Annotated in this window: 47 protein-coding genes, 1 pseudogene and 1 riboswitch (1 of these 49 running past the window's edge); of the genes and pseudogenes, 22 read left to right on the top strand and 26 right to left on the bottom strand. The window is 75.3% G+C overall.

The features are described 5' to 3' along the window. On the top strand, positions 1-318 hold the 3' end of the coding sequence (gene cobM, locus OO48_RS18060; RefSeq protein ID WP_033217434.1) for a precorrin-4 C(11)-methyltransferase. It extends 423 nt beyond the left edge of the window; the window shows 318 of its 741 coding nt (coding positions 424-741); the start codon falls outside the window, past its left edge; its stop codon occupies positions 316-318. A gap of 186 nt (positions 319-504) precedes the next feature. On the opposite strand, the gene OO48_RS18055 is transcribed toward cobM, so the two are convergent. After that, on the bottom strand, positions 505-852 hold the full coding sequence (locus tag OO48_RS18055) for a DoxX family protein (RefSeq protein ID WP_033217432.1): 348 nt from the start codon (positions 850-852) through the stop codon (positions 505-507). Between the two features lie 184 nt (positions 853-1,036). Further along, entirely contained in the window at positions 1,037-2,203 is a 1,167-nt protein-coding gene (locus OO48_RS18050) for an FAD-dependent oxidoreductase (RefSeq protein WP_033217430.1), read from the bottom strand. Positions 2,204-2,321: 118 nt separating this feature from the next. On the opposite strand from OO48_RS18050, the gene OO48_RS18045 reads away from it, so the two are divergent. After that, positions 2,322-2,987 carry a TetR/AcrR family transcriptional regulator gene (locus OO48_RS18045; protein ID WP_051732267.1) on the top strand — a complete coding sequence of 222 codons (666 nt, stop codon included), beginning with the start codon at positions 2,322-2,324 and terminating at the stop codon, positions 2,985-2,987. 54 nt (positions 2,988-3,041) lie between these two features. Here OO48_RS18045 and OO48_RS18040 read toward each other — a convergent pair whose 3' ends face one another. Further along, on the bottom strand, positions 3,042-3,671 hold the full coding sequence (locus OO48_RS18040) for a TetR/AcrR family transcriptional regulator (RefSeq protein WP_033217428.1): 630 nt from the start codon (positions 3,669-3,671) through the stop codon (positions 3,042-3,044). 76 nt (positions 3,672-3,747) lie between these two features. Here OO48_RS18040 and OO48_RS18035 point away from each other — a divergent pair, with 76 nt between their 5' ends. Further along, a complete protein-coding gene (locus tag OO48_RS18035) occupies positions 3,748-4,335 on the top strand; it encodes a peroxiredoxin-like family protein (protein WP_051732266.1) in 588 nt (195 codons plus the stop codon). Between the two features lie 14 nt (positions 4,336-4,349). Here the strand turns inward: OO48_RS18035 and OO48_RS18030 are convergent, their stop codons facing one another. The 3 genes from OO48_RS18030 to OO48_RS18020 are packed head-to-tail and all read right to left on the bottom strand — an operon-like array spanning position 4,350 to position 8,005. Further along, positions 4,350-4,979 carry a bifunctional 4-hydroxy-2-oxoglutarate aldolase/2-dehydro-3-deoxy-phosphogluconate aldolase gene (locus OO48_RS18030; RefSeq protein ID WP_051732265.1) on the bottom strand — a complete coding sequence of 210 codons (630 nt, stop codon included), beginning with the start codon at positions 4,977-4,979 and terminating at the stop codon, positions 4,350-4,352. A 60-nt stretch (positions 4,980-5,039) separates the two neighbouring features. Then, positions 5,040-6,662 carry an N-acyl-D-amino-acid deacylase family protein gene (locus tag OO48_RS18025; protein ID WP_033217426.1) on the bottom strand — a complete coding sequence of 541 codons (1,623 nt, stop codon included), beginning with the start codon at positions 6,660-6,662 and terminating at the stop codon, positions 5,040-5,042. Then, positions 6,662-8,005, bottom strand: a complete 1,344-nt coding sequence (locus tag OO48_RS18020; protein WP_245194700.1) for an alanine racemase — start codon at positions 8,003-8,005, stop codon at positions 6,662-6,664. Before OO48_RS18020 ends, OO48_RS18025 begins: the two co-directional genes overlap by 1 nt. A 248-nt stretch (positions 8,006-8,253) precedes the next feature. On the opposite strand from OO48_RS18020, the gene OO48_RS18015 reads away from it, so the two are divergent. The 4 genes from OO48_RS18015 (at position 8,254) to OO48_RS18000 (ending at position 11,379) form a co-directional block, all read left to right on the top strand. Further along, positions 8,254-9,354 carry a sugar kinase gene (locus tag OO48_RS18015; protein ID WP_033217424.1) on the top strand — a complete coding sequence of 367 codons (1,101 nt, stop codon included), beginning with the start codon at positions 8,254-8,256 and terminating at the stop codon, positions 9,352-9,354. A 47-nt stretch (positions 9,355-9,401) separates the two neighbouring features. Then, positions 9,402-10,160 carry an IclR family transcriptional regulator gene (locus tag OO48_RS18010; RefSeq protein WP_033217422.1) on the top strand — a complete coding sequence of 253 codons (759 nt, stop codon included), beginning with the start codon at positions 9,402-9,404 and terminating at the stop codon, positions 10,158-10,160. Between the two features lie 32 nt (positions 10,161-10,192). Further along, entirely contained in the window at positions 10,193-10,603 is a 411-nt protein-coding gene (locus OO48_RS18005) for a RidA family protein (RefSeq protein WP_033217420.1), read from the top strand. A 125-nt stretch (positions 10,604-10,728) separates the two neighbouring features. After that, complete coding sequence (locus OO48_RS18000; RefSeq protein WP_157845483.1) at positions 10,729-11,379, top strand: hypothetical protein; 651 nt, start codon at positions 10,729-10,731, stop codon at positions 11,377-11,379. Between the two features lie 26 nt (positions 11,380-11,405). On the opposite strand, the gene OO48_RS17995 is transcribed toward OO48_RS18000, so the two are convergent. Next, positions 11,406-12,548, bottom strand: a complete 1,143-nt coding sequence (locus tag OO48_RS17995) for a cobalt-precorrin-5B (C(1))-methyltransferase (protein ID WP_033217416.1) — start codon at positions 12,546-12,548, stop codon at positions 11,406-11,408. Positions 12,549-12,701: 153 nt separating this feature from the next. Between OO48_RS17995 and OO48_RS17990 the strand changes: the two genes are divergently transcribed. After that, positions 12,702-13,442, top strand: coding sequence for a cobalt-precorrin-6A reductase (locus OO48_RS17990; RefSeq protein ID WP_033217415.1), 741 nt, complete (start codon positions 12,702-12,704; stop codon positions 13,440-13,442). A gap of 19 nt (positions 13,443-13,461) precedes the next feature. Here OO48_RS17990 and OO48_RS17985 read toward each other — a convergent pair whose 3' ends face one another. From OO48_RS17985 to OO48_RS17975, 3 genes are read right to left on the bottom strand one after another with little or no spacing between them, the layout of a single operon-like run. Beyond that, positions 13,462-15,018 (bottom strand): precorrin-2 C(20)-methyltransferase, encoded by a 1,557-nt coding sequence (locus OO48_RS17985; protein WP_033217414.1) that lies wholly within the window; start codon positions 15,016-15,018, stop codon positions 13,462-13,464. Next, a complete protein-coding gene (locus OO48_RS17980) occupies positions 15,015-15,641 on the bottom strand; it encodes a precorrin-8X methylmutase (protein WP_033217413.1) in 627 nt (208 codons plus the stop codon). The genes OO48_RS17985 and OO48_RS17980 overlap by 4 nt, the downstream gene beginning before the upstream one ends. Beyond that, positions 15,638-16,852, bottom strand: coding sequence for a cobalamin biosynthesis protein CobG (locus OO48_RS17975; protein WP_245194699.1), 1,215 nt, complete (start codon positions 16,850-16,852; stop codon positions 15,638-15,640). The genes OO48_RS17980 and OO48_RS17975 overlap by 4 nt, the downstream gene beginning before the upstream one ends. Positions 16,853-17,077: 225 nt before the next feature. Continuing rightward, positions 17,078-17,142: riboswitch (cobalamin riboswitch) on the top strand. A gap of 180 nt (positions 17,143-17,322) precedes the next feature. Between OO48_RS17975 and cobN the strand changes: the two genes are divergently transcribed. Then, positions 17,323-20,931 carry a cobaltochelatase subunit CobN gene (gene cobN, locus OO48_RS17970; protein WP_033217410.1) on the top strand — a complete coding sequence of 1,203 codons (3,609 nt, stop codon included), beginning with the start codon at positions 17,323-17,325 and terminating at the stop codon, positions 20,929-20,931. Positions 20,932-21,023: 92 nt separating this feature from the next. Further along, a complete protein-coding gene (lnt, locus tag OO48_RS17965) occupies positions 21,024-22,583 on the top strand; it encodes an apolipoprotein N-acyltransferase (protein ID WP_051732264.1) in 1,560 nt (519 codons plus the stop codon). Positions 22,584-22,653: 70 nt separating this feature from the next. Here lnt and OO48_RS17960 read toward each other — a convergent pair whose 3' ends face one another. Both OO48_RS17960 and OO48_RS17955 read right to left on the bottom strand, forming a co-directional pair. Beyond that, a complete protein-coding gene (locus OO48_RS17960) occupies positions 22,654-23,418 on the bottom strand; it encodes a VOC family protein (protein WP_033217409.1) in 765 nt (254 codons plus the stop codon). Next, complete coding sequence (locus OO48_RS17955) at positions 23,415-24,338, bottom strand: NADP-dependent oxidoreductase (protein ID WP_033217408.1); 924 nt, start codon at positions 24,336-24,338, stop codon at positions 23,415-23,417. The genes OO48_RS17960 and OO48_RS17955 overlap by 4 nt, the downstream gene beginning before the upstream one ends. A 234-nt stretch (positions 24,339-24,572) precedes the next feature. On the opposite strand from OO48_RS17955, the gene OO48_RS17950 reads away from it, so the two are divergent. Next, complete coding sequence (locus OO48_RS17950) at positions 24,573-24,959, top strand: hypothetical protein (RefSeq protein ID WP_157845482.1); 387 nt, start codon at positions 24,573-24,575, stop codon at positions 24,957-24,959. A gap of 348 nt (positions 24,960-25,307) precedes the next feature. On the opposite strand, the gene OO48_RS17945 is transcribed toward OO48_RS17950, so the two are convergent. The 6 genes from OO48_RS17945 to OO48_RS17920 all read right to left on the bottom strand — a co-directional run bounded on the left by OO48_RS17945 (position 25,308) and on the right by OO48_RS17920 (position 32,666). Next, positions 25,308-25,955 carry a DUF6308 family protein gene (locus tag OO48_RS17945; RefSeq protein ID WP_063830700.1) on the bottom strand — a complete coding sequence of 216 codons (648 nt, stop codon included), beginning with the start codon at positions 25,953-25,955 and terminating at the stop codon, positions 25,308-25,310. 279 nt (positions 25,956-26,234) lie between these two features. Further along, positions 26,235-26,681, bottom strand: coding sequence for a DoxX family protein (locus OO48_RS17940; protein WP_033217405.1), 447 nt, complete (start codon positions 26,679-26,681; stop codon positions 26,235-26,237). Positions 26,682-26,783: 102 nt separating this feature from the next. After that, entirely contained in the window at positions 26,784-27,074 is a 291-nt protein-coding gene (locus OO48_RS17935) for a hypothetical protein (RefSeq protein WP_051732263.1), read from the bottom strand. A gap of 130 nt (positions 27,075-27,204) precedes the next feature. Next, positions 27,205-29,415: a putative bifunctional diguanylate cyclase/phosphodiesterase gene (locus OO48_RS17930; protein WP_245194698.1), complete on the bottom strand. Its 2,211-nt coding sequence runs from the start codon at positions 29,413-29,415 to the stop codon at positions 27,205-27,207. After that, complete coding sequence (locus OO48_RS17925; protein WP_033217403.1) at positions 29,412-30,218, bottom strand: SAM-dependent methyltransferase; 807 nt, start codon at positions 30,216-30,218, stop codon at positions 29,412-29,414. The genes OO48_RS17930 and OO48_RS17925 overlap by 4 nt, the downstream gene beginning before the upstream one ends. A gap of 252 nt (positions 30,219-30,470) precedes the next feature. Beyond that, entirely contained in the window at positions 30,471-32,666 is a 2,196-nt protein-coding gene (locus tag OO48_RS17920) for a glycoside hydrolase family 6 protein (protein WP_425338557.1), read from the bottom strand. Positions 32,667-33,583: 917 nt separating this feature from the next. Between OO48_RS17920 and OO48_RS17915 the strand changes: the two genes are divergently transcribed. Further along, positions 33,584-34,777, top strand: coding sequence for a winged helix DNA-binding domain-containing protein (locus OO48_RS17915; RefSeq protein WP_033217401.1), 1,194 nt, complete (start codon positions 33,584-33,586; stop codon positions 34,775-34,777). A 76-nt stretch (positions 34,778-34,853) separates the two neighbouring features. Here the strand turns inward: OO48_RS17915 and OO48_RS17910 are convergent, their stop codons facing one another. The 4 genes from OO48_RS17910 to OO48_RS17895 all read right to left on the bottom strand — a co-directional run bounded on the left by OO48_RS17910 (position 34,854) and on the right by OO48_RS17895 (position 39,939). After that, a complete protein-coding gene (locus tag OO48_RS17910) occupies positions 34,854-35,465 on the bottom strand; it encodes an HIT family protein (protein ID WP_033217392.1) in 612 nt (203 codons plus the stop codon). Between the two features lie 316 nt (positions 35,466-35,781). Next, positions 35,782-37,503 (bottom strand): RICIN domain-containing protein, encoded by a 1,722-nt coding sequence (locus OO48_RS17905; RefSeq protein WP_245194696.1) that lies wholly within the window; start codon positions 37,501-37,503, stop codon positions 35,782-35,784. A gap of 675 nt (positions 37,504-38,178) precedes the next feature. Further along, the gene (locus OO48_RS40700; RefSeq protein WP_033217387.1) at positions 38,179-38,895 is read right to left on the bottom strand and encodes a helix-turn-helix transcriptional regulator; all 717 of its coding nucleotides are present in this window, start codon (positions 38,893-38,895) and stop codon (positions 38,179-38,181) included. A 60-nt stretch (positions 38,896-38,955) separates the two neighbouring features. After that, complete coding sequence (locus tag OO48_RS17895) at positions 38,956-39,939, bottom strand: alpha/beta hydrolase (protein WP_051732262.1); 984 nt, start codon at positions 39,937-39,939, stop codon at positions 38,956-38,958. A 209-nt stretch (positions 39,940-40,148) separates the two neighbouring features. On the opposite strand from OO48_RS17895, the gene OO48_RS17890 reads away from it, so the two are divergent. Genes OO48_RS17890 through egtD form a run of 5 tightly spaced genes read left to right on the top strand, consistent with a single transcriptional unit; the run spans position 40,149 to position 45,804 of the window. Further along, the gene (locus OO48_RS17890; RefSeq protein WP_157845481.1) at positions 40,149-41,348 is read left to right on the top strand and encodes an aminotransferase class I/II-fold pyridoxal phosphate-dependent enzyme; all 1,200 of its coding nucleotides are present in this window, start codon (positions 40,149-40,151) and stop codon (positions 41,346-41,348) included. Positions 41,349-41,398: 50 nt separating this feature from the next. Further along, on the top strand, positions 41,399-42,673 hold the full coding sequence (gene egtA / locus OO48_RS17885) for an ergothioneine biosynthesis glutamate--cysteine ligase EgtA (RefSeq protein WP_051732261.1): 1,275 nt from the start codon (positions 41,399-41,401) through the stop codon (positions 42,671-42,673). A 34-nt stretch (positions 42,674-42,707) separates the two neighbouring features. Beyond that, the gene (gene egtB, locus OO48_RS17880; protein ID WP_033217381.1) at positions 42,708-44,039 is read left to right on the top strand and encodes an ergothioneine biosynthesis protein EgtB; all 1,332 of its coding nucleotides are present in this window, start codon (positions 42,708-42,710) and stop codon (positions 44,037-44,039) included. Between the two features lie 5 nt (positions 44,040-44,044). Further along, complete coding sequence (egtC, locus tag OO48_RS17875; RefSeq protein ID WP_033217379.1) at positions 44,045-44,821, top strand: ergothioneine biosynthesis protein EgtC; 777 nt, start codon at positions 44,045-44,047, stop codon at positions 44,819-44,821. After that, positions 44,818-45,804 (top strand): L-histidine N(alpha)-methyltransferase, encoded by a 987-nt coding sequence (gene egtD / locus OO48_RS17870; RefSeq protein WP_033217376.1) that lies wholly within the window; start codon positions 44,818-44,820, stop codon positions 45,802-45,804. Before egtC ends, egtD begins: the two co-directional genes overlap by 4 nt. On the opposite strand, the gene OO48_RS17865 is transcribed toward egtD, so the two are convergent. Continuing rightward, complete coding sequence (locus OO48_RS17865; protein WP_157845480.1) at positions 45,801-47,465, bottom strand: phytoene desaturase family protein; 1,665 nt, start codon at positions 47,463-47,465, stop codon at positions 45,801-45,803. The genes egtD and OO48_RS17865 overlap by 4 nt on opposite strands. Before the next feature lie 145 nt (positions 47,466-47,610). Between OO48_RS17865 and OO48_RS17860 the strand changes: the two genes are divergently transcribed. After that, positions 47,611-48,807, top strand: a complete 1,197-nt coding sequence (locus OO48_RS17860) for a phosphotransferase family protein (protein ID WP_051732279.1) — start codon at positions 47,611-47,613, stop codon at positions 48,805-48,807. A 205-nt stretch (positions 48,808-49,012) separates the two neighbouring features. On the opposite strand, the gene OO48_RS17850 is transcribed toward OO48_RS17860, so the two are convergent. Beyond that, complete coding sequence (locus tag OO48_RS17850) at positions 49,013-49,498, bottom strand: DUF3592 domain-containing protein (protein ID WP_033217370.1); 486 nt, start codon at positions 49,496-49,498, stop codon at positions 49,013-49,015. A 67-nt stretch (positions 49,499-49,565) separates the two neighbouring features. Next, positions 49,566-50,198, bottom strand: coding sequence for a TetR/AcrR family transcriptional regulator (locus OO48_RS17845; RefSeq protein ID WP_033217368.1), 633 nt, complete (start codon positions 50,196-50,198; stop codon positions 49,566-49,568). 182 nt (positions 50,199-50,380) lie between these two features. On the opposite strand from OO48_RS17845, the gene OO48_RS17840 reads away from it, so the two are divergent. The 4 genes from OO48_RS17840 to OO48_RS34475 all read left to right on the top strand — a co-directional run bounded on the left by OO48_RS17840 (position 50,381) and on the right by OO48_RS34475 (position 55,622). Further along, positions 50,381-51,529, top strand: coding sequence for an acyl-CoA dehydrogenase family protein (locus OO48_RS17840; RefSeq protein WP_033217366.1), 1,149 nt, complete (start codon positions 50,381-50,383; stop codon positions 51,527-51,529). Between the two features lie 44 nt (positions 51,530-51,573). After that, a complete protein-coding gene (locus OO48_RS17835) occupies positions 51,574-52,761 on the top strand; it encodes a thiolase family protein (RefSeq protein WP_033217364.1) in 1,188 nt (395 codons plus the stop codon). 52 nt (positions 52,762-52,813) lie between these two features. Then, on the top strand, positions 52,814-53,572 hold the full coding sequence (fabG, locus tag OO48_RS17830) for a 3-oxoacyl-ACP reductase FabG (protein ID WP_033217362.1): 759 nt from the start codon (positions 52,814-52,816) through the stop codon (positions 53,570-53,572). Between the two features lie 544 nt (positions 53,573-54,116). Beyond that, positions 54,117-55,622 carry a choice-of-anchor A family protein gene (locus OO48_RS34475; RefSeq protein WP_051732260.1) on the top strand — a complete coding sequence of 502 codons (1,506 nt, stop codon included), beginning with the start codon at positions 54,117-54,119 and terminating at the stop codon, positions 55,620-55,622. 65 nt (positions 55,623-55,687) lie between these two features. Here OO48_RS34475 and OO48_RS17820 read toward each other — a convergent pair. Further along, positions 55,688-57,671: pseudogene (locus OO48_RS17820) on the bottom strand (hypothetical protein); the annotation flags it as partial.

The raw sequence follows: 57,671 nt of genomic DNA, 5'->3' as shown, positions 1-57,671 counted from the left end.
GCGACGCCGATGCCGCCCGGCGAGGAGCTGGCCGTCCTGGGCAGGAGCGGCGCGCTGCTGGTGCTGCACCTGGCGGTCCGCTACGTGGACAGCGTGGTCGAGGAGCTGCTGCCGCACTACGGGCCGGACTGCCCGGCGGCGGTGGTCGCGATGGCCAGCCGTCCGGACGAGTTGGTGCTGCGCGGCACGCTCGGTGACATCGCCGTCCAGGTGAAGGCGGCGGGCGTGCTGCGCACCGCCGTCATCATCGTCGGCCGCACCCTGGCGGCGACGGAGTTCCGCGACAGCCACCTGTACTCGACCACCCGGGCGCGGTAGTGCCGCGTCAGGCGGCCCTCACCGCCAAGGAGCGGCTCTCCCGGCCCTGAGGGGGCTGGGAGGTGCCCCCTCGGGGCGTTCCGTCGGAGCGCCGGTCGACGTGCCGTCCGCCGTCGGCCGGCCCGCCCGGGCGTCGAGCACGCGGCTCGCGCGGCCGCTTGTCCGGTGGACCCGCTCGAACGGCGCTCAGGCAGCGAGAGCGAGTCCGAGGGTGGCCGCGACCGGGGCCAGGTAGAGCAGCGGGAAGACCACGGTCTTGTAGGAGCGGGCCCGCAGGACGGTGACGACCGCGCCGAGGAAGTACAGGATCAGACCCACCGCGGCGGCGACACCCAGGGCGGGTACGGCGAGTCCGATCAGCACGCCGGCCGCGCCCGCGAGCTTCGCGAACGCCAGCGGGCCCCACCACGAGCGCGGGACGCCGTACTCGACGAGCGGCTGGACCACGAACTCGGCACGGCGCGCCAGCGACACGCCGGAGAACCCGACCCAGACGGCGGTGACGACGGCGAGAACGGCGTAGGAGACGGACACGAGGCACTCCGGGGTGGTGTGAAGGGGAGCTGACGGAAGACCGGGGCGCACTGGTCGCGCCCCGCGCTCCGACGTACTTGCTCGGACACTCCACTGACCCCGCCCACGCGCCGAGTGTGACAACCGCCCGGAAAGAATTTCCCTCGGACCGGTCTCGACGCTCGACGCGGGCTCCGACCCCGGCTCAGCGGGCCCCGGAGGGCTCGAACGGCTCGGACGACTCGGGCCCACCCTGGTGCGGTTCGTCGGACAGCAGTCCTTCCGCGGCGCCGTCGAGCAGGCGCTGCATCTCGGCGGAGCGGGGCAGCATGGTCCTCTCGTAGGCGCGGACCGCGTCGGCGACGGTGTCGTGCGAGGCCAGGGCGAGGGCGAGTTCGCAGGCGTCGAGCAGGGCGAGGTTGACGCCGACGCCCAGCGGGGGCATGAGGTGGGCGGCGTCGCCGAGCAGGGTGACGGCGCCGTCGTGTTCCCAGGTGTGCGGGACGGGCAGGGCGTGGATGGGGCGGTCGACGTAGCGGCCGTCGTTGTCGGTGAGGAGTCGGCGCAGGGCGGGTGCCCAGTGGCGGAAGCGGTCCAGGAGGAGGGCCCGGATGCCGTCGGTGTCCCGGGCGGTGAGGCCGGCCGCGGTGATCCAGTCGGCGGGGACGCGCTGGATGACGTAGGCGCGGATGTGGTCGTCGCCGTTGCGCTGGGCGAACAGGCAGCGTTCGCCGTCCGCGGCGGCGGTGCTGCCGGGGCCGACGAGTGCGGCGAGGTCGGGGTGGCGGTCGTCCACGTCGTGGAACCAGGCTTCGAGGAAGCTGATGCCGGTGTACTGGGGGGTGGCCGGGGAGAGGGCGCGGCGGACCTTGGACCAGGCGCCGTCGGCGCCGATGACGAGGTCGGCCTCGATGACGGTGCCGTCGGTGAAGTGGAGGCGGCGGGGGCCGGCGGCGGGCCCTTCGACGGAGCGCAGGGTGCGGCCCCAGCGGACGGTGCCCGGGGCGAGCGAGCCGAGCAGGAGTCCGCGCAGTCGGCCGCGGTCGATCTCCGGCTTGAAGCGTTCGCCGTCCTCGGGGACGTGGTGGAAGCCGATCTCCCCGGTGGTGGCGTCGAGTTGGCGCATCTCCTGCCCCTCGGGGCGGGCCAGGCGGAGGAAGTCGTCCAGCAGCCCGGCTTCGCGCAGGGCGAGTTGGCCGTTGTCCTCGTGCAGGTCGAGCGTGCCGCCCTGGTCCCGGGTGTCGGGGCCCGGGTCGCGGTCGTGGACGGTGACGGCGATGCCGTGGCGCTGCAGGATGCGGGCGCAGGTCAGGCCGCCGGGGCCGGCGCCGATGACGGCGATGCGGGGGGTGGACGCGGGGGTGGTGGGCATGGTGGTGCTCCTTTCGGACGGCGTGCGGCCGGGCCGCTCCTCCAGAAGAGCACAACGACTACAAAAGTGCAACGACTCAACTTTTGAACCGCCTCAACCCGGCGGGTAGACTGTCCCCATGCCCGGAACCCCGCCGCCACCGCCGCCACCCCCGCCACCGGCCCCGCCGGGCCCTCCGTCTCCGCCGCCGCCACCCCCGCCGCCGCCCGGCCGCCGCGAGCGCAAGAAGGCCGCCACCCGCCGGGCCATCGCCGACGCGGCGCTGCGCCTGTTCCTGGAGCGCGGCTACGACGAGGTCGGCATCCGCGAGATCGCGGACGCCGCGGACGTCTCCACCACCACGCTGTTCAAGCACTTCCCGTCCAAGGAGGCCCTGGTCTTCGACGAGGAGGCCGACCTGGAGGCCGACCTGCTCGCCGCCGTCCGCGAGCGGGCCCCCGGCCAGTCCGTCCCGGCCGCCCTGCGCGAGCACGCGCTGCGCCACCGCCGGGCCGCCGCCGACGGCGACCCCCGCTTCACGGCCTTCATCGGGCTGGTCGACTCCACGCCCGCCCTGAGCAGTTACCACCAGGCCATGTGGCTCCGGCACACCGCGGCGCTCGCCGCGGTGATCGCCGAGGAGAGCGGCCTGCCCGCGGACGACCCCGCCTGCACGGCCCTGGCCCATTTCGCCCTGGAGGCGCCGCGGGCCGCCCGGTCCCACGCCGACGTCCGCGGCGCCGTGGTCCGCGCCTTCGACCTCCTCGAACACGGCTGGAGCGCCCTCGCCCCGCCCTCCCCCTGACGCCTGACCCCCCCCGTCCGCCACCGGCCCGGGTCAGCCGGCGCCCAGGCCGTCTCAGCCGACGCCCAGGCCGTCGAGGACGGCACGCGCGCCGTCGGTGAAGGCGCGGGCCGGGTCGGCGGCGGCGCGGGCGGACAGGGCGGCGGCGAGCAGCGGGAAGGTCTCGGGGACGAGCGGGCCGCCGGGGGTGACGGCGGCGGCAGCCTGGTGCTCGAGTTCGAGCGCCCCGATCACGTACGACACCAGCGCGTGCAACGCGGCGGCCCGGCGCGGCGCGTCGAGTCCGGCGTCGGCCAGGGCCTCCAGCAGCCGTTCGCGCCAGCGCAGCGCGGACGGGCAGCCGCCGTGGTGCCGGACGGCCAGCGGCAGGACGCCGGGGTGCGCGCCGACGGCCTCGCGCATCGACTCCAGCAGGGCGAGCAGCCGGGCGCGCGGCCCGGCCGTCGCGGCGGGCCGGGCGGCGCGGTCCAGGACGTCGCGGTCCAGGACGTCGCCGAGGGCGAGGTCGACGACCAGGCACTCGAGTTCCTCGCGGTCCTCGACGTAGCGGTACAGCGCCATGGTGCGGCGGTCGAGCTCGGCGGCGACGGTGCGCATGGACAGGGCGGGCAGGCCGTCGCGGTCGATCACGGCGAGCGCGGCGGCGGCGATCTGGCGGATCGTCAGGGAGCGTGGGCGGGGCACGGGTTGACAGCGTACGCCATACGCCTACAGTTTTGGCGTACGGCACACACCTACGAGGAGCCTCCGAGGAGCCCACGTGTCCCGACTCCGGGCCGGCACCACCGCACCGCCCCTCCCCGCCGCCGACGCCGCCGGCGCCCCCCTGCCGCCGGTGCCCGCGGACGGCCTGACCCACCTGCAGTTCCGCCGCTTCGCGGGCTGCCCGATCTGCAACCTGCACCTGCGCGGCTTCGCCGTCCGCCACCCGGAACTGCGCGCGGCCGGGGTGCGCGAGCTGGCCGCCTTCCACTCGCCCGCCGGCGAACTGCGGCCGTACGCCGACGGGTCGCCGTTCCCGCTGCTGGCCGATCCGGAGCAGCGGCTGTACCGGGCGTACGGGGTCGAGCGCGGCGCCCGCGCCCTGCTCGACCCCCGGGCCTGGCCGTCCATCGCCCTCGGGGTGGCCCGCAGCGTCCCGCTCGTCCTGCGCGGCCGCGAACGCCCGCCCGCCTCCCGCCCCCTCGGCGGCCGCCTGGGCCTGCCGGCCGACTTCCTCCTCACCCCCGACGGCCGGATCGCCGCCGCGCACTACGGCACCCACGCGGCCGACCACTGGTCCGTGGACCAGGTCCTCGCCCTGGCCGCGGAGCACCGCCCGTCGGCGGCCACGGCGGCCCGGGGCTGAGGGGGCGCACGCGCTCAGCCGAGCGAGGCGGTGAACTCCTTGGCGCGGCGGGTGATGTCGGCCCAGTCGCCGTCCGCGACGGCCTGCGGCGGGACGACGTCGGTGCCGGCGCAGACGGCGAGGGCGCCGTGGTCGAGGAAGGCCCGGGCGTTGCCGGCGTTGACACCGCCGGAGGCGACCAGCGGGACGTCGGGGTAGGGGCCGCGCAGGTCCTTGAAGTAGCCGGGGCCGAACGCCTTGGCGGGGAAGATCTTGACCGCGGCGGCGCCGAGGTCGACCGCGTCGGCGACTTCGCTCGGGGTCAACGCGCCCATCACGACCGGGATCCCGGCTTCGCGGGCGATGTCGGCGACGGCGGGGCGCAGGCCGGGGGTGACCAGGAAGCCGGCGCCGGCGGCGATGCCGGCCCGGGCCTGGTCGGCGGTGAGGACGGTGCCGACGCCGATCCGGCAGCCGGCTCCGGCGGCGCGGGCGAGGTGGCGGGTGACGTCGGGGGTGGTGAAGGTGAGTTCGGTCCAGGCGATGCCGCCTTCGGCGAGCGCCTGGCAGAGCGCGACCGCGTCGGGGATCACGGGGGCCCGCACCACGGCGATCACCGGCTGCCGGGCCAACGCCGCGCGCAGGTCCGTCGTTTCCGTTCCCATCCTGCCAACTCCTGTTCAAAGTCCACTGGTTCACAACAACTGGGCGGGTCCCGCCGGAAGTCAGCCCACGGCCCGGACCTGGCGGTCGGCGACGCGGCGCAGCGCCCGGCCGGCCAGGTCGCCGGTGGGTTCGCCGTCGGTGAGGGCGGCGACGCCGTTGACCAGGACGTGCCGGATGCCGTCGGCGGCCCGCCGGGGGTGGTCGAAGGTGGCGGTGTCGCGGACGGTCCCTGGGTCGAACAGGACCAGGTCGGCGTGGTGGCCGGGGCGGATCAGGCCGCGCCGGTCGAGGCCGAGCCGGCGGGCGGGGCGGCCGGTCATCCGGGCGACGGCCTGTTCGAGCGTGAGGACGCCCAACTCGCGGACGTAGCGGGCGAGGTAGCGGGGGAAGGTGCCCCAGGCGCGGGGGTGCGGCCGGGCGCCGACCAGCAGTCCGTCGCTGCCGACGGTGTGCGCGGGGTGGCGCATGATGGCGCGGACGTTCTCCTCGTGGCCGACGTGCTGCAGGATGGTGGTGCCCAGCTGGTCGGCGCGCAGCAGGTCGAAGAAGACCTCGGTGCCGGTGCGGCCCCGTTCGGCGGCGAGTTCGGAGACCTTCCTCCCGACGGCGGCGGAGAGCGCGCCGTCGCGGACGCCGGAGATCTGGATGGTGTCCCAGTCGGTGACGACGCCGTGGCAGCCGTCGCTGCCGCGCTCCTCGACGTCGGCGCGGATGCGCTCGCGGGCGGCGGGGTCGGCGAGCCGGGCGAGGGTGGCCCCGGGACCGCCCTCGGTGGACCAACTGGGCAGCAGGGCGGCCAGGGTGGTGGACCCGGGCAGGTAGGGGTAGCTGTCGAGGGTGATGTCGGTGCCGTCGGCGAGGGCGGCGTCGACCAGGGCGAGGAACTGTCCGGCGCGGCCCTCGTTGACGCCGAAGTTCATGGTGGCGTGGGTCAGGTGGAGCGGGCAGCCGGAGCGCCGGGAGATCTCGACCATCTCGGCGTAGCCTTCCAACGCGCCCGCGCCGTAGGAGCGTTGGTGGGGTGCGTGGAAGCCACCGCGGGCGGCGACGACGGTGCACAGTTCGACGAGTTCGGCGGTGTCGGCGTACATGCCGGGGGTGTAGGTGAGGCCGGTGGACATGCCGACCGCGCCGTCGGCCAGCGCCTGGTCCACCAGGTGCTTCATCCGGTCGAGTTCGGCCCGGTCGGGGGGACGGTTGTCCCAGCCCATGGCGAGCATCCGGACGGAGCCGTGCGGGACGAGGTAGCAGGTGTTGACGGCGGCGCCGGCGTCGAGGCGGTCGAGGTACTGGGCGACGGTGCGCCAGTTCCAGTCGAAGTCCCCGTCGGCGGGATCGCCGTTCCAGCCGGCGAGTTGGCGGCGCAGCGCGGCGAGCGTGGTGTCGTCGACGGGGGCGTAGGAGAGGCCGTCCTGGCCGAGGACTTCGAGCGTGACGCCCTGGGTGATCCGGGAGGGGTGGTCGGGTTCGAGCAGCAGCCGCAGGTCGGAGTGGGCGTGCATGTCGATGAAGCCGGGGGCGAGTACCAGCCCGTCGGCGTCGATGACCCGGCGGCCGGTCAGGCGTTCTCCGGGGTGGCCGATCTCGGCGATCCGGCCGTCGGTGACGGTGACGTCGGCGCGGTGGCGGTCGGCGCCGGTGCCGTCGACGACGGTGGCGCCGCGCAGCAGCAGGTCGGCCATCAGAAGTACGTCCGGACCAGGTCGACGACGCGGGGGTGTTCGGCGTCGGCGTGGTCGAGGACGGGGATGAGGCTCCACTTGTCGAAGGCGGTGCAGGGGTGGGACAGGCCCAGCCGGAGCACGGCGCCGACGGGGGCGGCGGGCCCGGCGTCGCGCAGGAAGGCGTGCTGGTCGTTGAGGGCGGTGACGGCGGCGCCGGTCAAGGGCCCCCGGCCGCGGACGAGTTGGGGCTCGGGCAGCCCTTCGTCGAACGGGAGGTCGCGCTTTCCGGCGTCGAGCAGGGCGAGTCGGGGCTCGGGGTGGGAGACGACGCGGGCCCAGCCGTGCATGGCGGAGCGCAGCGGGGTGGCGGCGGCGCCCCGGGCGAGCGGGGAGATGCCGCGGTAGAAGCCGTCGTCGTGGGCGAGGTAGGCGCCGGCCCGGACGATGACGACGGTGCCGGGGACGTGCCGGGCGAGGGGGGTCAACTCCTGCGCGACGGTGTCGAAGTAGGCGCTGCCGCCGGCGGTGACGACGGGGGTGGCGGTGGGGTAGTCGGCGGCGAGGCGGCGGTGCAGGTCGGCGAGGTCGGCGAGGTAGCCGCGGACGGCGGCGAGGGCGGCGTCGGAGGCGTCGTGGGCGAGGGCGCCTTCGTAGCCGCCGACGCCGGCCAGGCGCAGGGCGGGGGCGGCGAGGACGGCGGCGGCGACCTCCAGGGCGGCGGGGACGCCGCGGGCGCCGGTGCGCCCGCCGGGGCCGCCGAGTTCGACCAGGACCTCGACCGGGCGGGTGGCGCCGGCGGCGCGCAGGGCGGCGTCCATCTGCCGGACGCCGTCGGTGGAGTCGACCCAGGAGGTGAAGGCGAAGCCGGGGTCGCGGTCGAGTTCGGCGGCGACCCAGGCGAGTCCGGCGGGGTCGAGCAGGGTGTTGGCGAGCAGCAGGCGCTGGACGCCGAAGGCGCGGGCGACGCGCAGCTGGGGGAGGTTGGCGAGGGTGACGGCGTGGGCGCCGGCGGCGAGCTGGGCCTGCCAGAGGGCGGGGGCCATGGTGGTCTTGCCGTGCGGGGCGAGCCGGACGCCGGCGCCGCGGCACCAGGCGGCCATGGTGCGCAGGTTGTGGTCGAGGGCGGCGGCGTCGAGGGTGAGCAGGGGGGTGCCGAGGCCGTCGAGGGTGGGGCGGGTGGCGAGCCAGTCGCGGACGCTGCGGCCCCAGGCGTCGGCGGGGACGGCCTTGAAGCGGAAGTCGAGCGTCTCGTCGGCGAGGGCGGCGACGGCGGCGGTGTCGATGCCGGGGCCGTGGACGGGGTCGGCGAAGTACTGCCGGTCCTGGTCCGTCCGCTCTGCCGATCCTGCCGTTTCGCTCATCGCCCTGCCTCCGCATCGAACCCCGACCCACTCGCGAGCTGGGGAGTTGCAACATGCGCAACCTCTATTGCGCATGTTGGTGATACGGTTCTAGCATTCACGCCGGACGGCGGTCAACGGACCGCGACGCGGCCCGTCCACCCCTCCCACCAGGTGCGCAGCACCGGGGCTCACCGCCGAGCGCCGGAGCGCGCGGGCCGTCGGCGGCGGGAGCGGGGGCGCGGGCCCGAGGGTGAGGGAGCGGGTTGATGGCGGATCAGGACGGGGCGGGCCAGGACGGTGGGGCCACCGCCCGGGCCGTGTGCCTGGGCGAGTCGATGGCGGTGCTGCTGCCCGACCGGCCGGGGCCGTTCGAGGCCGTCGGCGCGTTCCGCCCCTCGGTGGGGGGCGCCGAGTCCAACGTGGCGGCGGCGCTGGCCGCGCTGGGCGTGCCGACGGCGTGGATCAGCCGGGTCGGCGCGGACGGCTTCGGCCGCCGCCTGACCGGAGACCTGGCGGCGGCGGGGGTGGACGTGTCGGCCGTCGCCGTGGACCCGCACCGCCCGACCGGGGTGTACCTGAAGGAGACCGGCGGCTCCGGCCTGCCGCACGACCTGGGCCCGGGCCGCTCCCGCCTGCACTACTACCGCACCGGCTCGGCGGCCTCCGCGCTCTCCCCCGCACTGCTGGACGACCCGGTGGCCGCGGCCCTGCTGGACGCCGCGCCGCTGCTGCACCTGACGGGCATCACCCCCGCGCTGTCGGACGGCTGCCTGGCCCTGGTGCGCGCCCTGCTGGCCCGCCGCCGCCCGGGCCGGCTGGTCTCCTTCGACCTGAACTGGCGCCCGGCGCTGTGGCGGCTGCGCGACCCGGCGGTGCTGCCGGAACTGCTGGACGCCGCGGACGTGCTGCTGCTGGGCGCGGACGAGGCCGAGGAGGCGTTCGGCACCGGCGACCCGCGGGCGCTGCGCCGGCTCTTCCCGTCCCCGGCCACCCTGGTGGTCAAGGACTCCGGGCACCTGGTCAGCGCGCTCGACCGGGACGGGCGGCAGGTCACCGAGCCGGCGCTGCGGGTCGAGGTGGTGGAGCCGACCGGCGCGGGCGACGCGTTCGCGGCCGGCTACCTGGCCGGCACCCTGCGCGGGCTGGACCAGCGCTCCCGGCTGCGCCTGGGCCACCTGGCGGCGGCGGGCGCGCTGACCGCGCCCACCGACCACGGCGCGCTGCCGGACGCGACGACGGTGGCCGCGCTGCTGGCCGCCGACGAGGGCGACTGGGCGGCGACCCGGGTCTCGGCGTCCGGCTTCGACTCCCCCGCACTGCCCGCCCGCGCCCACGCCCCCGTCCACGCCCCCGTCCACGCCACCTGAGAGCACACCCGCCGCTCCCGGCACCCTCGAAGACCCTCGGGACACCCATGAGCCAGACCGTCACCCGCGCCCTGCGCCTGCTCGCCGAACTCGGCGAGGGCGAGCGCTCCCTCGACCAGTTGGCCGAGCTGATCGGCGTGCACAAGACCACCGTGCTGCGGCTGCTGCAGAGCCTGGAGGAGGAGCGCTTCGTCCACCGCGACGCCCAGTACCGCTACCACCTCGGCGCGGGCCTGTTCGCGCTGTCCAGCCTCGCCCTGGAGCAGCGCGGCATCCGCCGCACCGCCGCCCCGCACCTCGCCGAGCTGAACGCGGCGACCGGCCAGACCGTGCACCTGGCCGCGTACGAGGGCGGCGAGGTGGTCTACATCGACAAGTACGACTCGCGGCACCCGGTGCGGATGTACTCGCGGATCGGGCTGCGCGCGGCGCTGCACAACACGGCGGTGGCCAAGGTGCTGCTGGCCGACCTGTCGCCGGCCGAGCGGCGCCGGGTGGTGGACGGCATCGAGTTCACCGTGCACACCCCGAACACGATCACCAGCCCGCAGGCGCTGCTGGCCGAGCTCGACCAGGTCGCGGCGCAGGGCTGGGCGCAGGACCACGCCGAGCACGAGGCGTTCATCAACTGCGTGGCCGCGCCGATCCGGGACGTCTCGGGCCGGGTGGTGGCCGCGGCGTCGATATCCGTGCCGGACGTGGTCCTCCCGTACGAGCAGGTGCTCGAACTGCTCCCCCAACTGCTCGCCTGCACCAGGGCGATCTCCGCCGACGCGGGCCTTCCGGTCCGCGGCACCGTTCACTGACGCACCGTCAGTTTCCTTCTGGAGTACGACACATGAGCGACAAGATCGAGGTCCGCACCGACGGCGCACCCGCCCCGGCCTGGATGTTCTCGCAGGGCGTGCGCAAGGGCCCGATCCTGCAGGTGTCCGGCCAGGGCCCGCAGGACCCGGCGACCGGCGAGTACCTGCACCACGGCGACGTGAAGGCGCAGACCCGGCGGACGCTGGAGAACGTCAAGGCGATCGTCGAGGCGGGCGGGGCGAGCATCGAGGACGTGGTGATGTTCCGCGTCTACCTGACCAAGCGCGCCGACTTCCCGCTGATGAACGAGGTGTACGCGCAGTTCATCGAGGAGAACATCGCACCGGGCGGCGTGAAGCCCTGCCGCACCACGGTCTTCGTCGAACTCCCGCAGGAGCCGATGCTGGTGGAGATCGACGCGCAGGCCGTCGTCACCGGCTGACCGGCCGGTCCGGCGGCCGTCCCCGCGCCCACCCGGCCCGGGGGCGGCCGCCGGACGCGCTTGGTGGCGGGCTCCCGCCCGGCGTCCCACACTCGGACTGGAGGACGAACGGCGGGAGCGCTGCCATGTGCGAACAGCGACAGATGATCATGCAGAAGGCCGAGAAGTCGAACGACCGGGTGCTGCACCGGCGGTTCGCCTGGCACGACAGCTGCCGGCCCCTCACCGAGGGGGCGGTCCGGGTCGAGTCGGGCTACCACTACGAACCGCGCCTCGGCGCGGCCATCCCCGACGGGTACACCTACGACCCCCGGGCCGGGGTCGTGGTCGGACCGCCGAACACCATGACGGTGGTGCGGACGTCCTCCGGCCGGGGGCGGTCGGTGCCCGACGGCCCGACCACCGGCCCGATCACGCAGCGGCGGACCGTCCGCGTGGTCGACCCGGGCCCGGGCGGCTCCCCCGCCGAGACCGGCGCGGCCCCCGCCGCCCCGGTCAAGGCCGTCACGCCCCCCGTGGTCGGGTGGATGCGCCTCAACACCGTCAGCGTGCGCCACGCGACCAACACCGGCAACGTCCCGGTCCTGCTGGTGGGCATCGACGCGCAGGGGAACACGAGCAACGCCGTCATGCTCGAACCCGGCGACTCGATCGACTGGTACAACATCACGTCGGCGGCGATCGACATCGCCACGAGCACGATCTACCCGCCCGACGGCGGCCCCCGGCCGGGCGACCGGCCCAGGCTCGAGTACCAGGAGGGCCCGGGGGCGTAGTACCGGCCGCGGACCGCGCCGTCCCGTCAGGGGCCCTTCGGGGCGGCCCGGCCGACGATCGTGCCCGCGCGGTCGATGCAGATCACGTCGACGGTGACGGGGGCGCCGAGCAGCACCCCGAGCGCGGTGGCACGGGCGCCTTCGGCCACCAGGTCACCGAGCGGGACGCCCGCCGCCGCGCACGACTGCACCGCTTCCAGCGCGGTGTTGGCGGCGGCGACCCCGGCGACGAGCTCCTCGTCGGCACCGGCCTCCCTCGCCAGCGCGGCGAGTCGGGCCTTGTCGACCTGGGAGCGGCCGGAGTGCAGGTCGAGGTGGCCGGCGGCCAGCTTGGAGAGCTTGGCGAAGCCGCCGCAGACGGTCAGGCGCGGAACCGGGTGCCGGCGCAGGTACTTGAGGACGGCGCCGGCGAAGTCGCCCATGTCGAGCAGCGCGTCCTCGGGCAGGCCGTACTCGGCGACCACCACCTTCTCGGAGGTGGATCCGGTCGCGCCCGCGACGTGGGTGCGACCGGCGGCGCGGGCCACGTCGATGCCGCGCCGGATCGAGTCGATCCACGCCGAGCAGGAGTACGGGACGACGATGCCGGTGGTACCGAGGATGGACAGGCCGCCGAGGATGCCCAGCCGCGGGTTCCAGGTGTGCCGGGCGATCTCCTCGCCGTGGTCGACGGACAGTTCCACCTCCACGTCGCCGGACGCCCCGAACTCCCGGGCCACTTCGGCGATCGCCTCGCGCATCAGCTGCCGGGGCACCGGGTTGACGGCCGGCTCGCCGACCGCCAGCGGCAGGCCCGGCTTGGTGACCGTCCCCACGCCGGGGCCGGCCCGGAACACCACGCCGCTGCCCGGCGGGCCCGGCCGCACGGTGGAGCGCACCAGGGCGCCGTGCGTCACGTCCGGGTCGTCGCCCGCGTCCTTGACCACCCCGGCGCTGGCCCGGCCGGGCGCCCACTCCTCCACGGCCAGCGCGAACGCGGGACGCTCGCCCTTCGGCAGCGTGATCACCACCGGGTCGGGGAACCCCCCGCCGAGCAGCGCCGTGTACGCGGCCTTGGTCGCGGCCGTCGCGCACGCGCCCGTCGTCCAGCCGGGCCGCAGCCCGCTGCTGCGCAACTGCCCCCGCCGCCCGCCGCTCGGCGCCTGCGCGCCCGGTGCCTCGTCACTCACCGCTCATCCCGCCGCTCTCCTCGCTGTTCCCACCGGCTCGTCGTCCCCACCGTCCCACTCCCCCACTCCCCCACTCCCCCACCGTCCCACGCGGGCCGCGCCGAGCCCCCGGTTAGGGTGGTGTGTCCTGATCGCACCGGCCCGGGAGTCCGCATGCACGTCCTGATCCTCGGCGGCACCAGCGAGGCCCGCCGGCTGGCGGACGTGCTGGCGGCCGATCCGGCGCTGCGGGTGACCAGTTCGCTGGCCGGGCGGGTGGCGCAGCCGAGGCTGCCCGCCGGGGAGGTCCGGATCGGCGGTTTCGGCGGTCCGGCGGGCCTGGCCGACTGGCTGCGCGCCCACGGGGTGGACGCGCTGCTGGACGCCACCCACCCGTTCGCCGAGCGGATCAGCCGCAACGCGGCGCTGGCCGCCGCCGACACCGGCACCCCGCTGCTGGCGCTGCGCCGCCCGAGTTGGGCCCCGCAGGACGGGGACCGCTGGCACCGGGTGGCGAACCTGGCGGCGGCGGCGCAGGCGCTGCCCGCGCTCGGCACCCGGGTGTTCCTGACCACCGGGCGCCAGGGCATCGCCGCCTTCGCGCACCTGGACGGCCTGTCCTTCCTGGCCCGTTCGGTCGAAGCGCCGGTGCCGCCGATGCCCGCGCGCACCGAAGTGCTGCTGGAGCGCGGCCCGTTCACCCTGGACGGGGAGCGCGCGCTGCTGCGCGCCCACCGGATCGAGGTGCTGGTGACCAAGGACAGCGGCAGCGCCGCCACCGCCCCCAAGCTGACCGCCGCCCGCGAACTGGGCCTGTCCGTGGTGGTGGTGGAGCGCCCGGCCGCCCCGGCGGGGGTGCGCACCGCCCCGGACGTCGCCGGGGCGGCCGACTGGGTCAGGCGGCTGGCGGGCTGACGCACCGTCGATCCGCCCGCTACGCCTCGGGGTAGTGGCGCGGCGTCCACACCACTTCGGCACCGCCGCCGCGCCGCGCCCACCGGGTCCGGGTGGAGCCGACCAGCAGCAGGGTCCGCATGTCGACCTCGGCCGGGTCGAGTTCGGCGAGCGCGACGGTGCGCACCCGTTCGGTGGGGCCGCCGACGTCCCGGGCCATCACCACCGGGGTCTCCGGGGCGCGGTGCTCCAGCAGCAGGTCGCGGGCCGAGGCGACCTGCGTGGTGCGGGACTTGGAGCCGGGATTGTAGAGCGCGAGCACCAGGTCGGCTTCGGCGGCGGCGCGCAGCCGGCGGGCGATCACCTCCCAGGGCTTGAGCCGGTCGGAGAGCGAGATCACCGCGTAGTCGTGGCCGAGCGGCGCGCCGGCCCGGGAGGCGGCGGCGTGCGCGGCCGTCATGCCGGGCAGGACGCGGACGGGCACGTCCCGGTAGGGGTCCTCGCAGGCGGCTTCGAGGACGGCGGTGGCCATCGCGAAGACGCCCGGGTCGCCGGAGGAGACCACCGCGACGCGGCGGCCGCGGCGGGCCAGTTCCAGGGCGAATTCGGCCCGGACGCCCTCGACCTTGTTGTCGGAGCCGTGCCGGACCTGCCCGGCGCGCACCGGCACCCGGTCCAGGTAGGTGGTGTAGCCGACCAGGTCGGTGGCGCCCGCGAGGGCGCCGCGCGCCTCGGGGGTGAGCCACAGCGGCCCGGCGGGCCCGGTGCCGACCACGACGACCTCGCCGGCCTCGCCGGCCTGTTCGGCCGCCCCTTCCGCCGGGGCGTCCAGGGCTTCGAAGGGCCGTCCGGCGGAGTCGAGCGCGGCGACCTTGCTGGGCAGCACGGCGACGGAGAAGTACGGGACGCTCTCCGGGTCGATCTCGGCGAGCCGCCCGGTGCGTTCGCCGTCCATGGTGGCGCGCTCCACGTACCGGGCGTCGTCCAGGCGGCCGGTGCGCTCCAGGGCGCGGCGGACGGCGGGGAAGGTGCGGCCGAGCTTCATGACGACGGCGGAGTCGGTGGCGGCGAGCCGGGCGGCGATCTCCTCCTCGGGGAGGGTGCCGGGGATGATCGTGAGGATCTCCTCGGCCTCGACCAGCGGGGTGCCCAGGCGGGCGGCGGCGGCGCTGATCGAGGTGACGCCGGGGACGACCTCGGTGGGGTAGCGGTGCGCGAGCCGCTTGTGCATGTGCTGGTAGGAGCCGTAGAACAGCGGGTCGCCCTCGGCGAGGACGACGACGTCGCGCCCGGCGTCGAGGTGCGCGGCGAGCCGTTCGGCGGCTTCCCGGTAGAAGTCGTCGAGGGCGCCGCGGTAGCCGCCGGGGTGGTCGGTGGTCTCCACGGTGACCGGGTACATCAGCCGCTCCTCGACCTGGCTGCCGGTCAGGTACCGTTCGGCGATGGCCCGGGCGTTGGAGCGGCCGTGCCGGGCGCAGTGGTAGGCGACGACGTCGGCCTTGCCGATGAGTTCGGCGGCGCGCACGGTGACCAGCGACGGGTCGCCCGGTCCGACGCCGACGCCGTACAGCCTTCCGGTCCGCTGACTGTCCGTCATTCTTCTTCGCTCGCAATCGCGTTGATGGCGGCGGCGGCTATGGCGCTGCCGCCTCGGCGGCCCCGGACGACCAGGTGTTCCAGGGCGGAGGGGTGGTCGGCGAGGGCCTGCTTGGATTCGGCGGCGCCGATGAAGCCGACGGGGACGCCGATGACGGCGGCGGGGCGGGGCGCGCCGGCCTCGACCATCTCCAGCAGGCGGAACAGCGAGGTGGGCGCGTTGCCGACGGCGACGACGGCGCCTTCGAGGCGGGGCAGCCAGAGTTCCATCGCGGCGGCGCTGCGGGTGGTGCCCATGGCGCGGGCGAGTTCGGGGACGGCGGGGTCGGTGAGGGTGCAGACCACCTCGTTGTCGGCGGGCAGCCGCTTGCGGGTCACGCCGCTGGCGACCATGTTGACGTCGCACAGGATCGGCGCCCCGGCCAGCAGGGCGCGGCGGGCGTCGGCGACGGCGTTCGGCGACCAGAGCAGGTCGTCGACCAGGTCGGTCATGCCGCAGGCGTGGATCATCCGGACGGCGACCCGGGCGACGTCGGCGGGCAGGTGGGCGAGGTTCGCCTCGGCCCGGATGGTGGCGAAGGACTGGCGGTAGATGGCCGCGCCGTCCTTCTCGTAGTCGATCATTCGGTCCTCCGCCATTGGGCGTTGCGGGCTTCGGCGACTGCCTCGGCCGTCCGGTTCTCTTCGGTGTCGCGGGCTGTGCCGTCGACGGTGACGCGGTGTCCGGCCGCGGTGGCCAGGACGTCGACCCAGCGGCCGGCGGGGTGTCCGCAGCGGCGGGCGCAGCCGGACCAGTGGACGGGCAGCCCTTCGGCGGGGGCGTCGGCGACGGCGCGGGCGGCCTGGGCGCGGACGTCGGCGAGGGACTTTCCGCAGCCGGGCAGGCCGGTGCAGGCGGTGACGCCCTCCCAGGGGCCGCCGGGGGTGGTGCGCAGCCCGGCGTCGGCCAGCCGCGGCAGCCGGGCGGGGTCGGCGCCGGGCAGGACGGCGCCGCGCCAGGGGGTGAGCCGGGCGGTCCGCCCCGCCGGGAGGGTGTCGGCGAGCAGCCGCCACTGGGCGCTGCTCGCGCGGCCGAAGCGCAGTCCGACCGAGAGGCCGTCGCCGACCCGCCCCAGCAAGGGCTGTTCGCCCGCGAAGGGGGGCAGCGGGACGTCGCCCTCGGGGAGTTCGTCCTGGATCTCGCGCGGGTGCCAGGCGCGTCCGGCGGCGAGGCCGAGGAAGCGCCGGGCGGCGTCGAGCGCGGCGGGTACGGGTGCGTCGACGGCGGTGGCGCGGCGGGCGCGGCCGAGTCGGAGCAGGGCGCGGCCGCCGCCGACTGCGATCAAGGTCACATCGGCGTTGAGTGCGGCGACGTCGCCGCGGCCGTCGTCGAGGGCGAACAGGAACTTGCCGGACAGTGCGGCGGCCCACGGCGCGGCACACAGCGACTCGTCCAACTCCCGCACCCAGCCCATGAGTCGGCCTCCGTCGGCGCCGCGTCCGTCGAGGCCGGCGAGCGGGGAGGCGACGATGTTGCGGACGCGTTCGTGCGTGTCGGAGGGCAACAGGCCGACGGCGCGCAGGCGTTCGGCGAGGTCGGCGGCGCAGTGGCCGTCGAGGCCGCGCAGCTGGAGGTTGCCGCGCGAGGTGATCTCGGCCTCGCCGTCACCGAGCGCGTCGGCGGCATCGGCCACGGCGATCAGCTGACGCTGCGTCAACCGCCCTCCGGGCAGCCGGAGTCGGGCGAGGTGCCCGTCCTCGGCCGGGTGCAGGCGGAGCGCGCCGGGGCAGGCGTCGGCGCGGCCTCGGTCGGGCCCGACGGAGGGTGCCTGGGCGGCGTCGGGTGTGGGTGGCATGGCGGCGAGCATACCCATCGGCTCCGGGCGCGCCACCGCCTCGTGCGTCACACCCGCCCCCGGCCGGGGGCGCGATTGCGCAGCTCAGGGCGGTGCGGGTGGCGGGGGTGGTCGGGTTTCGGTCAGCGTCGCAGCTCACACTCCCCCGGGGGGCCGATCACCCCGTACGATGCTGCCGGGCGCCTCTCGGGGCGTCCGCTGCCAGCGACGGCACAGCGGAGGAAGTCCGGTGCGAATCCGGTGCGGTCCCGCCACTGTGACCGCGGCTCTCGGAGCCGTGGGAGCCAGGAACTCCGGCCGTCCTCCACCGCCCGGGGCGAGGACCCCGAGGAAGGCTGTTCCATGCGCTGCCGCATGTCCGTGCTCCGGCGGGTGCCCGCCGTCGCCGGGCCGTCCCGTGCCGTCCGCCCCGCCCTGCCCGTGTGCCCCGCGCGCCCCGTGCTGTCCGAGACGCCCGGGAGGGCCTCCGCATGATCCTGCTGCTGTCGACGTCCGACACCGACCTGTTGAGCGCCCGGGCGGCGAGCGGCCCGGTGCCGTTCCGCTGGGCGAACCCGGCGCGCCTGTCGCCGGAGGAGCTGCCCGCGCTGCTGGTCGGCGTGGAGCTGGTGGTGGTGCGGCTGCTGGGCGGGCGCCGGGCCTGGCAGGAGGGGTTGGACGCGCTGCTGGCCGGTCCGCTGCCGGTGGTGGTGCTGACGGGTGAGCAGGCGCCGGACGCGCAGCTGATGGAGCTGTCGACCGTTCCGGCGGGCATCGCGGCGGAGGCGCACGCGTACCTGGCGCACGGCGGTCCGGCGAACCTGGCGGAGCTGGGCGCGTTCCTGTCGGACACGGTGCTGCTGACCGGGCACGGTTTCGCGCCCCCGGCCTCGGCGCCCGCCTGGGGCCCGCTGGAGCGCGAGGCGCGCACCTCGCAGGGCCCGACCGTCGCGGTGCTGTACTACCGGGCGCACCACATGAGCGGCAACACGGCGTTCGTCGAGACGCTGTGCCGGGCCGTCGAGGACCAGGGCGCGCAGGCGCGGGCGTACTTCTGCGCGTCGCTGCGCGGGGCCGAGCCGGAGCTGCTGGCGGAGCTGGGCGCGGCGGACGTGATCGTGACGACGGTGCTCGCGGCGGGCGGCACCCGGCCGGCCGACGCGCAGGCCGGCGGGGACGAGGAGGCGTGGGACGCGGGCGCGCTGGCCGCGCTGGACCGGCCGATCCTGCAGGCCCTCTGCCTGACCTGGTCGCGGGCCCGCTGGGAGGACAGCGACGACGGGCTCTCCCCGCTGGACACGGCCACGCAGGTCGCGGTGCCGGAGTTCGACGGGCGGCTGATCACCGTCCCGTTCTCGTTCAAGGAGATCGACGAGGACGGGCTGACGGTCTACGCGGCGGACCCGGAGCGGGCGGCGCGGGTCGCGGGCATCGCGGTGCGGCACGCCCGGCTGCGGCACACCCCGGCGGCCGAGCGCCGCCTCGCGCTGGTGCTGTCCGCGTACCCGACCAAGCACGCCCGGGTGGGCAACGCGGTGGGCCTGGACACCCCGGCGTCGGCGATCCGGCTGCTGGAGCGGCTCCGCGCGGAGGGCATGGACCTGGGCGACAGCCTGCCGGGCTTCCACACCGACACCGAGGGCGGCCACGAGGGCGACGCGCTGATCCACGCGCTGATCGAGGCGGGCGGCTACGACCAGGCGTGGCTGACCGAGGAGCAGTTGGCCCGCAACCCGGTGCGGATCCCGGCCGCCGACTACCGGCGCTGGTACGCCACGCTGCCGGCGGCGCTGCGCGAGCGGGTCGAGGAGCACTGGGGCCCGGCGCCGGGCGAGCTGTACGTGGACCGTTCGCGGAACCCGGACGGCGACCTGGTGCTGGCCGCGATCCGCTCCGGCAACCTGCTGGTCCTCGTGCAGCCGCCGCGCGGGTTCGGCGAGAACCCGGTGGCGATCTACCACGACCCCGACCTGCCGCCCAGCCACCACTACCTGGCGGCGTACCGGTGGATCGCGGCGGACCGCGCGGACGGCGGTTTCGGCGCGCACGCGGTGGTGCACCTGGGCAAGCACGGCAACCTGGAGTGGCTGCCGGGCAAGACGGCGGCGCTGTCCGCCGAGTGCGGCCCGGACGCGGCGCTCGGCGACCTGCCGCTGGTCTACCCGTTCCTGGTCAACGACCCGGGCGAGGGCACCCAGGCCAAGCGCCGGGCGCACGCCACGCTGGTCGACCACTTGGTGCCGCCGATGGCGCGCGCCGACTCCTACGGCGACATCGCCCGGCTGGAGCAGCTCCTCGACGAGCACTCGAACATCGCGGCGATGGACCCGGCGAAGCTGCCGGCGATCCGGGCGCAGATCTGGACGCTGATCCAGGCCGCGAAGCTGGACCACGACCTGGGGCTGGCGGAGCGCCCGGAGGACGACGGCTTCGACGACTTCCTGCTGCACGTGGACGGCTGGCTGTGCGAGGTGAAGGACGCGCAGATCCGCGACGGCCTGCACGTGCTGGGGCAGGCCCCGGCGGGCACCGACCGGGTGAACATCGTGCTGTCGATCCTGCGGGCGCGGCAGATCTGGGGCGGCGTGAGCGCGCTGCCGGGCCTGCGCGAGGCGCTGGGCCTGGACGAGGCGGCGCTCACGCTGGGGGCGACGGACGCGGCGGAGGCCCGGGCCCGCGCGCTGGTGGAGGCGATGGAGGCGGAGGACTGGAACCCGGCCGCCGTCGCGAAGGTCGCCGAGGGGCTGCCGTCGGCCGTCGCCGACGTGCTGTCCTTCGCCGCGACCCAGCTGGTGCCCCGGCTGGCCGCCACCACCGACGAGTTGGACGCGGTGCTGCACGCCCTGCGGGGCGGTTTCGTCCCGGCCGGCCCGTCCGGCTCGCCGCTGCGCGGGCTGGTCAACGTCCTGCCGACCGGCCGCAACTTCTACTCGGTGGACCCGAAGGCCGTCCCGTCCCGCCTCGCCTGGGAGACCGGCCAGGCCCTGGCCGCCTCGCTCCTGGAGCGCTACCGGGCCGACAACGACGGCGAGTTCCCGCCCTCCGTCGGCCTCTCGCTCTGGGGCACCTCGGCGATGCGCACCGCGGGCGACGACATCGCCGAGGCGCTGGCGCTGCTGGGCGTGCGCCCGGTGTGGGACGACGCCTCGCGCCGGGTGACCGGCCTGGAGCCGATCCCGGCAAGCGAGTTGGGCCGGCCGCGGATCGACGTGACGCTGCGGATCTCGGGCTTCTTCCGGGACGCCTTCCCGCACGTGGTGGCCCTGCTGGACGACGCGGTGCGCCTGGCCGCCCGCCAGGAGGAGCCCGCCGAGCAGAACTTCGTCCGGGCCCACGTGCAGGCCGACCTGGCCGAGCACGGCGACGAACGCCGGGCCACCGTCCGGGTGTTCGGCTCCCGCCCGGGCACGTACGGCGCGGGCCTGCTCCAGCTGATCGACAGCCGGGACTGGCGCACCGACGCCGACCTGGCCGAGGTGTACACGGTGTGGGGCGGCTACGCGTACGGGCGCGGCCTGGACGGGCGGCCCGCGCGCGAGGAGATGGAGAGCGCGTACCGGCGGATCACGGTGGCGGCGAAGAACACCGACACCCGCGAGCACGACATCGCCGACTCGGACGACTACTTCCAGTACCACGGCGGCATGGTGGCCACCGTGCGGGCGCTGACCGGCGCCGCCCCGGCCGCGTACATCGGCGACTCGACCCGCCCGGAGACGGTGCGCACCCGCACGCTGACCGAGGAGGCGGCCCGGGTCTTCCGCGCCCGGGTGGTCAACCCGCGCTGGCTGGAGGCGATGCGGCGGCACGGCTACAAGGGCGCGTTCGAGATGGCCGCGACCGTGGACTACCTGTTCGGCTACGACGCGACCACCGGCGTGGTGGCGGACTGGATGTACGAGAAGCTGACCGAGGAGTACGTGCTCGACCCGGTCAACCGCGAGTTCTTCGCCGAGGCCAACCCGTGGGCCCTGCACGGCATCGCCGAACGCCTGCTGGAGGCCGCCGGGCGCGGCCTGTGGGCGGAGCCGGACGCGGCGCTGCTGGACGAGCTGCGGCGGGTGCTGCTGGAGACGGAGGGCGACCTGGAGGGCGAGTGAACCCGCGCGATCCGGGCAGGCTGGGGACGACCTTGACATGCCGATGATCGAATAGGGGTGCCTTCCGCCCCGGCCGGACGGACAATCTGCCCATGAACCTGCGAACCGCCCTCACCCGACCGGCCCGTTACGGCGCGCTGGCCTCGGGCGCGCTGCCCGTCCTGACCTTCCCCGGAGCGGGCCTGGCCTGGCTGGCCTGGGCGGCGCTGGTGCCGGGGATGCTGCTGATGCGGGCGGCGCAGGGGCCGCGCGAGGCGATGGTGCGCGGCTGGTGGTTCGGCGCGGGGTTCATCCTCACCGGGATGTACTGGCTGATCCCGTCGATCGGTCCGGCGCTGCCGGTGCTGGCGGTGCTGTTCGGCGTGCTGCAGGCGCCGTTCGGCCTCGCCGTGTGGTGGCTGCTGCGCGGCGAGCCGGTGCCGCACCGCGCGGCGGCGGCGCTGGTGGTGCTGCCGGCGGTGTGGGTGTGCGCCGAGTACGCCCGGTCCTGGCACGCGCTGGGCGGGCCGTGGGCGCTGCTGGGCGCCACCCAGTGGGAGCACCCGGCGGTGCTCGGCCTGGCGTCCGTCGGCGGTGTGTGGCTGGTGAGTTGGGTGCTGGTCGGGGTGAACACGGCGCTGCTGGTGCTGCTGTCCGCGCACGGGCTGCGGGTGCGCGCCCTGGCGGGGGCGGCGGCGCTGGCCGCGCTGCTCTCCGGCCCGTTGGCGTTCGCGGCGCAGGCCGCGCCGGCCACTTCGGGTTCGGCGGCGGTGGCGCTGGTGCAGGCGGGCTCGACGCCGGACGAGCAGGCCCGGCTGGAGGAGAACGTGCGGATCACCCGCTCGCTGGCCGCCCGCCCGGTGGACCTGATCGTGTGGGGCGAGAGCTCGACCACCGAGGACCTGGACCGGCAGCAGGCGACGGTGGCCCGCCTGGCGGCGCTCTCGCGCGCCGCGGGGGCGCAGCTGCTGGTCGGCGAGGACGCCCGGAAGGCCGACGGGAAGATCTCCAAGGACGCGGTGCTGGTGGACGGTTCGGGCGTGGTGGCGCGCTACCGGAAGATCCGACTGGTGCCGTTCGGCGAGTACATCCCGCTGCGCCCGCTGCTGGGCTGGATCGCCGGGGTGAGCGCGGCGGCGGGCGAGAACCGGGTGCCGGGCTCCTCGGTGCACCTGCTGCCGGTGGTGGACCGCGGCGGGCGGCCGCTGCCGGTGGGGACGCTGATCTGCTTCGAGTCGGCGTTCCCCGACATGTCGCGCGCCGCGGCCCGGCAGGGCGCCGAGCTGATCGTCTACCAGTCGGCGACCTCCACCTTCCAGTCGACCTGGGCGCCGGCCCAGCACGCCTCGCTGGGCGCGCTGCGGGCGGCGGAGACCGGCCGGCCGGTGGTGCAGGCGGCGCTGACGGGCGACTCGGTGGCGTACGACGCGCAGGGCCGGCGGCTGGCGCGGATGGGCACGGACGAGTTCGGCGCGGTGACGGTCGACCTGGCGCTGGCCGACCCGGCCGCCCGGACGTGGTACGTGCGCCTGGGCGACTGGGTGCCGCTGACGGCGCTGGCGGTGGTGCTGGCGGCGGCCGCGGTCGCGGCCGCGCCGGTGCTGCGCGAGCGCCGCCGCCCGGGCCCGCCGCCGGCCCCGACGCCCGCCGGGGCGCCGCCGGCCCGGGTCTGAACTCCCGCTCCCCGCGGGCACGGAGGGCCGCCCCGCACCCGGGGCGGCCCTCCTGCTCCTCTCCCGTCCGCTACGTCCCGTCCTCCACCGCGTGGATGCCGAAGAGCGCGCCCTGCGGGTCGTGCAGGACGGCCAGCCGGGGCCCGTCGGGGACGTCGGTGGGCGGGAGGGTGACGGTGGCGCCGAGCAGGGAGGCGCGTTCGGCGCCGAGGTCGACGTCGGCGACCGCGAAGTAGGGCATCCAGTAGGGCGCGACCTCGTCCGGGAACTGGTCGGACATGTCCATCATGCCGCCGAAGTCGCGTCCGCCCAGGCCGAACCGGGTGTACATCTCGCCGGTGTTGACGCTCCAGCCGAACACCCGGGCGTAGAACTCGGCGGCGGCGCGCGGGTCGCGGGTGGCGAGTTCGACCCAGCCGAGGGCGCCGGGCTCGTCGCGCAGGTCGACGCCGAGCATGGCGGCGGGCTGCCAGGTGGAGAAGACCGCGCCGGTGGGGTCGGCGGCGACGGCGAACCGGCCCCAGTCCAGGGCGTCGGTCGGCGGGACGATCACCTTGCCGTCGGCGTCGGCGATCTCGTCGGCGGCGATGTCGGTGTCCGGGGTGTGGAAGCCGATCGTCCAGGCGGTGGGCTGGTCGGGGTGCATCAGCCCGCTGAGGCCGGCGACGAGCTGCTCGCCCAGGTAGAGCTTGGTGTAGCCCGCGGCCTTCTCGTCGGGGACGGACTCGGTGCGCCAGCCGAAGAGCTCGTGGTAGAACGCCTTGGCGGCGGCCGGGTCCTTGGTGGCGAGCTCGACCCAGCAGGGCGCGCCGGGGCTCGGTTCGGTGATCTTCACGGTCGGCTCATCTCCAGGATCAGTTTGCCTCGGACGTGCCCGCCCTCCACCTCGGCCACCGCCTCGGCGGCGCGTTCCAGCGGGTAGCGGGCGGTGATGTGCGGGTCGAGGGTGCCGGCGGCGACGAGTTCGGCGAGCGCCGCGAGCGGGGCGGCGGTGCCGTCGCGCCGGACGTAGGCGCCGCCGAGCGCGGCCGCGGTGTCCGGGTCGGCGGTGGACACCAGCCGGCCGGGGGCGCGCAGCGCGCCGGCGACCTCGCGGACGGCGTCCCCGCCGACCAGGTCGAGCACGGCGTCCACGCCGTCGGGGGCGACGCCGCGCAGCCGTTCGGCGACGCCCGGGCCGTAACGGACGGGGGTCGCGCCGAGCGAGCGGACGTGGTCGGCGCTGCCCTCCCCGGCGGCGCCCAGCACCCGCAGGCCCCGGCCGCGGGCGATCTGCGCGGCGGCGGTGCCGACGCCGCCGGCCGCGCCGACGATCAGCAGGGTCCGGCCGGGGTCCAGGCCGAGCGCGGCGAGCTGGTCGAGCGCGTCGTAGGCGGTGGCGGCCGCGACGGGGAGGGCTGCGGCCTCGGCGAAGCCGACGGTGCGCGGCTTGTGCGCGGTGGTGCCGGCGGCGAGCAGCGCCTCCTCGGCGAAGGCCCCGCCGGGGGCGATGCCGAACACCTCGTCGCCGACCCGGAAGCCCTGCACGCCCTCGCCGACGGCGCTCACCACGCCGGCCGCCTCGGTGCCCATCACCACCGGCGGCGCGGCCCCGGTGCCGAACCAGCCCTGCCGTTTCTTCCAGTCCGCGGGGTTGACCCCGGCCGCCACCACCCTGATCCGCACCGTGCCGGGCCCGGGGACGGGCGTGGGCCGGTCCAGGAACCCCTGCTGCTCCGGCCCGCCGTACGCGACGAACCCGAATGCCTTCGCCATCCGCTGCCTTCCTCACTCGCCCCGCGCCCTTCCGTCCCCTCCCCACCTTGCCGGGATACCGGCGAGTAGCCCGGGGGCGGTGGGCCGAACGGGAGGGTGGTGCGCCCGCGCGAACGACGGGGCGGGCACCTCGCGCAGCCTCGGAACTCGCCTGGAACGAAGCGCCCCTTCGGTCAACTCGGCTATCTCGATGGGGTGTTGATTCACCCGGAGGGCTCAAGTACCGTGTTTTCCATGAAAATAGGACGCCCCGTCAGGATTCAGGGATTACTCAAGAAGTCGACCGTCACGGTGGCGGTCACCGCAGGTTTGTCGCTCGCCATTCCGGTGACCCCCGCCGCCGCGGCCAACGGCGTCTACTGCGGCAGTCCGGTGATCCAGGAGTACGTGCGCATAGACACGGACTACCTTCCGGGGCCGGCGTGTTTCGCCAATGCCGGCGCGCTGAACAGCATGAGCCTCTACCTCAGCACGCACTTCCATTCCGGAAACAACAAGGTCACGTTCGTCTACACCGTGCAGGAAAACAATTACCAGACCTCCCTCACCCTCGATAAATGGCAGGACCGGGGCCTGGCGTTCGGTTTCCACGCCACCGTGACCTCGATGGTGATCTGGTGACCGGGACGCCGCCCCTCCTCCCTCCACGACGACGCCCCTCCCCCCTCGGCGGATTCGGATCACCCGGGACGGGCGCCGCGTGGCCGATTCGTCCGGAACGACGGCTGCGCGCCGCAGAACCCGCCCGAGCCGCCCTCGGGCAGCCACGACCGGGGCCCGATCGACGGGCGCACCTGGCCTCCGACGAGTACTGAAGCCCTTCATCCGACTCGGCTCCGGCACGCTCCTCCACTGGGCGTACGCGACGGCGCCCGCCCGACCACCCAGGTCGGGCGGGCGCCGTCGCGTGCCCTCGTCACGTGCCCCCGTCGAGCGGCTCCCCGGCTCTCCCGGCGCGGCCCGAGGGGGTCAGTAGGGGCAGGGGTGGCCGTCGGCGTGGTGGCTCGTCCACACCGCGACGTCGCACACCCGCAGCGCGCTCACGGCAGGCGGCAGCTCGGCGGCCCAGTGCAGCTCCGCCAGCCGGTGCGCCAGGGCGCCGCCGTCCGCGCGCAGGGCGGCGTGCAGCGCCGACCAGAACCCGCTGGGCCGGCCCAGCGCGCAGCGCACCACCCGGTCGTAGACGGGCAGCAGCCGGGGACGCTTGCGGGCCAGCAGTTTGCCCGCCAGCACCCAGCCGACGCCGGGCGCGTCGTCCAGCAGCTCCCAGGCCCGGGCGGCGGGGGACCCGACGGAGATGTGCCCGGCATCGGCGTCGACCAGGTCGAGGTCGGCCGGCACGGCGCGCAGCAGGGTGTGCAGGCGCTCGCCCAGCGGGCCCTCCAGGAGGTCCAGGGCGACGGGCGCGGGGACGGTCACCGACAGGGTCTGCACGGCGATCAGGTCGTCCGCGGTGAACCGGTCGGCGGTGCCGGGCCGGTCCCCGCCGCCGGCCAGCTGCTCGAACCGGGCGCCGGTGTACGGCGCGGTGCCGGGCGGCAGGCCGATCCCGTAGTAGCGGCGCAGGTCGGCGACGACGCCGTCGCGGGCGAGCAGGGCGTGCAGCCGCAGCGCCAACGGTGGGCGCCGCGCGGCAGGCGGCACGGGCGGCACGGGTGGTTCGGTCGGTGCGGTGCGAGCGGTCAAGGTTCGCGGTCTCCGTCCTTCCGGTGGGTCGGCTCCGGCCGCAGCGCGTACGGCCGCCCGCCGGGTGGCGGCGGGCGGCCGGCACGGGGCCGGAGGTGGGATCGTACCCGCAGGGGCCGCGGACGGGTGGGCAGTCCGCAGAATCGGTGACGGATCGTCAGCAGGCACTGCGCGGACCGCTGTCCACGGGAGAACCGCGCCGGGTCCCGCTCAGCGGTGCGGGCGCGGGCGCGGGCGCAGCAGGGCGGACGTCTCGGTGCGGCGGGTCCAGGCGATGACGGCCAGCGGGATCATGAAGAGGAACGGGGTGCCGGCGTTCTCGCCGTGCATCGCGGTGAGCTGGACGACGAACGCGCACAGCAGGAAGGCGATCAGGGCGGTCGCGGCCGGTCCGGCCAGGCGGGGCAGCAGGAGGCCGATCGCTCCGGCCAGTTCCACCAGGCCGGTCAGGTACATGAACCAGTCGCCCGCGCCGATCGCGTCGAAGACCGTGGTGGCGTCCGGCAGGGCGAGCAGCTTGGGCAGCGCGCTGGCCAGCGCGAAGAACAGCGCCATCAGGACCCGCAACGCCCAGACCGTCCGGAGCGCGGCCTTCCCGGGCTTCGCGGCGGCGGTGGTCGCGGCGGCGGTGGTGGCAGCGGTGGTGGTGCTGGTCATCTCAGGTCTCCCCGGTCGGCTGTCGTTGCTTTCACAGGCTTCGACGGCCGTCACCCCGTGAACTCATCGGTGCCCGGCGGGGAAGTCCTCCGGTCGGTGCGGTCAGGGCGCCGGGGGAACGTCCCACCAGCGGTCGGCGGTGACGCGGGCGAGTTCGGCGTCGCACTGGTGGACGTCGAAGTGGAGGTCGGGCGGGCGGGGCTCGTCGCCCGGGGTCCCCCGGTCGGACCGGACCACCAGGCCGCCGTGGCGTCGGACGGACCCGGCGAGGTGACCGCAGCAGCCGCCGGGGCCCGCCGTGCCGCCCACCAGGTCCTCGCCGTCGACCCGGATCCGCACCTCGGCGGTGCGGCGCGGGGACGGCAGCACTTCGATCGCCAGCCGGTCGGACACCCGCCCGCCCCGCGGGCCGTGGTCGGCGCCCCCGCGCCCCGCCGGTCCGGAGGCGGGCCTGCTCCGCGCTCGGCGGGCCGCCCCGCCGGCCCTGCCCGTTCCCGTCGCGGGGTCCGGCGGGCGGAGGGTTTCAGCTCTCGTGGCCGAGGCCGGGCTCGGGTGCGGCCTCCAGGTCGGCGTCGGCGATCCGTCGGGCGATCTCGGCGGGGCGCACGGGGCGGCCGAAGTGCCAGCCCTGGGCGAGGTCGCAGCCCATCAGGCGCAGGCGTTCGGCGTCGGCGCGGCTCTCCACGCCCTCCGCGGTGACCGACAGGCCCAGCGTGTGGGCGAGCGAGACCAGTCCGCTGACGATCCGCCAGCCGAGGTGGGTGTCCTTGGCGGGGTCGTGCAGGTCGCCGACGAAGGAGCCGGCGATCTTGAGGTTGGAGACCGGCAGGTCGCGCAGGTAGGCCAGGTTGGACCAGCCGGTGCCGAAGTCGTCGACGGCGAGCGAGACGCCCATGTCGACCAGCGCGTGCAGCGCCTTGAGCGCCTCGTCCTCGGGGCCGACCACGGTCGACTCGGTGATCTCCAGTTGCAGCATGGACGGGTCCAGTCCGGTGCTGCGCAGGGTGCGTTCGACGTCGCCGACCAGTCCGGCGTTGCGGGCCTGCCGGACGGCCAGGTTGACGCTCACCTTGGGCGCCCGGTCGCCGAACTTGGCGACCCAGTCGGCGGCCTGCTCGCAGGCCTGCTCCAGCACCCAGCGGCCGAGCGGCATGATCAGCCCGGTCTCCTCGGCGACGCCGACGAACTCCTCGGGGCCGAGCACCCCCATCTGCGGGTGCCGCCAGCGCACCAGTGCCTCGACGCCGGTCATCGCGCCGGAGGCGAGGTCGACCATCGGCTGGTAGTCGATGAAGAACTCGCCGCGGTCGAGCGCGGCGGGCATCCGCACGGACACCGCGTACCGGCTGACGGCGCGGGCGTTCTCCTTGGGGTCGAACAGCGTCCAGCGGCCGCGCCCGGCCTCCTTGGCCCGGTACAGGGTGAGGTCGGCGGCCCGGACGGCGGCGCCGGGCGTGGTGGTGGCGACCCGCCGTTCCAGCACGCCGACGCTGGCGCCGACGGCGAGCCGGTGGTCGCCGATCACCACGGGCCTGGTGAGCGCGGCGAGCACGGTCTTGGCGGCGGCGACGGCCTCCTGCTCGCCCCGGCAGTTCTCCAGCAGCACCACGAACTCGTCGCCGCCGAGCCGGGCCACCATGTGGCCGAGCGGGCTGAGCGCGTTCTCCAGCCGGCGGGCCACCACGGTCAGCAGCTGGTCGCCCATGTCGTGGCCGAGGCTGTCGTTGACGATCTTGAAGCCGTCCAGGTCGACGTAGCACAGGCCGAACCGGGCGTCCGGCTCCGGCTCCTCGAAGAGCTTCTCCAGCCGTTCGAAGAACGCGGCCCGGTTGGGCAGCCCGGTCAGCGGGTCGTGGGTGGCCTGGTGGCGCAGCCGCTCCTGGAGGCGGTAGCGCTCGGTGACGTCCTCCAGCATGGCGACCTGGTAGAGCGGCACGCCGTCGTCGTCGCGGATCAGCGAGACGGTCAGGTGCGTCCACACCACTTCGCCGTCGCGGCGGTAGTACGGCTTGTCGAACTGGAAGTACTCGCGCTTGCCGCTGATCAGCTCCTCGTACGCCTCCCACACGCCGGGGGTGTCCTCGGGGTGGACCAGGTCGTCGACCCGCACGCCCTGCATGTCCTCGGGGCCGCCGCCGAAGATCTCGCCGAGGGCCCGGTTGACGGCCAGGATGTTGCCGTCGGTGTCGCCGAGGCCGATGCCGATCGCCGCGGACTCGAACAGCGCGCGGAAGCGGGCCTCGGAGGCGCGCAGCGCCTTCTCGACCTCCTGCCGGGCGGTGTCGGCGGCGAGCCGGATCGCCTCCTGCTCGCGCAGCGTGCGCTCGCGCAGGGCGGCCGCCCAGCCGGCCGCGAAGGCGCCGCTGAGCGCCGGGCCGCGGTCGTCGGGGACGGGCTGGCGCTGGATCAACTGCACGGCGTCGGCCAGTAGTTGCGGGTCGGTGAACTGGTTGTCGATGAGCAGCGCACCGGCCTGGCCGGCCAGTTCGGGGCGGAACGGGTGCTCCCGGGCGGCGCGGTGCAGCAGTTCGGCGGTGCGGGCGATCAGCGGGTTGAGCACGCCGGGGCGCACCGCGGCACCGTGCCCGGTGCGCAGCATGGCGGACCAGGCGGCGCGGAACCCGGCGGCGGCCGTCCCGTCCGCGTCCGCCGCCGCTCCCCGCGCGGTCTGCGGGCCCGGCGCGGTCTGCGCCTCCGGGCCCGGCGGTCCGCCCGCGCCGGGTGACTCGTTCACGACAGGCGCCCGACGCCGGCCATGCCGGTCATCCGCTCGGGGTGCGGGCCGACCGATCCGGCGTCGTCGGGGCGCCACTCGGGCAGGTAGACCACGCCGGGCTCGACCAGGTCGTAGCCGTCGAAGAAGGCGGTGATCTGTTCGCGGCTGCGCATGGTGAGCGGGGTCGGGGTGGAGCGGTACAGGCTCTGGTGGGAGCCGGCCTGGTCGGGGCGGCCCTCCAGGGAGGCGTGCGAGAGGATCAGCATGCTGCCGCTGGGGAGCGCCTCGCGCAGCTTGGCGAGGATCTTCGCCGGTTCGTCGGCGTCGGTGACGAAGTGCAGGACGGCGTTCAGGATGACGGCGACGGGCTCGCCGGGGGCGAGCAGCTCCTCGACCTCGGGGCGGGCGAGCAGGTCGTCGGTGTTGCGCAGGTCGGCGTCGACGACCTGGCAGAGCGGGTCGTCGGCGAGGATCAGCCGGCTGTGCGCGACCGCGACCGGGTCCATGTCGACGTAGACGACGCGGGCCTCGGGCCGGTGCTCGCGGGCGACCTCGTGGACGGCGCCGAAGGTGGGGATGCCGGAGCCGATGTCGAGGTAGCGGCTGATGCCCTCCCCGGCGGCGAACTGGGTGGCACGGCGCAGGAAGGCCCGGTTCGCCCGCATGATCATGGGCAGGTCCGGCCAGAGCTCGATCGCCTTGCGCGCCATCCGCCGGTCGACCTCGAAGTTGTGCGAACCGCCGAGGTAGTAGTCGTAGACCCGGGCCGCGTTCGGCTTGTCGAGGTCGGTCCCTGCGGGCACCCAGTTCGGACGCGCCATGACGGCACTCCCTCCGACGTGGCATTCGAAAAATAGCGACAGGACATAAAGATCTTCCTATACCTGCGATGCACACCGCAAGCCGCGAGATCCGAACGGCGGCGTGGCGCGCCCCGCCGCCGTCCGGGAACGGCAACCGCCCACATGCAGACTCTGCATGTGGGCGGCGCCTCTGTTGGGTGGTGCGTCGCGGCTCTCCCCGCGTCAGTCGGGTGGGGCCGCTATCTGCTGCGCGCTACCTGCTGCCTGGTGTCAGCTGGTGGCGGTGCAGGTCAGGGTCGGGACGGCGTTGCTGCCCGAGTAGCTGCCGCCGAAGCCGAAGCTGGTGGAGCCGTTGGCCGCGACGTTGCCGTTGTAGCCGGCGTTGCTGACGGTCACGGACTGGCCGGACTGGCTCACGGTGCCGTTCCACAGGTTGGTGACCTGCTGGTTGCCCGCGTAGGTCCAGGTGACCTTCCAGGACTTGATCGCGGTGTTGCCCGCGGTCACGGTGACGTCGGCGTTGAAGCCGGCGCCCCAGTCACTGCTGACCTTGTAGGTCGCGGTGCAGCCGGCGCCACCGGTGCCGGTGCCGGCCTGGGTGGTGGCGGTGACGGCCGCGGAGGCCGCGGAGAGGTTGCCGGCCGCGTCCTTCGCCTTGACGGTGTACGAGTACGCGGTGGACGCGCTCAGACCCGAGTCGGTGTACGAGGTGCTGGTGGTGGACCCGACCAGGGTGCCGCCGCGGTACACGTTGTAACCGGTCACGCCGACGTTGTCGGTGGAGGCGGTCCAGGTCAGCGAGGCGCTGCTGGAGGTGGTGGTCGCCGCCAGGTTGGTCGGGGCGGTCGGGGCGGTGGTGTCGGTGGTGCCGCCGGAGCCGGTGGTGACGCTGAGCGCCGCGGAGGCCGCGGAGACGTTGCCGGCCGCGTCCTTGGCCTTCACGGTGTACGAGTACGCGGTGGAGGCGGTCAGGCCCGAGTCGGTGTACGAGGTGCTGTTGGTGGACCCGACCAGGGTGCCGCCGCGGTACACGTTGTAACCGGTCACGCCGACGTTGTCGGTGGAGGCGGTCCAGGACAGCGAGACGCTGCTGGAGGTGGCGGTCGCCGCGAGGCCCGTCGGGGCGGTCGGGGCGGTGGTGTCGGTGGTGCTGGTGCCGAGCGCCGGGTAGGCGTTCTTCAGCAGCTCCTGGAACTGGGACGAGAACCAGTGGCCCGCGAGCGGGGCGTTGGCCAGGGCACCCGACATGTTGTTGTTGTTGCGCGCGTTGCCGGTGTACGTCGGGTCGCACATCCGGTCGAAGCCCTTGCCCTCGTCGTTGGCGACGGCCTGGCTCGCGCCGTCCGACTCACCCGGGGGCTTCACCCACACGTACGCGGCGATGCCGTCCTCGGGGGCCGCCTTCGGACGCTCGCCGAGGCCCGCGCCGGACTGGTTGCACCAGTTGCCGGTCTGGAAGCGGCGGTCGATCCGGCCGCCGTCGACGTACGCGTCGACCGAGGTCTTCGGGCCCGGGCCGGCCGGACGGTTGGCGCCGCCCCAGCCGTTGCGGGAGGTGTCGATCAGCATGCCGATGTTCGAGTTGAACCCGGACGCGATCGCCTTGGTGCGCCACGCCTTGGCGAAGGACGCCTCGTCGACGTACTGGTTCCAGTCGACCCACTTGGACTGGCGGACGGAGGTGCCGTTCACCGTGTCGCTGACCGTGAAGTTGGGCTCGTGCAGCGCGCCGTAGTTGGCGGTGTTGACGACGAAGCCCTGGACGTTGTTCAGGGTCGAACCGGAGGCCTGGGCCGCCTGCTTGACCACGTCGATGGCCGGCTGCAGGTTGGAGTCCCAGCCGAGCCAGCCGTGGTGGCCCGCGTCCACGTAGTTGTAGACGTTCGGGATAGCGCCGAGCTTGGCCAGTGCGTAGCCCACGCCGTTGACGTAGTTGCCGTTGGCCTTCATGGTGTCGCAGTTGGCGGTGGCGGTGGCGGTGCCGCCCGCGTTGGTCGTCAGGTTCGGCAGCGAGTCGAGCTCGACCGTGGTGACGATCCGCAGGTTCGCGTAGGCCGGGTCGGCCAGGATCGCGGCGATCGGGTCGATGAACTCGCTCTTGTAGCGCGGCAGGTCGGTGGGGCCGAGCTCGCCGTTCGAGGCCAGGGCGGCACAGTCGCGGCCCGGCAGGTCGTAGATGACGACCTGGAACACGTACGGCTTGCCCGCGGCCTGCTGCACCGCGGCGTTCAGGTGGTCGCGCAGACCCATGCCGCCGTTGACGCCGCTGATGGCGGCGATGCGGTCCAGCCAGACGAAGGTCGGCTGGTTGGCGACGGCCGAACCGCCCGGCTCGGCGGCGGCGTTGGCGGACCACTCGGGGTTCACGTAGACCCCGGCGCCGACGAAGGGGTTGTCCACACGGGTCGCCGCGTGGGCGGCGGTGGTCGACAGGGCAAGGGGCACAACGGTCGCGGCGCTGAGCACCACGGCCGCCGCTGCCGTCCGGAGACGGCGCGTCAGATTTGCCGACACGGTAAGGGAGTCCTTTCGGGTGGGGGACGGACTCGATGGAAAAGCTCCCAATTAATGGGAGCGCTCCCATACTTGGCCCGGGCTGAGGCGAACTCAGCTCGGGGACAACCGATATGAAGCCATGACCTCGAACTCCCGTCAAGAAGTTGGACAGAACCCGTGGGAGCGCTCCCGCTTATCCGGATGGCCGTCGCCCGCCGGGGTTCGGCCACCCCGCTGCTCCCCCGCCCGCACTGCCCGCCGCACGCCACCCGTGCCCCAACCGGCGCTCCCCGCACCAGCCTTCACCCCCGCACCGGAGGGCAGTTCGCCGACGACCCGTTCCCCGCCCGCACCGCCCGAACACCGTCCGCGCACCGGCCGCGCACTGCTCCCGTACGGCCCGCCGTGGCCGGATCCGCCGGGTACCGGCCGCGCCGCGCCCGCCGCGCCCGCCGACGCTCCGCCCGGGCCCCTCAGCTGCCACGGGACGGCGGCGCGGCCACCGGCCGGACGGGGGCCCGGCCCGGCCTTCCCGACCGGCTCGTCACCGCCCCCACCTGCGGGTTCCCCGGCGGCGCCGGTGCGCGGCCGGGAGGTGCCCGGTCGGGGTGGACGAACGGCCCCGGCCGGGGCCGTTCCGCTGCGAAACTTTCACGGACCGCCGCCGCCGGGCACCGGAATCAGGCCCCGGCCGGGCCCGCACGCCTCGCCTCCGGGACGCGGACCGGCCCCCGTGGCAGGCTGTCCCCGATCCGCGACCCCCGGCCGGCGGGCCACCGTCCGTACGCCCCCCACCCGTACGATTCCGACCCGTACCGCCCGCACGACCCGCACCCCTCGCACGACCCACACGACCCGCACGACCCGCGACCCTCAGGAGGAACCGCGTGCCCGCCCGCCCCGTCCTCGACGACGACCAGCGCCGCATCCGGCTGGCCCGGCGCCACCTGCTCGCCCCCGGCACCGCGGCCGACCGGGCCGAGCAGGTGGTGGACGCCCTGGTCGCCGTGCACGCCACCGACCCCGCGACGGTGTTCCTCGCCGTCGCGGCCCGGCTGGCCGCCCCGGGCACCGCCGACACCGAGCGCGCCCTGTACGCCGACGCCACCGTGCTGCGTCGCCACGGCATGCGCAAGACGCTCTTCGCCGTCCCCGCCGATCTCGCCCCCGCGCTGTACGCCTCCACCACCGCGAAGGCCGCCGCCGCCGAACGCGCCCGCCTGCTCAAGGACTTCGCCGCCTCCGGCCGTGACGCCGCCTGGACCGCTGCCGCGGAGGCCGCCGTGCTCGACGCCCTCGGCACCGCCCCCACCGAATCTCCGGAGGGCCTGACTGGCAGTCAACTCAGCGAACTCGTACCGCAGTTGCGCGAGACCATCGACTACGGGGCGGGCACCTCCTACCAGGCCGCCCAGCCCGTCGGCATGCGGCTGCTGCGCCTGCTCGGCATGGAGGGCGCCATGGTCCGCCGCCGCCCGATCGGCGGTTGGACCAGCAGCCGGCACCGCTGGGTGCCGGGGCCTCCGGTGCCCGCCGCCCCCACCGGCGCCGAACGGGCGGCCGCCCAGGCCGAGTTGGCCCGGCACTGGCTCGCCTCCTACGGCCCCGCCACCGAGGACGACCTGGTGTGGTGGACCGGCTGGGGCGTCCGCGAGGTGCGCGCCGCGCTGGGCGCGTGTGCGGCCGCCGAGGTCGAACTCGCCGACGGGAGGGCCGGGTTCGTCCTGCCCGACGACCTCGCCCCGCTACCCGAACCGGAGCCCTGGGCGGCCCTGCTGCCGGCCCTCGACCCCACCACGATGGGCTGGAAGCACCGCGACTGGTACCTCGACCCCGCGCACCGTTCCGAACTCGCCGACCGCTCCGGCAACCTGGGCCCCACCGTCTGGTGGAACGGCCGCGTCATCGGCGGCTGGGCCCAACGCCCGGACGGCGAGGTCGTCTTCGACCTGCTCACCGACCCCGGCCCCGAAGCCCGCACCGCCGTCACCGACCGGGCCGCCGCCCTCCGCACCGTCCTCGCCGACACCCGCGTCACCCCCCGCTTCCGCACCCCGCTCGAACGCCGCCTCACCTCCTGACCGGCCGCCGGAGAGGCCGGGCAGGCGTTCAGCCCGGCAGCGGGTCAGGCGGACGGCGGGTCAGGCGGACGGCGGGTCAGGCGGTCGGCGTGCGACGGCCGCCGTACGAGGCGACCAGGGCGTCGGCGACGGCTGTCGCGTCCGCCAGGGCCGCGTCCGCCGGGTACTCCGGCAGCAGGTCGTCCCAGACCGGCAGCCAGGAGCCGAACAGTTGGAGCTGACCGGCCGGGCGGGCGAAGAACCAGAGGTGCAGGTGCGCCGCGCCGTCGCCCAGCCGGTAGACGTGGGCCCGGGAGACGTGCGGCAGCGCCTGCACCGCGCGGACGACGCGGGTGGTGAGCACCCCCATCTCGGCGGCCAGTCCGTCGGGCAGTTCCGCCAGGTCGTAGTGGTCGCGCGGGTACAGCATCAGCGCCAGCGGCACACCGACCCCCTCGACCCGGGCCAACCGCCAGTGGTCGGTGAACCACAGGCCCTCGTCCCGGGCCTTGCACATCCCGCAGTCCGCCGGGTCCTCGCCGTGCCTCGGCGGCTCGGGCAGGACCGGCGGGCGCAGCGGCGAGACCCGCAGCCCCTCCGGCTCGAACGGACTGACGTCCCAACTGGTCATCCGGGCCAGCGGGAGCCGGAGCTCGCCGTCGGCCGCCGCCCGTGCGTGGTCGTAGAACTCGTCAGGTGTCATAGCCATGATCGGAAGACTAGCCCCGGGCCTCCGGCGCCCTGACGCCCCGTCCGGCCGGCCGTTCCGGACCGCCCGGCCCGCGACTTCCCTTCCGCGCGGGAGGGCTGTCCCGACCGCGGAACGGCGGCGGCAGCGGTCGGCGGCCGCGAGGTGCGGTTCGTGCGGCGCGTCGCCGTGGAGCCGCGTCCCACGGGCGGGGTCCGGACGTCGGCCTGCTGGAACTGCGCTCGTCCCGTGGCGCACCCCGGCCACCCCGGCCGGCAGACGACCCCGGACAGGGTCGGGCGCCGAGCCGTCGGCCCGGGCCCGGCCCCGTGGTGGTTCAGCTCTTGCCGGCCAGGCGCCAGACCTGGTTCTTCTTGGTGGCCAGGGCGCCGGCGGAGTCGCACGTCCACTGGTGCACCAGCGCTCCGACGGCGGTGGAGATCCCGCTGACGTCCACGCACTTGCCGCTGTGCACCGCGACGAGCTGGTAGTCGTCGGCGGCGACCTGCCGCAGCGTGAACTGCTGGTTCGTGCCGCCGTGGCAGGGCCACTGTTGGACCGCGGCCCCGTCGGCGGTGGAGGCGCCGCCGATGTCGAGGCACTTGCCGCTGTGCTGGTTCACCAAGGAGTAGGTGTCCGCCGCCCCTTGCACCGGGCGGAAGTCGAACCGCTGCTCCTCGCCGGTACCGCAGGTGTACTGCCGGTACTGAGTGCCGTCGGCGGTGCTCAGGTCGGTGTCGTCCAGGCAGTACCCGCTGTGCTGGGCGACGGCGGTCGACGAGAAGGCGGCCTGGCCCGAGGTGAACTGCCACCAGTCCACGTTGAACAGGGACCCGCTGCCACCGGTGAAGCGCAGGTACAGGTCGTGGGTCCCGGTCGCACCGCTGACGGGGCACGAGACCGTGCTCCAGGTCTGCCAGCCTCCGGTGCCCGACACCGTGCAGGTTCCCACCGTCGGCCCGGTGACACTGTCCAGGTGCAGCTCGACCCGGCCGCCGCTGGTGCCCGAGGCCACCCTGGCGGTGAACGAGCCGGCACCGGCGCCGAAGGCCACGCCCTTGACCTTGGTGTAGTCGCCGTTCTCGATCCAGCTGATGTTCATTCCACCCTCGCTGGAGGGTTCGGTCTCGATGCCGCTCCCCCAGGCGACGGTCTCGGCTTCCTGGCGGACGTAGGGATTGAGCGTGCCGACCTGCGGCGCCCCGGCCGCCGTCATGTTGATCGTCGGAATGGTGCCGTCGGTGTTGTAGCCGAACTTCTCCACCGCGACCGACCGGGTGTAGCCACCGCCGCCGGGCAGAGCGCCGTTGTGGTAGAAGAAGTACGATCCCCCGTTGAAGTCGACGACGCCGACGTGGTTGGTGAAGCTGCTGCCCTGCGTGGGCATGATGGTGCCGCGGTACGTCCACGGTCCGGTCGGGCCGGGCGAGGTGGAGTAGGCGATGAACTCGGAGCAGCATTTCGCCGCGAACACCATGTAGTACAGGCCGTTTCGCTTGTAGAACCACGGGCCTTCCTCGTACAGGGTGGGCCGGTTCGCATCTCCCGCACGGGTGCCGAACCCCGCGGTGGTCAGCGGTGTCTGCGTCGGGCTGCCGGAGTACGAGATCATGTCGGCGTTGAGCCGCACGTACCACAGCCTCGGGTTTCCGTAGTACAGGTAGGCCTGCCCGTCGTCGTCGATGAAGACGGTGGGATCGATTTCGGCGTTCTGGATCAGTGGACGGCCGAGCGCGTCACGGAACGGCCCGGTGGGGCTGTCCGAGACCCCGACTCCGATGGCTTGCGATCCGTTGGTCATTCGTACCGGCACGTACCAGTAGAACTTTCCGTTGCGGTAGACGGTCTGTCCCGCCCAGGCGTCCGCGCCGGCCCAACTGAAGGTCGCCAGGCTCATCGGTGAGCCGTGATCGGTCCAGTTCACCATGTCCGACGAGGACCACACCCGCCAATCGCGCATCCGGAAGGTCGTCGAGCTGTCCTCGTCGTGTCCGGTGTACAGGTAGACCCGGCCGTTGTAGACCAGCGGTGCCGGGTCGGCGGTGTAGATGTGCTGCACGATCGGGTTGTCCGCACGGGCCGCGGTCGGAAGGAACGCCACCGCGCAGAGAAGGCTTGTCGCCAAGGCGAGGAGGCGTCGCGACCACTGCCGAAGTGTGAATCTCACGGTTCGAGCCCCTTGTCGGGTCGGGATGTGGAGGGACGGCGTCGGCGGGTACCGCCAGGAGGCGGGACTCCGGCACCGCGGTGTCAGCACGCCCGGGCGGACGTCAGGAGGCCCCCGTCCGTGCCGTCGGTACCGGGATCGATCCCCCGGCGGAAACCGCCACGGCGACCGCCCCGACCGCCCCCGATGGCACCACCTCGCGGCGCGCTGACCAGGACCGGCACGGCCTCCTTCCCGTCCTTGGGATCGCCGGTGCGGGACGGGCCGCGTCGGCACGGACAACAGCTGCACCGGCGAGTGATGTTAGCGCTAACATTTTCAGCCGCGAGCCGTGCGGGAAGCCGACCGGCGGTGCGGCTGGACGCGCCGTGTGTGACCTGAGTGTCCCTCAATGCGTGCGGGGTCAGCCAGAGTTCTGACCGAACGGGAAGTGGACGCTCCGCATCCGGGCCAGTGGCGGCGGCTGGGTCGGGATCCACCGATCGGTGACGGGCCGCAGGAGGAGCCGGCGCAGAGGGGTGCCTGCTGCGCCAGTGATGTGACGGGACGATTCGCCGGGTCGGCGCCTCACAGCACGTCCAGCGCGGCGGGCGGCCGGGCGCTCGCCGCAGCGGAGCCGCGCAGCAGGGCGGCGAGGTCGTGGGGGCGGGCGGGTTCGGTGGTCGGGTCGGCGGAGGCGATCCGGTCGAGCCGGAAACCGCGTCCGGCCCGGCGGGTGCGGCACCAGGCGATCAGGTACCAGTGGCCGCCGGCGGTGAGCAGCCCGGCCGGTTCGACCAGGCGTTCGCTCTGCCGTCCGGCGGCGTCGGCGTAGCGCAGTCGCAGCACGGTGCCGTCGGCGAGGGCGCGTTCGACGGCGGCCCGGGCGTCGGACGGGCCGGACGAGCCGGGTGCGGGGAGGGCGACGATCCGGCGGGCGAGGTCGCGGGCGGTGGCGGCGGCGGGTTCGGACAGGACGGCGGTGAGTTTCTGGGCGGCGGTGCGGGTCGCGGCGGCGTAGGGCGCGCCGGGGTCGGTGGCGGCGAGCGCGATGGTGAGCGCGGCGGCCTCCTGCTCGGTGAACCGGACCGGCGGCAGGGTGGTGCGGGGGTCGATGGACCAGCCGCCTCCCCGTCCGGTGGTGGCGCGGACGGGGAGGCCGGCGGCCATCAGGGCCTGGAGGTCGCGTTGGACGGTGCGGGTGGCGACCTCGAACCTGGCGGCGAGGCGGGCGACGGTCAGCGGGCGGGGCGCGGCGGCGCGCAACTCCTCGACCAGGGCGTACAGTCGGGCCGTTCGGTTCACCCGCCGGACCTTACCGTTCCCTGCCGGGCCTCGCCCGTCCTCACCGGCCCTCGCCCGTCCTCACCGGCCCGCGGCGGCGAGGAAGTCGCGTTCGCGGCGGCGTTCGCGGGCGGTGACGGTGAGCGGGTAGAGGGTGAAGCCGTGCATCGCTCCCGCGACCACGTCGAGCCGGGCCGTTCCCCCGGCGGCCCGCCAGCGTCGGGCGAGCAGCACGGAGTCGTCCAGCAGCGGGTCCTCGGTGCCGACCACGAGGCGGGCGGGCGGCAGGCCGGTGAGGTCGGCGTACAGCGGGGAGAGTCCGGGGTCGCGGCGCCGCCCGGGGCTGGTGCCCGGGGTGTACATCTCGTAACTGCTTTGCAGGCTGCGGGTGTTGCTGAGCAGGGGGCGGTCGCCGAAGTCGCGTTGGCTGGGGGTCATGGCGAGGTCGTAGGGGCCGAAGGCGAGGTGGGCGGCGCGGTAGGCGCCGGCGAGGCCGTGGCGGTCGCGCAGGCGCAGCAGGGTGAGGACGGCGAGGTGGGCGCCGGCGGATTCGCCGGCGATCAGCAGACGGCGGGTGCCGAACTCGGTTCCGGCGTGGTCGGCGAGCCAGCGGGCGGCGGCTTCGCAGTCGTCGGGTCCGGCGGGGTGCGGGTGCTCGGGGGCGAGGCGGTAGTCGACGCTGACGACGGCGAGGCGGGCTCCTCGGGCGAGTTCCCAGAGCCGTTCGTCCTGTCCGTCCGCGGAGCCGAACGCCCAGCCGCCGCCGTGCAGGTGCAGCAGGACGCCTTCGCACCCGCCGGGGTCGAGGACGCGGACCTTCACGCCGCCGGGGAGTCGGCGGTCCCGGGCCTGCGGGAGGCGGTGGGGCGGGGTGTCGCCGCCGAGGCGGTTGCGGCGCAGCCGGGCGAGGGTGGCCGCGTCGAGCGGGCCCCGGCGGGCGGGGCGGGCGCTCGCGGCGCGTTCGAAGGCCCGGTTGAAGGCGAGCGTCTCGTCGAGGCGGTCCAGGTCGGTCAGGTGCTCGCGCAGGGGGTGCCCGTCGAAGTCGAACGGGGTGGCGGTGGTCATGGGCAGACGGTGGCAGGGCGCGGCGACAGCCCCGTGTCACCCTTCGCCGGTGATCCGGGTCATCCGGCCCGGACGGCCGCCGTCCCTCCCCGCCTTTCCCCGTCCCTCCCGCTCGTCGCCCGCCGTCGCCCGCCGTCGCCCGCCGTCGCCCGCCGTCGCCCGCCGTCGCGGCCTAGCGTGGGCGGGAGCGGCGGCGGAGGGAGCGAACGGTGTTCGAGCGGTTCTCACGGGCGGGGACGGGCAGCGCGAAGTGGGCCCGGGCGGGTGCGGGGCGGATCGCCATGGGGGTGGCGGACATGGACCTGCCGGGGCCGCCGGCGGTGGGTGCGGCGCTGCGGGTGCGGGCGGGGCACCCGGCGTTCGGGTACCCGGTGGCGGAGGACGCGGACCGGGCGCTGGTGGCCGGCTGGTACCGGCGGCGGCACGGGGTGGAGGTGGATCCCCGCTGGGTGATGCTGCTGCCGTTCGCGCCGGGCACGGCGGTGCGGCTGCTGCTGGAGGCGGTGCGCCCGCTGCCGGGCCCGGCGGTCTTCACGACGCCGGAGTGGGGCGGCTTCGCCCGGGTCTGCCGGGCGGCGGGGGTGGCGACCCGGGAGCTGCCGCTGCTGCCGACCGGCGACCCGGCCGACCCGTACCGGCTGCCGCTGGCCGGGGTCGCGGCGGCCCGCCCGGGCCTGGTGCTGCTGAGCAGCCCGCACAACCCGACCGGGCGGATCTGGTCCGCCGCCGACGTCCGGGCACTGGCCGCGGCCGCCGCGCCGGGGCTGCTGGTCTCGGACGAGGTGCACGGCGACCTGCGGCACCCGGACGCGGGCGTGCCGCAGCCGGTCGCGGTGGCGGTGACCGGCGGGGCGCCCAACGTGGTGACGCTGAACTCGGTGGGCAAGACCTTCAACGTCTCGGGCCTGCCGAGCTGCTTCGCGCTGGTGCCGGACGCGGGGCTGCGGGAGCGGCTGACGGCGGTGATGGCGGGCTTCGGGCTGTGGGAGGGCGGCCTGCTGGGGGCGGTCGCGCAGCGGGCGGCGCTGGCGGAGGGCGGCCCGTGGCTGGACGCCCTGCTGGCGCACCTGGTGCGGGGCCGGGAGCTGGCCTCGGCCGCGCTGGGCGGCGCGGTGCTGGCCCGTCCGCAGGCTTCGTACCTGCTGTGGCTGGACGGCGCGGGGCTCGGCACCCGGGAGGAGCTGCTCACCCGGTGTGACGTCGAGCTGGCGGACGGGGCGGATTTCGGAGCGGCCGGTTCCGGGTGCCTGCGGCTGAATTTCGCCCTGCCGCTGGACCGCCTGCGCACCGCGCTCACCCGCCTGACCTGCGAACAAGCGGCTCGGGCGGCATCGAGGTTTGCCCCGGAGCAGACTGAGCAGGAACAACCGGGCTCAAGTCGCGAACCGAGGGATGGTGAAACCCGGTGACATCTGTACGTCCGCACCAGGCCCCGCAGGCAGCCGATCCGGTACGCAGCGTGACGCTCCGCGCGGAGTTGACCGAGGCGTCGGCCGAGCGCCACCTGGGGGCCGTCTGCTTCAAGATCGGGCCGCCGGCCCTGGTCGGGGTCGAGGCGGAGTGGTTCGTCCACGACATCCGATGTCCCGGCTCCCCGGTGGATCCCGACCGGGTGGCGGCCGCGCTGGCGGCGCTGCCCCTCTCGGCCGACGGCCCGGTGCTCCCGGCGGGCTCGCGGCTGACGCGCGAACCGGGCGGGCAGGTCGAGCTCAGCTCCCCGCCCGCCGCCGACCCGGCCGACTGCGCGGCCGGGCTGAGCACCGACCAGGCGGTGCTGCGGGCGGCACTGGCCGCCGAGGGCCTGCGGCTGACCGGCAGCGGCACCGACCCGATGGACCGCGAGCGGCGGATGCAGGCCGTCCACCCGCGCTACCGGGCGATGGGGCGGTACTTCGACCGCGGCGGCCCGTGGGGCCGGATCATGATGACCGGTACCGCCTCCGTGCAGGTCTGCGTGGACGCGGGCACCGAGGCCGACCACGCGCGGCGCTGGCGGCTCGCGCACGAGTTGGGGCCGGTGCTGGTCGGCGCGTTCGCCAACTCGCCGCTGCTGGAGGGCCGTCCGACCGGCTGGAAGTCCACCCGGCAGCTGGTCTGGTCCCGGATGGACCCCTCCCGGACGCTGGCCCCGCCGCTGTCCGCCGACCCCAGCGACGCCTGGACGCGGTACGTGCTGGACGCGGCGCTGCTGTGCGTGCGCCGCCCGGACGGGCTGCCCTGGGACGCGCCGGCCGGACTGACCTTCCGCGAGTGGCTGCGCGGCGCGGGCGAGCGGCCCGCCGTGCTGGCCGACCTGGACTACCACCGCACCACGCTGTTCCCGCCGGTGCGCCCGCGCGGCCACCTGGAGCTGCGGATGATCGACGCCCAGCCCGGCGAGGGCTGGCGGGTGCCACTGGCCCTGGTCAGCGCGCTGCTGGACGACCCGCGGGCCGCCGACGAGGCGCGCGCCGCCCTGGAGCGGCTCGGCCACGCGGGCAGCCGCGCCCCGCGTTCGGGCCTGTGGCGGCGCGCCGCCGCGCTCGGCATGGCCGACCCGGACCTGCGCCGCGCCGCACTGCTGTGCTTCGCCGCCGCCGAACGCGCGCTGTCCCGCCGGGGCAGCGAACTGCGCACCGCGCTGGTCGAGTTCGCCGAACGGTACCCGGCCCGCGGCCGCTGCCCGGCCGACGACCAGCTGGCCGCCCTGCGCACCGGCGGCGGCCCCGCCCTCCAGGAGGACGCCCCGTGCTGAACGCCCTCTCCCCCGTGCCGCAGGAGGACGCCCCGTGCTGAACGCCGACCGGACCGACCCCGCCCTGCTGCGCGAGCTGATCGCCACCGAGCTGCTGACCGCCCGGGAGCGCACCGCGCAGCTGACCGAAGCGGTCGACGACGCCGAACTCGTCGCCCAGCACTCGCCGTTGATGTCTCCGCTGGTGTGGGACCTGGCGCACATCGGCAACCAGGAGGAGCTGTGGCTGCTGCGCAACGTCGGCGGTCGCGACCCGATGCACCCGGAGATCGACCCGCTGTACGACGCGTTCGAGCACCCCCGGGCCGAGCGCCCCCGGCTGCCGCTGCTGCCGCCCGCCGAGGCCCGCGCCTACGCGCACGAGGTGCGCGGCCGGGTGCTGGACCTGCTGGCCGCCTCCCCGCTGGAGGGCGCGCCGCTGCTGGACGCCGGGTTCGCGTTCGGGATGATCGCCCAGCACGAGCAGCAGCACGACGAGACCATGCTGATCACCCACCAGCTGCGCACCGGCCCGGCCGTGCTGGACGCCCCGCCGCCGCCCGCCGCCGTCGGCGGCCCGCTCGCGCCCGAAGTGCTCGTCCCGGCGGGGCCGTTCACCATGGGCACCGACACCGAACCGTGGGCGCTGGACAACGAGCGCCCCGCCCACCAGGTCGACCTGCCGGCGTTCTGGCTGGACACCGCGCCCGTCTCCAACGGCGCCTACCGGCGCTTCATCGCCGACGGCGGCTACGACGACCCGCGCTGGTGGACGCCCGAGGGCTGGGCGCACCGGATGTCGGCGGGCCTGGAGGCGCCGCTGTTCTGGCGGCGCGACGGCGGCCAGTGGCTGCGCCGCCGCTTCGGCCACGTCGAGCCGGTGCCGGACGACGAGCCGGTGCTGCACGTGAGCTGGTACGAGGCGGACGCGTACGCCCGGTGGGCGGGGCGGCGGCTGCCGACCGAGGCCGAGTGGGAGAAGGCCGCCCGGCACGACCCGGTCTCCGGCCGCTCCCGGCGCTTCCCGTGGGGCGACGCCTCCCCCGGACCGGAGCACGCCAACCTGGGCCAGCGGCACCTGCGCCCGGCCCCCGTCGGCGCCTACCCGGAGGGTGAGTCGCCGTACGGCGCGCGGCAGTTGATCGGCGACGTGTGGGAGTGGACGGCCAGCGACTTCACCGGCTACCCGGGGTTCGCGGCCTGGCCGTACCAGGAGTACTCGGAGGTGTTCTTCGGCCCCGAGTACAAGGTGCTGCGCGGCGGCTCGTTCGCGGTCGCCCCGGTCGCCTGCCGGGGCACCTTCCGCAACTGGGACTACCCGGTGCGGCGGCAGATCTTCTCCGGGTTCCGCACCGCGCGCGACGCGGAACCCAGGACGGGGGTGTAGGCGCGGTGTGCCGCCACTTCGCCTACCTGGGACGGCCGGTGCCGATCCGCTCGGTCCTGCTCGACCCGCCGTACGGGCCGCTGCACCAGTCCTGGGCGCCCCGGCTGCAGCGCTACGGCACCGTCAACGCGGACGGCTACGGCGTCGGCTGGTACGCGGCCGGCGACGAACGTCCGGCCCGCTACCGGCGGGAGGGCCCGATCTGGGCCGACCGCGACCTGGCCGACCTGGCCCGGGTGGTCAGTTCGCACGCGGTGCTCGGCGCCGTCCGCTCCGCCACCGCCGGCTGCGCGGCCGGGGCGCAGGCCGCCGCCCCGTTCGCCGCCGGGCGCTGGCTGTTCAGCCACAACGGCGCGCTGCCCGGCTGGCCGCGCGCCTTCACCCCGCTGGCCGAACTGCTGCCCGCCGCCGAGCTGTTGGAGCTGGAGGCGCGCACCGACTCGGCACTGCTGTGGGCGCTGGTGCTGAACCGGCTGCGCGCGGGCGGCAAGCTCGGCGAGGCGCTCGCCGAAGTCTGCCTGCTGGCCTCGGAGATCGCCGAGTCCAGGATCAACCTGCTGGCCACCGACGGCACTTCGATCGCCGCCACGACCTGGGGCGACACCCTGTTCCAGCGCCGGGGCGCCGACGGATCCGTCCTGGTCGCCTCCGAGCCCTTCGACGACGGGCCCGAATGGTCCGAAGTCCCGGACCGCACCCTGCTGGTGGCCGACGCGGCCGGCAGCGTGCTGACCCCGCTGGCCCCCGTCGGCCCGCGCACCCGAGAGGACGCACCGCGATGACCGGATACCAGCTCACCCGCCTGCTGCCCCCCGACCACCTGCACCACGCGCTGCGCGCCGACGTCCGCGAAGGGCTGAGCGGGGTGCCCAAACGGCTGCCGCCGAAGTGGTTCTACGACGCCCGGGGCTCCGAGCTGTTCGAGGAGATCACCCGGCTGCCCGAGTACTACCCCACCCGGGCCGAGCGTGAGATCCTCACCGCCCGCGCCGCCACCGTCGCCGCCACCACCCGGGCCCGCACCCTGGTCGAACTCGGCTCCGGCTCCTCGGAGAAGACCCGGCTGCTGCTGGACGCGCTGCGCGCCGCCGGCACCCTGGAGCGCTACGTCCCGGTGGACGTCAGCGAGAGCGCGCTCGAATCCGCCGCGAAGGCGCTGATCGACGAGTACCCGGGCCTGGAAGTCTCCGCGGTGCTCTCCGACTTCACCAAGAGCCTCGGCCTGCCCGACGGCGGCGGCCCCCGCCTGGTGGTGTTCCTCGGCGGCACCCTCGGCAACCTGCTGCCCGCCGAGCGCGCCGCCTTCCTGACCGGCCTGCGGGCCCAGCTCCTGCCCGGGGACCGGCTGCTGCTCGGCACCGACCTGGTCAAGGACGCCTCGGTGCTGCTCGCCGCGTACGACGACGCGGCGGGCGTCACGGCGGCCTTCAACCGCAACCTGCTGTCCGTGCTGAACCGGGAGCTGAACGCGGACTTCGAACCGGACCAGTTCGCGCACGTCGCGCTCTGGGACGCCGAGCACGAGTGGATCGAGATGCGGCTGCGCTCGCTGCGCGCCCAGACCGTCAAGGTCGCCGAACTCGGCCTGCCGGTGCACTTCGAGGCCGGCGAGGAGCTGTACACCGAGGTCTCCGCGAAGTTCCGCCGCGAACGCGTCGAACGCGAACTCTTCGCCGCCGGAATGCGCCTGACCGACTGGTGGACCGACGACGAAGGGCGCTTCGGGCTCTCGCTCTCCCGCCCCTTCGAGGACGGTTCGGACTAGGGTCCGTCCTCCGGCGCCGGTGGGGCCTGCGGGCGGACGGCGTGCCGCAGCAGGCCCGCCCACAGGCGGGCGCGGCCGCCGCGGTCGAGCGCTTCGTGCGCGGCCAGCAGGCCGCCGGTGACCGCGCCGAGGAAGCCTCCGGCCAGGCAGTCCTGGCCGGAGAGGTAGAGGCCGTCGATCGCGGTGCGCGGGCGCAGCCAGTCCGCCCGGCCCGGTTCGCGGCCGTCGCCGAAGGCGGTGACGTCCTTGGCGAGGCCGTAGAGGCTGCCGCCGGGCCAGCCGGCGAAGTGCTCGGCCGTCAGCGGGGTGCCGAGTTCGTGGTAGGCGACCCGGCCGCGGGTGCGGGGCAGTTGGCGGTGGAGCAGGTCGAGGAGGTGCGCGGTGAGTTCGGCCTTCAGCGCCAGGTACTCCGGGCTGCGGCGGTGCCACCGCGAGCCGCGGAAGGGCTCGAACAGCTCCGGGCGGACGTAGGCGAGGACCTCGCCGGTCGACCGGCCGGGGTGACGGGCGCTCCAGGTGGGGTCCTTGGCGCAGGAGAAGGAGAGGAAGCAGCCGCTGGTGCGTCCGCCCGTGCCGTCGAAGAAGGCGTCGCAGTCGCCGTCGGTGACGAGCAGGTTGTGCCGGGGGAGGCCGAGTTCCTCGGGGTCGCCGTCGAGGCCGAGGAAGAGCAGCACGAACGGGAAGCCGCGCCGCATCCCGTCCAGGCGGTCCGGCGCGGGGCCCGGCAGCGCGGTCGCGGACGGTGGCAGCAGGGTGCGGTAGGTGTGGTGCGCGCCCGCCGCGCTGACCACCACCGGGGCCCGCACCCGGGTGCCGTCCGCCAGCAGCACGCCGGTGGCCCGCGTCCCGTCCAGTTCGATCCGGGCGACCGGTGCCCGGACGAAGACCTCGCCGCCCGCGGCGCGGACCGGGTCGAGCATCGCGCGGGCGATCGCGGCGCTGCCGCCCACCGGGTACCAGGCGCCGGTCCGGAAGTGCTCGAACATCACGGCGAGGAGGAAGAACGGCAGCCTGGCGGTGGAGTCGGCCAGCAGCAGGGCGCTGCGGGTGAGGACGGCCTGCCGCAGCCGCTCGTCGCCGATCAGCCCTTCCACCACCTCCCGGGCCGGGCGCATCGCCTCGGGCGGTACGGCGGCCGCGCGCAGCAGCCGGGCCAGCCGCCGGGCCACCGGGCCCGAGAGGCGGCCCGCGGCCAGGGCGGGGAGCACCGCCCGGCACCGCCCCACCAGGGCGAACAGCGCTTCGATGCCGGCCCGTTCGGCCGGGAAGCGGGCGGTCAGTTCGGCCCGGTAGGCGTCGAAGCCGACCGGGCCCGCGTGCACCTCGTCGGCCAGCCGGTACTCGTCGCACGGGTCCCCGACCGGGGCCCACCGCAGGGCGCCGCCGGTCAGGTAGTCGGAGACCACCCGGACCGGTTCGCGCGGGGCGAGTTGGCCGACGTAGTGGATGCCGACGTCCCACTCCCAGCCGCGGCGCCGGTAGGCGTGGGTGTAGCCGCCCGCGGTGTAGTGCTGTTCGAAGACCGCGACCCTGCGCCCCTGGCGGGCCAGGCAGACCGCGGTGGTCAGCCCGCCGGCCCCGGAGCCGATCACCACCGCGTCGTACCGGTCCGCGACCGCGCCCGCCGTCAGCGGCCTGCCCACCAGTACGCGTCCCGCCACGTCCGTCACCTCCGCCGAGCCGGTCCGGGGGCGGAAGGAGCTCCACCACCCGGTACAACTCCCCGGGCCGTGGACGGTTACGGTCCCGGCCGTCCGTTATTCGGTGGCGCGGGCCCGGGGCTGTCCGGAGAATGCCCGGGTGCAGATGACTGAGCAGCGGACGGCGACCGTCGTGGTCGAGTGGCAGGGCGAACTCGTGGGGGCGGTGGGCCCGTTCGCGACGGACTCGCCGTACTGGGCGCAGGTCGGCGAGGTGGCCGCGACGGCCTCCCGGCTCGCGGGGGCGCCGCTCGCGGTGCTGCGGCTGCTGTCGGTGACGGGCGGCGAGGGCGGCCGGGGCGGCGGGGCGGTGTACCTGGCGGTGGCGCAGCAGCGACCGACGGGTGCGCTCGCCGGGGCCGGGCAGTGGCCGGACGAGGGACACCCGCTGCGGCTGCGCTGGGCGTCGGCGGACGGGCTGGCCGCGGAATGGGCCTGGGCGGACGGCGAGTTGGCGGCGCTGGGCCGGGCCAGGAGCGGCCCGGTGGAGCAGGTGCGGAGCTGGAACCTGTCGGCGCTGTCGCGCTTCCCGACCGCGGCCGGCCCGGTGTGGCTGAAGAGCACGCCGCCGTTCGCGGTGCCGGAGGCGGCGGTGATCGCCCGGGCGGGGAAGGCCGATCCGGGGCTGGTGCCGCAGGTGCTGGCGGCGGACGGCCGGCGGGCGCTGCTGGCGGACGTGCCGGGCGTGGACTGCTGGGGCGTGCCGGAGGACGGCATGCTGGAGGTGGTCGACCGGTGGGCGGCCGCGCAGGCGGCGGTCGCGGCGGACGGCCCGGGCGAGTTGGCGGACTGCTCGCCGACCGCCCTCGCGGAGCGCTTCCCGGCGCTGCTGGAGCGGCTGCGCCCGGAGCTGTCGGAGCAGGAGTACGCGCAGGCCCGGGAGCTGGCCGGGCGGCTGCCCGCGATCGCCCGCGAACTCGAGTCCTGCGGGCTGCCGTTGACGCTGCTCCACGGCGACTTCCACCCGGGCAACTGGCGCTTCGACGGCGAGCGGACCACCGTCCTGGACTTCTCGGACGCGGCCTGGGGCCACCCGGCGCTGGACGGGCTGCGACCGGCGGAGTTCCTGTCGCCCGAGCGCTGGTCGGACCTCCGGGCCCGCTGGGTGGCGGCCTGGCGGGAGCTGGAACCGCGCAGCGCCCCGGAGCGGGCCCTGGAACTGGCGCCGCCGCTGGCGCACGTGCACTACGCGCTGCGCTACCAGGAGTTCCTGGACGGCATCGAGCCGAGCGAGCACCCGTACCACGCGGGCGACCCGGCCGGCGAGGTGCGGCGGGCGCTGCGGGAGGCGGCGGCCGGGTGAGCGGGTCGCCGTCGGCGCGCGAACCGTACGAGGCGCCGGCGCGCGCGGAACCGGGGGACGCCGCACGGCGGTCGGCCCGCTGGAGGGAACGCTCCCGGCCCGGCTGCCCGGCGCCGTCGGCCCGGGCGTCCGCGTTCACCGCGCTGCCGGAGCCCGCGGCGGGCGTCGGGGGCTGCCGGGACCACGAGGCCGGCTGACCGGCGGCTCAGGGCAGGTCGCCGCCGGTGGCGAGGGCCGCTCCGAGGGCGGCGACCAGCAGGCCGGCCAGCAGCAGCGCCGCCGCCCCGGTGAGAGCACCGAGGGCGCCGAGGACGGCGGCGAGGCGGGGCCGGTCGACGGTGTCGGCGGGGAGGGCGCCCTCGGGGCGGCCGGGCAGGTAGCGGACCTGGACCCGGTCGCCGACGGCGCGCGGGGTGTCGCCGTCGTCCTCGACCCGGACGGGCAGGTGGTCGGCGGTGCGGAAGCCGAGGACGGCGCGGCGGTCGGTGTGGACCTGCCGGGTCTCGGCGTGCCGGTGCGTGCTGACGTGCGTCTCCAGGACTTCGGCCTCGGCGGTGAGGCCGTCGGCCCGCAGGCGGCGCAGCCGGGCGCCGTGGCGCAGCCGTTGGACGGCGAGGGCGGTGCCGAGGGCGGCGAGCAGCAGTCCCGCGCCGCCGGTCGCCGTGCCGATCGCCGCGTCCGCCCAGTCCATCCGTCCCCCCTGTCCCCGGTTCCGCTCGCATGGACGTGCGGGGCCGGGGGGCGGTTCCCGCGCGGGCTCAGGGCAGGCGGTGGTAGCGCAGGTCGAGGCCGTCGAGGAGGGCGTCGAGGCCGGTGTCGAAGGCGCCTTCGTCGATGGTGCGGCGGTGTTCGGCGAGGCGGTGGGCGTCGCCGAGGTGGGGGTAGTCGGCGGTGTCGTAGAGGGCGGCGTCGTCGGGGAAGCCGGCCGCGAAGGAGCCGAGGGCGGAGCCGGTGACGAAGTAGCGCATCAGGGCGCCGATCCGGGTGGCCTGGCCGCGCGGCCAGCCGGCGTCGACCAGGCAGCCGAAGACGGCGTCGGCCAGCCGGAGCGCGTTGGGGCGGCGGCCGGGGCCCTGGGCGAGGACGGGGACGAGGTGGGGGTGGGCGGCGAGGGCGGCGCGGTAGGAGCGGGCCCAGGCGCGCAGGGCGGCGCGCCAGTCGTCCGGCGCGTCGAACATGCCGAGGTCGACCTCGCCCATCACACTGTCGACGACGGCGTCGAGCAGCTCGTCCTTGGTGGCGAAGTGGTTGTAGAGCGAGGGGCCGCTGACCGAGAGTTCGGCGGCCAGCCGGCGGGTGGAGAGCGCGGCCAGGCCCTCGGCGTCGACCAGGGCGAGCGCGGCGGCGATGATGCGTTCCCGGCTGAGCAGGGGGGTGCGGGGTCGGGCGATCTCCGCCTCCTGGGGCGCGGGCCGGATGGGTCCGGGCCATTGTCGCAGGTGCTCGCGGGGGCCTGGCGGGTGCTCTTCCGCGCCGGGCCGGAGCGGGCTACAGTCATCGTAAAACTTGCAGTGCTAGTTTATCGGTGCCGCAGGGCACCGCAGGATCATCGACTTGTTCGGGGTGTCGCCGCGTGGACCTGGAACTGACCGAAGAGCAGTCCGCCGTACGGGAGTTGGCGGCTTCTTTCACCGACCGGGAGATCGTGCCGTTCGCCGCCGGGTGGGACCGCGCCGAGTCGATCGACCTGGGCGTGGTGAAGAAGCTCGGCGACCTGGGCTTCCTGGGGCTGACCCTGCCGGAGGAGTACGGCGGCAGCGGCGGCGACCACCTGGCGTACTGCCTGGTGCTGGAGGAGCTGGGCCGCGGCGACTCCTCGGTGCGCGGCGTGGTGTCGGTGTCGCTGGGGCTGGTCGCCAAGTCGATCAACGCGTTCGGCACCGAGGAGCAGAAGCGCGCGTGGCTGCCCCGGCTGTGCTCGGGCGAGGCGCTGGGCTGCTTCGCGCTGACCGAGCCCGGCACCGGCTCGGACGCGGCGAACCTGACCACCCGGGCCGAACGCGACGGGGACGACTGGCTGATCTCCGGCGCGAAGATGTTCATCACCAACGGGACGTGGGCGGACGTCGCCCTGCTCTTCGCCCGCACCGGCGAGCCCGGGCACCGGGGCGTGACCGCCTTCCTGGTGCCCACCGACCTGCCCGGCTTCGAACGGCGGCTGGTGCACGGCAAGTTGGGCCTGCGCGGGCAGGCCACCGCCGAGCTGTCCTTCGACCGGGTCCGGGTGCCGGACGGCGCCCGCCTCGGCGAGGTCGGCAAGGGCTTCACGGTCGCGATGGCCGCCCTCGCCAAGGGCCGGATGTCGGTCGCGGCGGGCTGCGTGGGCATCGCGCGGGGCGCGCTGGACGCGGCGGTGCGCTACGCCGGGGAGCGCGAGCAGTTCGGAAAGCCCATCGCCGCCCACCAGCTGGTGCAGGAGCTGCTGGCCGACATCGCCGTCGACGTCGACGCGGCCCGCCTGCTGACCTGGCGGGTCGCCGACCTGATCGACCGGGGCCTGCCGTTCGCCACCGAGTCCTCCGTCGCCAAGCTGTACGCCTCCGAGGCGGCGGTGCGCTGCGCCAACAACGCGCTGCAGGTGTTCGGCGGCTACGGCTTCATCGACGAGTACCCGGTCGGCAAGTACCTGCGCGACGCCCGGGTGATGACCCTGTACGAGGGCACCAGCCAGATCCACAAGCTGCTCATCGGGCGGTCCCTCACCGGCGTCAACGCCTTCTGACCTCCCGCGTCCACTCTCCGCCCACCGACAAGGAGCCCGACGAAGTGCTTCCGGTCTTCATCGCCGCCGCCCGCCGCACCCCGATCGGCCGGCTGCGCGGCGCCCTCTCCGCCATCCGGCCCGACGACCTGTCGGCGGCCGTGCTGCGCGGACTGCTCGACACCGTGCCCGCGCTGGATCCGGCGCGGATCGACGAGGTGTACTGGGGCGCCGCCAACCAGGCCGGCGAGGACAACCGCAACCTGGCCCGGATGGCCGTCCTGCTGGCCGGGCTGCCGGACAGCGTGCCGGGGGCGACCGTCAACCGGCTGTGCGCGTCCGGGATGGAGGCCGTCACCACGGCGGCCCGGGCGATCGGCTCCGGCGAGGCGGACGTGGTGGTGGCGGGCGGCTGCGAGTCGATGAGCCGCGCCCCGTTCGTGCTGCCCCGCCCGGACGAGGCGCTGCCGCACCGGATGGAGACCTTCGACACCCGGCTGGGCTGGCGGATGACCAACCCCCGGATGCGCGAGCTGCACGGCGTGCTGTCGATGGGCGAGACCGCCGAGGAGGTCGCCGCCCGCTACCGCATCGGGCGCGAGGCGCAGGACGCGTTCGCGCTGCGCAGCCACCGACTGGCCGCCGCCGCACGGGAGTCGGGGCACTTCGACGCCGAACTGCTGCCCGTCGCGCGCCCGGACGGGACGGCGGTGGAGCGCGACGAGTCGATCCGGCCGGACACCACCGCCGAGAAGCTCGCCGCCCTCAAGCCGGTGTTCCGCCCCGGCGGCACCGTCACGGCGGGCAACGCCTCGCCGATGAACGACGGCGCGGCCGCGCTACTGCTGGTCAGCGAACGAGCCCTGGCCGAGCTGGGGTTGGAGCCGCTGGGCCGGTACGTGGCGGGCGCCTCGGCGGGCGTGCACCCGGACGTGATGGGCATCGGGCCGGTGCCGGCCACCCGGCGGGTGCTGGAGCGCTCCGGCTGGAAGCTCACCGACCTGGACACCGCCGAGTTCAACGAGGCGTTCGCCGCCCAGGCGCTGGCCTCCGTCGGCGAGTTGGGCATCGACCCGGAGCTGGTCAACCCCTCCGGCGGGGCGATCGCGCTGGGCCACCCGCTGGGCTGCTCGGGCGCCCGGATCCTCACCACGCTGCTGCACCGGATGCGCCGCACCGGCGCCCGGCGCGGCCTGGCCACCATGTGCGTGGGCGTCGGCCAGGGCTCCGCCGTCCTGCTCGAACGCGACTGAACTCCCTTATCCCCCAACAGACATGACACATCCTCAGAAACGGAGTGTGACGGTGGGCAGGTTCGAAGGCAAGGTCGCGGTGGTGACCGGGGCCGCGCAGGGCATCGGCGCGGCGACGGCCCGGCGGCTGGCCGCGGAGGGCGCCGCGGTGGCGGTGGTCGACCTCACGGCGGAGCGCGCGAAGGGCACCGTCGAGGAGATCGCGGCGGCGGGCGGCAGCGCCCGGGCGTACGGGTGCGACGTCGCCGACTACGACGCGGTGCAGGCCCTGTTCGCCGCCGTGGTCGAGGAGTTGGGCGGGGTGCACGTCCTGGTCAACAACGCCGGGATCACCCGCGACAACCTGTTCTTCAAGATGCCCAAGCAGGACTGGGACACCGTCCTCACGGTCAACCTGACCAGCGCCTACAACTGCTCGCACGTCGCGCAGAAGTACTTCGTGGCGCAGAAGTACGGCAAGATCGTGTCGCTCAGCTCGCGTTCCGCACTGGGCAACCGGGGCCAGGCCAACTACGCGGCGGCGAAGGCCGGCATCCAGGGCCTCACCGCCACCCTCGCCATCGAACTGGGCCCCTACAACGTCAACGTCAACGCCGTCGCGCCCGGCTACATCGCCACCTCGATGACCGCCGCGACCGCCGAACGCGTCGGCGCCACCCCCGAGGAGCACCAGGCCGAGGTCGCCGGCCGCACCCCGCTGCGCCGGGTCGGCCGCCCCGAGGAGGTGGCCGCCGTGGTCGCCTTCCTGGCCAGCGAGGACGCCTCCTACGTCAGCGGCCAGACGCTTTACGTCAACGGCGGTGCGCGTTAGGTCTGTTGGCGCTCAACGCCAGGACCACCGGCGGTACGGGGGCCGGCCCGGTCGGCGGTCGTTCGCGCTCGGGTTGGAGGACGCCCGGGTCGTCGAGCCCGGCGGCGCTCCGCACCAGCCCGGTGGCCTGCCGGCCCGTCCGGTCGTCCCCGGCGGCCGCTGCGCGGGCGGATCGCCGCCGGCCACCACGAGACCCGGCTGTGCGGCTCGCTGGGACGGGAGCCGGCCGTGGTCTCGAACGGCGAGCGGGCCACGGTCGTGCTGCTCGCGGCCCCGGCGACCCGGGCGAGCACGCCGTCGCCCCGGACGCGGACGTCCCCTGGTCCGTCGACCGCTGAACACCCGGAGACCACCGCGGCCGATCGATCGGAGCGGTCGGCGGAACGGAGCGGGCGGCCGTTTCACCTGTCCGGCCGCCCGCCGTTCGACCATCGGGGGGTGCGTACGGGCCCGCTGGCGGCCCGTCAGCGCGTCGCGGGTTCGTGGACGACCGGGCCCGAGCAGACTCGGGCGTCCACCGTTCCCACTCGCCGAGAGGTCCGAGGTGAAACCAGGACAGCACGTCTCCCCTCCGAAGAGCAGACACCGGCTGGGCCGGGCGCTGAGCGCCGCCCTCACCGCAGCGCTCATCCCGTTCAGCCTCGTCGCCACCGCCCCCGCCGCCCGGGCCGCGACGCTCCCGGGCGGCCTCGGGCCCTGCCTGGGGGCGGCCTGCCCCGCCGTGTTCCCCCCGATCAACAACGGGCCCTTCGCCGGGCGCGACGAGAACGTCAACGTCTTCGTCGGCGGCGACTTCAACGTCACCGGGTCCGCGGCCGAGGCCGAGGGCCGGGTGGTGACGCTCGGGAACTTCTCGCAGAACAAGGCGCAGGGCGTCAGCGCCGTCTACAACGTCGGCATCGTGGGCGTCGGCTCGCGCGTCCCCCCGCCGGACGGCTCGGACTTCCTCGTCACCGGCGGCAACATCACCGTGGCCCAGGACCAGCGGCTGCTCGCCGAGGGCGGCGTCGTCCGCCACGCCGGGACGGTCGACGGCACCGTGCTCGGCACCCTCGTCCAGGACCCGCAGGCCGTCGCCGCCTACACCCCGCTGCGCGGGCAGCTCCAGGCGGCCAGCGAGTGCTACGCCGGCACCGGGGCGCCCCGGCCCGCCACCGGGACCGCCGTCAACCAGGGCTTCCAGACCCTGTTCACCGGTGACGGCACGTCGGCGCTCCAGGTCTTCAACGTGGACTTCGACCTCACCACGGCCACCGGCGCCCAGCAGGGCATCGTCTTCGCGAACATCCCCCCGGGCGCCACGGTGCTGGTCAACCTGCTCGGAGGAGCCCGCACGGTCAGCACGTTCAGCGGCGGCATCGACGACAGCGACCCGTTCAACCAGCTCCGCGAACACCTGCTGTGGAACGTGCCGACCGCGGGGACGGTCACCTTCACCGGCACCGGCCAGTTCCAGGGCAGCATCCTGGTGGGCAACCCGGCCAGCTCCACCACCGTGAACATGCCCGGCCTGAACGGCCGCTTCTTCACCACCGGCACTCTGAACCACACCTCCGGCGGCTCCGGCGGCACCGGCACGGAGATCCACGCCTACCCGTTCGACGGCGACCTTCCCGACTGCACCACACCCGCCAACGGCATCTGCTCGGCCACCGACCTGCCCCTGGGCACCTACTACTGGCAGGAAGTCTCCGCCCCCAACGGCTACGACCTGCCCGCCCAGCCCGTCAGCACGGTCGAGCTCACCTGCACCACACCCGCCAACGGCATCTGCTCGGCCACCGACCTGCCCCTGGGCACCTACTACTGGCAGGAAGTCTCCGCCCCCAACGGCTACGACCTGCCGGGCGACCCGGTGACCACGGTCGTGCTGACCGAGGACCGTCCCGACGCGGCGGCCACCGTGGCGGACGCCAAGGAGTGCCCGCCCGAGCCGTGTCCGCCCGAGCCCTGCCCGCCCGACGGCGACGGCCCGCACAAGCCGGGACACTGGCCTGGGCACTGGTCGGGACACGGGCCGGGACACTGGCCGGTGCGCGCCGACGGGTAACCGCCCCCGGCGCGAACGAGGTGCCCGGGACCGCTGCGGCGGTCCCGGGCCGTTTCCGTTCCGGACTACCGGCGGGACTCCGCGAGCTGCCTCAAGTACCGCTCCGCGGCGCGGAGTTTGCGGTTCTCAGGGCCGGGGAGGTGGGCGCGCAGCTCGATGATCTCGGGGGCGATGCGGATGGCCTCGACCGGGTCCTTGACGGCGCGCCAGCAGGCTTCGGCGTTGGTGACGGCGCGCTGGGTCTCGGGGTGGTCGGGGCCGTCGGTGCGCAGCAGCGCCGTGGCGACCTGGCGGTAGAGCTCGGCGGCGACGGAGGGCCGGCCGCCGACCCGGCAGACGTGGGCGCGGACCTGGCGGACCTGGAGCACCACGGACGCCTGGGAGCCGTACGCGTCGACGGCCTTCGTCTCCAGCGCGAGCGCGAGCGCGGAGGCGGTCTCGTGGTCGCCGGCCTCCGCGCTGCGGACGATGTCGCCGATCGCCTCCAGGTACTCGCTGGGCGGCGCCTGCCCGGCGTCCGGGGCGGCCGGCGGCGGGGACTGCGGCGGGATGCCGGTCTTCTTGCCGAGCCGGACGGCCGGGACGGTCCGGGCGGGCGGGGCGGCGACCGCCGCGGCGGCGTCCTGGGCGGCGAGGACGGCCGGGGCCCCCGGGGCGGGCAGCGGGGTGGTGGCGGCGAGCGGGTCGTGCCGGGGGGCCGGGTCCGGCTCGGGGGCGCGTTCGACGAGCCCGGCGGCGACCGGCTTGTCCAGCGGGACGGTCGCCGCCAACGGGTCTGCGGGCAGCGGGAGTTCAGCCGTCCTGGCGATCGTCACGGCGTGCGCGGGCACGGGCGCGGTCACGGACTCGGCCGCGAGCGCGGGCACCGTGGAGCCCTTGCCGAGTTCGACCCGGGCCGGGGCCGCCGCCGGGGTCTGCTCCGTCACCGGCTCCGGCGTCCGTTCCGCCGTCCGCTCCGGTTTGCCGAGCGGGACGGTGGACAGCGTGTCCGCCGGGACCATCGGCTCGCCCTTGACCAGCGAGACGATCATCTTGCGGCGCGGCGGCGTCGCCGGGACGCCCGCCTTGCGCAGCGAGACCAGGCCGCGCGGCGTCCAGCCGGGGACCAGCCGGGACGTCCGGGCCGGTTCGGACCCGGCGGGGCGGACGGCCCCGCCGGGCGCGACGACGGGGGCGGGGGCGGGACCCGCGGCGGTCTCGGGCCGGGTGCGGACGGCGGGCGCGGGCTCGCCGGTGCCGATCTGCCGTGCGGTGTTGCGGAAGTAGGGCCGGTCGGCGGGGTGCGCGGTGATCACCACGGTGTCGGCCCGCAGCACCGAGTTGACCTGCTGGCGGACGAGTTCGGGGGTGAGGAACTGGTCGGCGCCGGGGCGGCCCCGGTGCAGCGCCTCGATCAGGGCGCGGGTGAAGGTGCCGAGTTGGTCGGGGTCGTGGTTGACGACGGCCCAGAGCGGGACGCCGTCGGAGAGCTGCTTGCCCGCGGTGGCGGCGAGGGTGGGCCAGACGACCTGGTCGGCGCTCAGGTCGCCGATCACCAGGGTGTCCAACTCGGTTCCTCGGTGCCGTAGTTCGGTGGCGATGGCGGACCAGGGCAGGCTCTCGGAGCTCTTGTTCTCGCGCAGCGAGAGGTAGAGCTGTTCGCCGCGCCGGTCGGTGATCAGGTGGCCGCCGAGGTGGATGAGCAGCGGGCCGGGGTGGCGGGAGGCGGCGCGCAGGTGGGCCAGGACGGTCTGCGGGTCGTTGGCGCCGGGCAGGTGGACGGCGTCGACCTGCCCGGCGGAGAGCAGGACCTGCGGGGCGACCCCGGCCAGTGCGGCGGAGAGCACGGAGGCGTGCGCGGTGCCACCGCGTCCCCAGCGGCGGCCGCCGCCGTAGCCGCCCTCGATGACCAGGATGCGTCCGCGCAGGCCGCCACCGATGCCGTGGGCGGGCGCGGGCACGACTCGATCCGGCCCGGGGGTGGGCGGCGGCGGGGGCGCGTCGGTGGCGACCGGGAAGGAGCCGGTCCAACCGGTGCCGCCGGGCGGGGCGGCGGGCGGGGCGGCGGGT

It is taken from the genome of Kitasatospora phosalacinea, from assembly GCF_000716545.1.
Lineage (GTDB): Bacteria > Actinomycetota > Actinomycetes > Streptomycetales > Streptomycetaceae > Kitasatospora > Kitasatospora phosalacinea.
This window is presented reverse-complemented; position numbering and strand designations above follow the sequence as displayed.

Excerpts from the sequence above, each read along its gene's own strand:
- OO48_RS18050 (WP_033217430.1), bottom strand. The coding sequence starts at position 2,203 with ATGCCCACCACCCCCGCGTCCACCCCCCGCATCGCCGTCATCGGCGCC.
- OO48_RS18045 (WP_051732267.1), top strand. The coding sequence starts at position 2,322 with ATGCCCGGAACCCCGCCGCCACCGCCGCCACCCCCGCCACCGGCCCCG.
- OO48_RS18030 (WP_051732265.1), bottom strand. The coding sequence starts at position 4,979 with ATGGGAACGGAAACGACGGACCTGCGCGCGGCGTTGGCCCGGCAGCCG.
- OO48_RS18025 (WP_033217426.1), bottom strand. The coding sequence starts at position 6,662 with ATGGCCGACCTGCTGCTGCGCGGCGCCACCGTCGTCGACGGCACCGGC.
- OO48_RS18020 (WP_245194700.1), bottom strand. The coding sequence starts at position 8,005 with ATGAGCGAAACGGCAGGATCGGCAGAGCGGACGGACCAGGACCGGCAG.
- OO48_RS18015 (WP_033217424.1), top strand. The coding sequence starts at position 8,254 with ATGGCGGATCAGGACGGGGCGGGCCAGGACGGTGGGGCCACCGCCCGG.
- OO48_RS18010 (WP_033217422.1), top strand. The coding sequence starts at position 9,402 with ATGAGCCAGACCGTCACCCGCGCCCTGCGCCTGCTCGCCGAACTCGGC.
- OO48_RS18005 (WP_033217420.1), top strand. The coding sequence starts at position 10,193 with ATGAGCGACAAGATCGAGGTCCGCACCGACGGCGCACCCGCCCCGGCC.
- OO48_RS18000 (WP_157845483.1), top strand. The coding sequence starts at position 10,729 with ATGTGCGAACAGCGACAGATGATCATGCAGAAGGCCGAGAAGTCGAAC.
- OO48_RS17990 (WP_033217415.1), top strand. The coding sequence starts at position 12,702 with ATGCACGTCCTGATCCTCGGCGGCACCAGCGAGGCCCGCCGGCTGGCG.
- OO48_RS17985 (WP_033217414.1), bottom strand. The coding sequence starts at position 15,018 with ATGACGGACAGTCAGCGGACCGGAAGGCTGTACGGCGTCGGCGTCGGA.
- OO48_RS17980 (WP_033217413.1), bottom strand. The coding sequence starts at position 15,641 with ATGATCGACTACGAGAAGGACGGCGCGGCCATCTACCGCCAGTCCTTC.
- OO48_RS17975 (WP_245194699.1), bottom strand. The coding sequence starts at position 16,852 with ATGCCACCCACACCCGACGCCGCCCAGGCACCCTCCGTCGGGCCCGAC.
- cobN (WP_033217410.1), top strand. The coding sequence starts at position 17,323 with ATGATCCTGCTGCTGTCGACGTCCGACACCGACCTGTTGAGCGCCCGG.
- lnt (WP_051732264.1), top strand. The coding sequence starts at position 21,024 with ATGAACCTGCGAACCGCCCTCACCCGACCGGCCCGTTACGGCGCGCTG.
- OO48_RS17955 (WP_033217408.1), bottom strand. The coding sequence starts at position 24,338 with ATGGCGAAGGCATTCGGGTTCGTCGCGTACGGCGGGCCGGAGCAGCAG.
- OO48_RS17950 (WP_157845482.1), top strand. The coding sequence starts at position 24,573 with ATGAAAATAGGACGCCCCGTCAGGATTCAGGGATTACTCAAGAAGTCG.
- OO48_RS17940 (WP_033217405.1), bottom strand. The coding sequence starts at position 26,681 with ATGACCAGCACCACCACCGCTGCCACCACCGCCGCCGCGACCACCGCC.
- OO48_RS17925 (WP_033217403.1), bottom strand. The coding sequence starts at position 30,218 with ATGGCGCGTCCGAACTGGGTGCCCGCAGGGACCGACCTCGACAAGCCG.
- OO48_RS17910 (WP_033217392.1), bottom strand. The coding sequence starts at position 35,465 with ATGGCTATGACACCTGACGAGTTCTACGACCACGCACGGGCGGCGGCC.
- OO48_RS17895 (WP_051732262.1), bottom strand. The coding sequence starts at position 39,939 with ATGACCACCGCCACCCCGTTCGACTTCGACGGGCACCCCCTGCGCGAG.
- egtD (WP_033217376.1), top strand. The coding sequence starts at position 44,818 with ATGACCGGATACCAGCTCACCCGCCTGCTGCCCCCCGACCACCTGCAC.
- OO48_RS17860 (WP_051732279.1), top strand. The coding sequence starts at position 47,611 with ATGACTGAGCAGCGGACGGCGACCGTCGTGGTCGAGTGGCAGGGCGAA.
- OO48_RS17850 (WP_033217370.1), bottom strand. The coding sequence starts at position 49,498 with ATGGACTGGGCGGACGCGGCGATCGGCACGGCGACCGGCGGCGCGGGA.